Genomic DNA, 41129 nt, shown 5'->3' with positions numbered 1-41129 from the left:
GTTCGACGCCTGCCCACACGCGCCGCTCCCTCTCACAGTCCTGCAGACGAGGGCAGACATCAAACAATCCTTAACAATTCCAGTCACTCAGAAGCGATTCACGAATGCCCCCTCACAGGGCGGACAAGAGAAGTTCATCGACCATGCTTCGAGCTTCCGCGGTCTGGTTTTGACAGGTGGTCCCTCGCGCTGCCTAGTCGCCGCCGACCGAAAGGTGCTGCCCCAAGGCCTGCATCAGGATCTCGTGGATTCGCTCACACCATTCCGGGAGGAAGTTTCGGGACGCGTGTCGATTTGATAGTGACTCGCACGTCGGTGTGATGGCCGCCTTGCTGTTTCAGCGAAGCCGCCCCGGGTCACGAACTTGTTGATACGAGAAGCCCCAGTCACGTCTACGCCAACTGGCTGGTCGTTGCCTGTGGTTTGGCAATAGTTCGTGCGATTTCGCACAGAGCAACAAATAGCGAGTCACTAGTCTGGATCATCAGAACGCGCCGTTGCTTCGAACGGTGCGCACCGGTCTCAGTGGAGAATCGGATGGATCGCTTCTACCTGTTCGACCCGTCGTTCCGCCCCAGCGCGACCATGGGACGCGTACCCATTTATAGCAGCACGCCCGAGCGCGCCGCGGCGTCGCAAATGACCGCATTTACCACGGCCCTGCAGGCATACACCGGCCAGGTCTTCAATAACTACGATACGCTACACGATTTCTCGGTACGGGAATATCGGACGTTCTGGCAATGCTTCGTGCAGTGGTCGCAGGGGCTTGCGTGGTCCGGCAGCTCCGAGCCGGTCTGCGTCGGCGACGAGTGCGAGTATGCACGCTTCTTCCCGCAGGTCCAACTGAACTACGCGGACAACCTGCTTGGCTTGGCGATAGCGACGCCCGACACACCTGCGCTGACCGCATGTCACGCAGATGGCCGACGTGTACGCCTGACCCGCGGCGAACTGCGCAATCGGGTAGCTCGTCTTGCGCATGCTCTTTCGGAGTTGGGGCTGCGCGATGGGGACCGCGTGGTTGGCGTGATGCGCAACGACGCGGATGCGGTCGTTGCCGCGCTGGCCGTCACCGCGCTCGGTGCAACGCTGTCGACCGCCGCGGCCGAGATGAGCGTCGAGACGATCCTCGATCGCTTCGCGCCGCTAGCGCCGCGACTGCTGTTCGCGCACGCTGCGGATCGGGCGTTCGACACAGGCATGTCGCTGGCGGATAACGTCGCCGATCTGGCTGCCGCGTTGCCGTCGCTGCAGGGCGTCGTCCGGCTCGACGACGGAACCTTGCCGGACACCGTCAAGCAGCGGGTCTATTCGCTTGGCGAACTGATCGACAGTGGCGATGCCGGGAGCTTCGTGTGGCGGCGTTTCCCATTTAACCATCCGCTCTTCATCATGTTCTCGTCGGGCACTACCGGCAAGCCGAAGTGCATCGTGCATGGCGCCGGCGGCAGCCTGCTCGAGCATCTGAAGGAGCATCGGCTGCACTGCGACCTGCGGCCCGGCGATCGATTGTACTTTCACACCTCCTGCGCGTGGATGATGTGGAACTGGCAGTTGTCGGCGCTCGCGTCCGGGGCCGAGATCGTTACGTATGACGGCCCGATCTCGACGGTCGATGCGTTGTGGCGCCTCGTCGCCGACGAGCGGGTTACCGTGTTCGGCACAAGTCCCGCGTACCTGAAGATGTGCGAGGACGCGGGCCTGGTGCCAGGGCAGCAATTCGATCTCGGCGCACTGCGCGCGATGATGTCGACCGGCGCGGTGCTGTTCGACGCGCAGTTCGAATGGGTGCGCGATCACGTGAAGCCGCTGCCCCTGCAGTCAATCTCGGGCGGCACGGACATTCTAGGCTGCTTTGTGCTGGGGAATCCGAACCTGCCGATCTATGCGGGGGAAGCCCAGTGCAAGAGCCTTGCGCTTGATGTTCAGGCGTGGGAACAGGGTGCCCGCACCAGCCGAACCGGCGAGCTGATCTGCGCGAATCCGTTTCCGTCGCGTCCGCTCGGCTTTTTTGGCGACACGGACGGCAAGGGGTTTCACGCTGCCTATTTCACCAGCAACGCAGGTGTCTGGACGCACGGCGATCGCATCGAATTCTCGCCGGAAGGCACTGCGCGGCTGCATGGTCGTTCCGATGGCGTACTGAATGTTCGCGGCATCAACGTTGGTCCGGGCGAAATCTATCGTGTGCTGAGCGATATCCGGGAAATTCGCGAGGCGCTGGTGGTCGAGCAGCGGTCACGCGCTGCACCGCCTGACGCCACGCGCGCGCAAAGGTACGACCAGCGCATCGTGCTGCTGCTGGTCTTGCAGGATGGCGTCGCGCTGACTGGCGCGCTGGCCGCCCGAGTGCGCCGCGACCTCGCACGTCGTGCGTCGCCCACGCACGTGCCGGACCGGATCATCGCCGTCGATGCGTTGCCGGTCACGCATAGCGGCAAGCTGTCCGAAGCGGCCGCGCGCGATGCGGTCAACGGCTTGCCGGTCGGTAATGCCGCGGCGTTACGCAATCCCGGATGCCTCGACTCGATCCGGAACCATCCGGCACTGAACCTGGCGGCGCGCGAATTGCCACCCGCCGGCGAGTCCCGCGAACAACTAGAACGTCATTTGCAGGTGCTGTGGGAGAAGCTGTTCGACTTCGCGCCGATCGGTCACGACGACAACTTCTTCGAACTGGGTGGTCATTCGCTGCTCGCAGCGCGGTTGCTCGCCGACGTGCATCAGTCGACCGGGCGGACGATCCCACTCGCGACGCTGCTGATCGCGCCGACGATCGCGCGCCTCGCCGCGGCGATCGACGAGGGCGAACTGCAGCCGCCGTCGCCGATCCTCGTGCCCGTGCGCGCCGGCACCGGGACGCCGCTATTCCTCGTGCATGGCTTGAGCGGCTCGGTGATGGAATGTTGGGGGCTGGTCTGCGCGCTGCGTAGTCCGCGCCCGGTTTATGGACTGCAGGCACGGGGCCTTGACGGCGAGCAGCCGACACAGCGGTGCGTCGAAGATATGGCGGCCAGCTACATCGAACAGATGCGCACCGTGCAGCCGGGCGGACCGTACGCGCTGGCCGGCTACTCGTTCGGCGGGCTGGTCGCGCTCGAGATTGCACAACAGCTGATGCGCGCTGGCGAGCACATCGAATTCCTGTGCCTGCTCGATACCTATGTGCACGAGCATTTCCTCCCATGGCATGCTTGGCTGCGGCACCGCTGCAGCTATTTGAGCTACCAGTGGCGCAAGCTGCGCGCGGTGCCTGCGGCGCAGCTTTTCGGTTACCTGACGTACATGCTCGGGAAGGCGGCCGATCGCGCGGGGATGAGCCTCGGGCGCATGACGCGCCGGCCGGACGCCTACACCGAATCGTTTCCGCCTGCGCTTTGGCGCGTGCGCGAAGCGATGAGACAAGCAACGACGACCTACCGGCCGCGGCCGTATCACGCCGGCCCGATTGTCTATGTGCGCGCGGCGATTCGACACCAGGATTGGGGCGATCCGATATCGCTGTGGCGGCGTGTCGCGCGCGACGGCTTGATGATTGCCGAGGTGCCCAGCGGCCATGGCGATATGCTCGTCGAACCAAACTTGCAGGTCGTCGCGGCGCTACTGGACGAGGGGTTGGCAAACCCGTGACGCGGCGGGCGTGTTTCATGAGGCGCCGCAAGGCGTGGGCGGGGATCGAACGGCATGCAGCACGATATTGTCACCGCACGGAACGTGGTACGTACCGCATCTCTTTTACTGCCTGATCCGAGCCGCCTCACGTTGCCGGAAAGAGCCGTGCATGTGTGGGTACTGCATGACGCTCTTATCGACCCGGTATGTTCGACGCTTGCCCACACGCTTTCGCCGGATGAGCGACAGCGTGCCCGAGCCTACAGACACGAAAGGCATCGCAATCACTTCATTGCCCGGCGGAGCCTTCTCCGCTGGCTGATCGGCGGCTACCTGACCTGCAAACCCGAATCCCTGCGCTTTAGTGTTGCGCCGTTTGGCAAGCCCGCCTTGCAGTGGCCGCACGCTGCAAGGCTCGCGTTCAGCGTTTCCCACACTGACGGGATGACGCTGCTCGCTTTCGCATGGGATTGCTGCGTCGGTGTGGACGTGGAGCGGCGGATTGACGGCGTAGACGTTACGGGCGTTGGACGCGGACTATTCTCTCCGATCGAGGAGAAGGTGCTTGACCCGACACGACCTGATTTGGCTGCAACCCTGCTCAGTATCTGGATCCGAAAGGAAGCCCTGCTGAAGGCGCTCGGCACGGGCCTCTCCGGCGAGCCGAACGCCTATACGACCGAAGACGACTTGCTACGCGGCGAGGGCCGCTGGTGTGCTTCGCATAACGGCACAACCATTTCCGGCTGGACGTGCCTTGACCTCGTACTCGGGCCCGAAGTCCGCGGAGCGCTGGCCGTGTCGTTTGAAGACGCAAGCGTCACCCTCCACCGTTGCTCGTTATCGACCTGGGCAAACAGCTGACCAATTCGACGGCAATGCCGCATTAACGCTGGGCCTACGAGATGCGCGATCGAACAACCAGGAAGATACATTTGAATGGTTGTCTCGGAATCAGGGTTGCCATACAGCCTGAAGTGAAGGTCTGTTAGCTGTCCAGAGTCTCCCTTGATTGTCTCTATCACCTCGTACTTAAGGTGCACGACGCCGATCGGATACTCCAACTCTCCACGATGCGCGGCCTGAACGCCGCTGCTGCGCACCAAGTACGCACTGATCATTTGAACAGCCAGTGTGCAACGAGCCGTGTATAGCGCGGCATCACCACGTAGACCATCAGGAACACGATGGCCGCCGCGACGGCTGCCTTGTCGATGAACGAGTCATGGGCGAAACCGAGGCGCGCAAGCACCGGCACGACGCCCCATGGCACGACGATGCTGAGCGGCAGGATGGCGCTCCACGTGATGAGCCACTGCTTCCACGCGGTTGGGATCTTGACCCGTGCGTTCTTTGGAGTGAACCAGAAATCGAGGCCAGTCCTGATCTCGTATCGGTCGCCTTGCCGCAGCGATGACCGCATTCTCTCAATATGTTGGCGACGCACATCGGATTCCATCCAAGCGTTGAGGCTCCTGAAGTCAGCGAAGCGGACAATGGTCGCATACTCGCGGCTCGTGCCGACCGGACGGATCACATCGGTGCTTAGGTAGCCGGAAAACCTGGAGCATGCGGCTCGGATGTCCGCGAGCCACGCTTCATACTGCTCGGCGGCGTCGGGCTCGACCTCGTGAACAATGATGCTCGTCACGATTTCCTGCGGATTGAAGGTAGTCGGGTTCATCGCACTCCCGGTGGCGCCTGCATCGAGGACGTTCATGTCGGTTTGATCATGTCACGCGCATAGGCGAGGCCCGTGCCATACCCGCCACCATGCTCGACCACGATCGAGCGAGCCTTCTCATAGGTGTCATGACGGGTCCAATCCCTCTGGAATTCGAGAAGGACCTGGAGCCAGGACGTCATGACTGCGCCAGCGCAAGCCATCCGTCGCAACGCAAGATCATGGCTTGTTGGTGTCAGCCCGCCGCAAGCATCGGCCGCAACGTATACCTGATATCCCTCGGACAGCGCTGACAGCACCGGGAAGCTCACGCAAGCCTCCGTCAGCATGCCCGCGATGATCAGCGTACGCTTTCCGGTAGCCGTAATCGCGCCGCGCACTGCATCGTCTTCCCAAAGATTCATGTTGCGGCGCTCAATCGGCGTGACGTTTGGCAGCACGTCTCTAAAAGCCGGCATCAATGGGCCGCTGTACACCTTCGAGGCTGAAGTGGAGACCACAACCGGCAAGTCAAAGGCGACCGCGGTCTTCGCGAGCGCAAGGCCATTACTGCGCAGAATCTGGGGGTCTTGAGAACCCGCGGCGAACGCAAGGCCCGCCTGTTCATCAACGAGGATCAATGCGCAATCGGCGGGGTCGAGCAACGGTAGTTTGGACATGGGAGTTCTCTTGTTCATTTGAGACCGCGATCTTGTTTCATGCCGCGGTCTGCGATCAATCCGCCCACAGCTAGCGTGCCAGCGAGGATGCCGAGAGAAGATGACGTATGGGCATGCTTCAGGAATCCGCTCGCAAACGCGAATGCGGCGAACTCCCATTTGCTAGCAATCTTCCTTACGCTCTTCATCGTCAGTCGGGATTGAAGTGGGCAGTCGGCCCGGTCTCTGAAATGACTGGACGTCCCTTGGAACGTCCAGCCCGCGAATGCAGTATTAGCGCTCGATCACCTGCGCATGGACCGGCGCCAGCGACTCGTGCTTCGTGGCGGTGCGCTGCTCGGCCTTGTGGACCATCGTGTAGGCGTAGTCCACGCCCATGCCGTAAGCACCCGAGTGTTCCTTGGCCACCTTCATTACCGCGTCGTACGTGTCACGGTTCTTCCAGTCGCGCTGCCATTCCAGCAGGACCTGCTGCCAGGTCACCGGCACCACGCCGGCCTGCACCATGCGCTGCATCGCGTAGTCGTGCGCTTCCTTGGTGGTGCCGCCCGAGGCGTCGGCCACCATGTAGATCTCGTAGTTGCCTTCGAGCATCGCGCACAGCGCGAACGTGGTGTTGCAGACCTCGGTCCACAGGCCGGCGACGATCACCTTCTTGCGGCCATTGGCGGCCAGTGCGTCGCGCACCTTCTGGTCGTCCCAAGAGTTCATCGAGGTGCGCTCGAGCGTCTGCTTGCCCGGGAACACGTCGAGCAGTTCGGGGTAGGTATAGCCCGAGAACGAGTCAGACTCGACCGTGGTGATGGTGGTCGGGATGTCGAAGATCTTGGCCGCCTTGGCCAGGCCAACCACGTTGTTCTTCATGGTCTGGCGGTCCATCGACTGCACGCCGAAGGCCATCTGGGGTTGATGGTCGATGAAGATGATCTGGCTGTTGTGCGGGGTCAGGACTTCGAGCTTGGCGTTGGACATGGCGTTCTCTCCATTCTATGTGATTCAATTTGGCTGATGTTTCTTCGCGGCGTAAATTTGTTTCTGTGCTGCCATGGACGGAACTATAGCGTCGATAGCTTTGCTTAAAGTGATCGATTCACGGATATATTATTCAAATATTTTGAATACATGAGCCCACCGAACGGACACTCCGGAGTACGGTGAGGGATACGACTGCACCTCTGCGCCTCTGCCAGGCCATAAGCATTCATACAGGCCCGGTTAGCGCTCCGTCAGACGAACCGTGGGATGGGTCGTCGCTGCGGCGTCTGGTCCGGGAGCGCGATCTCTTCCCGATCGATGTAGCACCACCCCCATCCCTCAGGGGGGTCATATCCCTCAATGATTGGATGCCCGGTTTTCTCGAAATGCGCGCGGGCATGCTTGAGGGGAGAGTTATCACAGCAGCCAACGTGACCGCAGGTTCGGCACAGCCGAAGATGCACCCACGGGCTGCCCACCTTGAGGCACTCTTCGCAACCCAGGGCGCTTGGCACGACATCACGGATCGTATCCGTATGGTCACAGGTCTTCATGCCACTTCCTTTGACAGTCTGCTGAGGTAAGCGTGGATTTGAGAGATGGCAGCGGCGCCATCGCCGACTGCAGCGGCAACTCGCTTGGTCGAGCCAGCGCGGACGTCGCCGATCGCATAAACGCCAGGCACGCTGGTCTCGAGCGATGCGTCCGATGCGCCAGTAAGAATGAAGCCTTTGTCATCCGTCGCAATCGAGCCATTGAGCCAGCGGGTATGCGGCGTCGCGCCGATGAACAGGAACAGGTGGCAGATCTCATAGTGTGTCGAGGTGCCGCTGGCGCGATCGCGAACAGTAGCGCTGGCGAGCCTGTCGCCGCTGGAGGCAAGTTCGGTCAGATCCGTACCGACATGAATCTCCACGTTGGATAGTGCCGAGATGCGGTCGATGAGGTAGCGGGACATGGTCACCGACAGGTCTCGCCTGACGAACACGTGAAGTCGCTTCACGTGTGGCGCGAGAAACACGATTGCCTGGCCCGCCGAGTTACCGCCGCCGACAAGAGCGATTTCCTTGCCAGCACACAAGCGGGCTTCGATCGGGGACGCCCAATAGGAAACGCCGGAGCCCTCGAAATGTGCGAGACCGGCAATGTCGGGGTGTCGGTAGGCGGCGCCCGAGGCAATCACGACAGTACGCGCTGCCACCGTCGAGTCGTCCGACAGCTTGAGCGCCAGCCGATCCTCGTTGCGATCGAGCCGCACCACGCTCACAGGGATGGCCACCTCGGCACCGAACTTGAGGGCCTGGGTGAATGCGCGGCCAGCGAGCGCCTGCCCGGAGATGCCGGTAGGAAAGCCAAGATAGTTTTCGATTCGCGCCGACGCGCCGGCCTGGCCGCCCATGGCGCGCTCGTCCAGAACGACCACCGAGAGGCCTTCCGACGCCCCATAGACCGCTGCGGCCAACCCGGCCGGTCCCGCGCCGACGATGGCAACGTCGTAGGTCTTCTGCTGCCCGAGCTTGGGGATGATGCCGAGACAGGCCGCCAGCTCCCGCTCATCGGGCCGCTTCAGCACGCTGCCGCCAGGGCAGACCACCAGCGGCAGGTCGCTGGGGAGAAGCGCCATCCGCTCGATAAAGCTGCGCCCCCCACCATCGACTTTGGGATCCATGACGTGATTGGGATAGCCGCTGCGGGTCAGGAAGCCTTGGAGGCGCAGAAGATGCGCATCGTCTGGCGCACCAATCAGGATCGTGCCCGAGCCGCCGTGTTCGATCAGCCTGACACGACGCAAGATCAGCGCGCGCATGACGATCTCACCGACCTCCGCCGATCCGATCATCAGCGCACGCAAATACGGCGGATCGAACGGAAGCAGGGTTGCCCCGTCACGGCCGGCTCGTGCCGAGGCGAGCGACGCACGGCCGTCAATCTGGCTGACTTCTCCCGTGAACTGCCCTGCGCGATGGGTGGTGATTGGCGCCTCCTCGTCAAGGCCATCCCGGCGCAGAACGTCGATCGAGCCATCCAGCACGAGCCAGACGGGCACATTCCTGTCCGCCGTGGCGAAGACAACCTCACCCGCCGCAAAATACCGCGGTGGAGCGCTTGCGAACCGGCGCGCCGCCTCAACCTGGCTCGGCGTCAGGACGGGGAATATCTGGTGCCTGCGCTCTCCGACACCGTCTGCGTGCTGCTCGATCATATGAACGTTCTCCTCTCGAGAGCGGCGTCCGGTGGGTTTATTGCCAAGCGCCATCGGCTTCGTGCGAACCAGATCAGCGTCACGCGAGGCGAGTTTCGATCGGCAACCCGGGGCTCAACGTTTTCGTTACGGGCGTGCGCTCGGCAATTTCCGCCAGACGCGCTTTCTGGCTGTCCTCCAGGCCTTTGATCACAAGCGTCCGCTCGATGCGCCACTCGTCCGTCCCGACTAGCCGCAGGGAGACATCGAGCGACTCAAGGGCCCAACCTTTGCGTTCGGCATACATTTTGAGCGTGATGGCGGTGCACGCTCCCAGGCTTGCAAGCAATAAATCGTAAGGGGCCGGTCCGGCGCCTTGCCCGCCGCGCGCGTGGGGTTCATCGGCCGTGATTGCGTGGCCGGATACGACGATGCTCGTGCGATAGGGCGTCGATCCAATCTGGGCGGTGCCGTGTGTCATGGTTCCTGCCTCCACTGCACGATGTGGGATGTTGGATGAACTGGCTTTGCTGGAGTATCTTCGCAAAGCGTCTGATATACCAATCATCCTTTGGTATGGTCGATCGGCTCGGCGGCATTTCGGGATACCCGAAGTCAACAGGTACGCAGAGACGGCGCAGCACAAGCGGCAAATCAATCCATGCGCGCGGGCAAGGCTTCGGCCAGCGTATCCACGGCCAGCCGCACCTTGCGTGACAGGTGTGGTGTCTGCGGCCACGTGGCGTAGAGACTGCCGGCCAGAACGCGCTCGCGGATCAGCCAATGTCGCCTCCTCTCGGCTGGCGCCTTCCTCAAGGGCGGTTGGGGCGATCTCGTCGGCGCGCCGTCCACATGGCCGAGAACGGATGTCGACGCGATCTGGCTCGATAGCTCACGGGCCGGAGATCATGTTGATCGGGAGATCGAACATGACCTGAGAAAGCTGAACCGGCAGGCTAATTGGTCAGCGAAGAATCAGTGCCGGCGCATATCCGAAATGGGGTGCGGGTTCAACCGGTCGATGCAACGAATTGATGGAATCGTTCATCCATTTAGAGCCGTTCACTTGAGCTTACGTAAGACGGTTGGCGCGGGTCGGGTAACACGCGTGCGACCGTCTTGAGCAAGCCAAGTCGCCGCCCGACTTCGTCGAGCCCTGGAAAGAACTCGCCGGAATTGGCCAGGGAGGGATTGGAGGTCGTCCGGTTGCCCACCGAAAGGCCCATCGGAGCCAGGCCATCCTGGCACATCTGCGCCACGGTTTCGGCCTTGAGCACGCGGCCGTTGGGCCCGGCCCCGTCATTGAGGATCATGCGGATGAACGTCATGTACTCGCCCACGGTGGCGTACAGGCCGTGGCCGCCCATATCCATCGGCGGCGGCTCGGGCAGCACGAGGTCTGGCAGCGGGGTCAGCTTGCCGTCGGCGGCGCGTTCGTGAATCGTCACGCGGCGGGCCTTCATGGATTCGGTCAGCCCGAACTTGATTCCCACCATGCCCAGCGGGTCGAAGATGCGTGCTTTCATCACCTCGCCCAACCGTCTTCCGCGCTTATGGTTGTCGCTTGCATGGCCTTCCGCACAGGAGGAAGCGATCCAAGCGTCGTCAATTTAGGGGAGACGGGCCACATGGCGTGTACGATTCCGGCATCTGCCTGCTCGGATCAGGCAGATATCTGCAGGCTGCAATATGCCGCCGCCCGGTCCGCGCCACACATGGCCCTCCCGCGCGGTAGGCCATGCACCGTGACCACAATCACCTTGGCTCGCGGTGGCGGATCGAACGCGGCGTGCAATGGCGGGGGCGTTGTCCGCCTTCTCTGCAATTCGCAGGCGGACTGTGGCTTGCCGCCGCCGCGCTTGCCAGGTTGGTTAGTCAGAGTTTCGGAAACGCCTTGACCACGTGCCGCAACAGGCTGGTGGCGACTGGCGAGAGCGGCCGTCCGGCTCGCGTGACGACGTGGATCCGGCTGTTGTTCAGGATCGGATTGGCAAGCGGCAGCGATATCAGGTCGGTGAACTGTGCGCCCTTCAGCGGAATCGAGCGTGGCGTCATGATGTAGCCGAGCCCCATCGCCGCAAATTCCCACAGCACCTTGAACGAGTTGGTGACGAGCATCGGCTTCAGGGTGATGTGCTCGTCCAGTTCCGCTGCCTGCACGTGCTTGCGCACGCCGAACGACTCGACCAGCGCCGCGCCCTGGTGCTGCGCCAGTTCCACCAAGGTCAGCGCGCTGCGGTGGTGCGCCAGGGGGTGGCCCTTGCTAACGTGAACGCGGATCGGGGACAGCCGCGAATAATGCGAGCGCAGGCGCGCGTCGTTGGGCGGCTGGAACACCAGGCCAATGTGTGCCATGTCTTCCACGATGCAGCGGACCGTTTCCTCGGTCCCGGCCACCCGGACGTTGTAGGTCACGTCAGGATGCCCGATCAGGAAGTCGCGCAGCACCGGCTCGAGCACCATGTCGATGAAGCCCTCGCCAAATATCAGCTCGATGTGCCCGCGCTGGGCGTTCTTCAGGCTGTTGACCTCGGCGAGGAATGTGTCGTGCAGATCCTGCTGGCGGCGGGCGAACAGGGCGAGCATGCGCCCGGCGTCGGTGACGACGACGCCCCGCCCGCGCCGCTCCAGCAGCGTCAGGCCCGTGTCCTGCTCCAGTTTGGCCACGGCGCGACTCACCATCGACGGGTCCACCGAGAGCACATCCGCCGCGCCGCGCACCGACCCCGTCTCGATGATCTGGAGCAGGCACAGCGCCCGCTTCCGATCCAGCACGTCTCCCATCCGTTCTTCCATTGCGCCGACATCTCAAATGTTGTGGTTCGAATGTTGTCATTTATACAACAATTCGTCCCCTCAGCTGTCATGGATGCGACGGACACATCTGCAGATAATGGCGTGAATCACCTTGATCGACGACAACCATGACCGAATCCGCCCGCGCCCACTTGAGACGATCCATCGAGGCCATCGCGCCAGAATTCGTCGCGATTCGCCGCCAGATCCACGCGCATCCCGAGCTGGCGTTCGAAGAGCGGCGCACCGGTGACCTCGTCGCGGAGCTGTTGGCAGCCTGGGGCTACGAGGTCCATCGCGGCCTGGGCACGACCGGCGTGGTCGGCAGGCTAAGCAAGGGCCAGGGAACGCGGACGTTGGGCATTCGCGCCGATATGGATGCGCTGCCTATCCAGGAGAAGACGGGGCTGGACTATGCCAGCACCCTGCCCGGAAAAATGCACGCCTGCGGGCACGACGGACACACGGCCATCCTCCTGTGCGCCGCGCGGCATCTGGCCGAGTCCGTCGACTTCAACGGGACGCTGAACCTGATCTTCCAGCCCGCCGAGGAAAACGAAGGCGGCGCGCTGCGCATGCTGGAGGACGGTCTGTTCGAGCGCTTCCCCTGTGATGAGATCTACGCCCTGCACAACGCCCCGGGCCTGCCGGTCGGCCAGATCGGCCTCATCGCCGGTCCGGCCATGGCCTCGTTCGACCGTGCCACGGTGACGCTGACCGGCCGCTCGGCCCATGGTGCCATGCCACACCATGGCATCGACGTGATGCAGGGCGCGGCCAGCATGGTGCTCGGGCTGCAGTCCATCGTAAGCCGCGAGATCGACGCGCTGAAGTCGGCGGTCATCACCGTGGGCTCCATCCAGGCGGGCGCAACCTACAACGTGGTGCCTGAGAGCGCGACGATCAAGATCGGGGTGAGAGCGCTCGACCCCAAGGTGCGCACCCACATCGAAACGCGCCTGCGGGACTTCGTGGCGGCTCAGGCGCGCAGCTTCCAGCTTCAGGCCGAAGTCGTCTATGAGCGCAAGTATCCGGTGCTGGTCAATCACGACCGCCAGACGGAGCGCGCGCGGGAAGTGGCGGTCCGGCTGCTGGGTGAGGACAACGTCGTGTCCCGCGGACCCGTGATGGGCAGCGAGGATTTCGCCTGCATGCTGGAGCATCGCCCCGGCGCCTACATCCGGCTCGGCAACGGCCTCGGCCAGGATGGCGGCTGCATGGTCCACAACCCCTTGTACGACTTCAACGACAGGGCCCTGCCGGTAGGCGCAGCGTTCTGGGCCAGCTTGACGCAAAGCTACCTCGCCTGACAAATTCAATAACGGGAGACAACCATGACCACACAGACGCGCCGCCGCTTCCTCCAACACGCTGGCCTGACCGCAGGCTCGACGGTACTTGCCGGCCTGCCCGCCTTTGCGGAGCAGACCTTCCCGAGCCGGCCGCTGTCGCTGGTGGTTCCCTACCCCGCTGGCGGTGCCAGCGATACGTCCGCGCGCATCTTCGGGGAATCCATCGGCAAGAGCGTGAAGCAGCAGGTAGTCGTCGAAAACTACGGAGGCGGCACCGGGCTGATCGGTGCCAATAAGGTACTGGCCGCGCCGGCTGACGGGTACACCTTCTTTCACGGCTCGATCAACGAAGTGTTCCTTTCCCCGCTGCTGAATCCAGCGGCCCGCTACAAGCCCCAGGACTTCATGCTTGCCGCCCCGATTAGCGACGCCAGCATCGTGCTCCTCATCCGCAGCGGCATCCCGGCCGACTCGCTGGACAAGTTCCTGGACGTGGCGAAACAGAACAAGAGCAAGCCGCTGACCTACGCGACCGTCGGCATCGACTCGATCTATCACCTGATGGGCGACGCACTCGGCGCCCGCATCGGCGCGCCCTTCCTGCACGTGCCCTACAAGGGGGCAGCCCCCGCGCTGCAGGGCCTTGCCGGCGGGGAGGTGGATTTTGCCATCCTGCCCTATCAATCGAGCTTCGACAGCATGCAGGAACAGGGCCGGCTCAAGGTGCTGACAAGCTTCTCCAGGTCGCTGCCCGCGCCGCTCAAGCATATTCCGCTGATCTCGCAAAGCCGGCAGGTCCCCGACTTCGAATACGCGATCAGCGGGGGCTACTTCGTCAAGCAGGGCACACCTGCCGACCGGATCGCAGTGCTGCGCAAGGCGATCGGCGAAGCGCTGGCGAAGCCGGAGATCCGGGCCAAGCTGGAAGCCGAGGGCCGCGCCGTCGCGCAGCCCATCGACAATCAGGCGCAGGCGAACCAGCTCTTCGACCAGTACATGGGTCGTGTTTCGCAGCTCATCCGCAACGTGGGGCGCAAGACTGCCGCCTGACTTCCGGCCGAGTGGCACCGGGGCTCGTGCCGCACATAGGGCAGTCCATCGAGGGCGGCAACAACCGACTGATCGACGAAATCCCAAACGCGAAACTCATCGTGCCGAAGCGGATGCGTCGTGATCCTCTCGAAGGCAACCGATTCGGCCCAACCCACTTCCCAAAGATGACAACGGTTCGGAACAATTAACGCGCCAGGACACGCGCAAGAGCGATCATCCCTGACTCAATTGCGTCGCTGCCGACAGATGCAAAACCCAACACCAGCCCCGACGGCGCCGGACGGTCAATCGCGTAGAGCGACAATGGTCGTGTCTCGATGCCCTCGCGCGCCAAGCGGCGCGCCACGTCGGCATCATCGATGCCGGGCGGCAAGAAGGCCGGCGCGTCGAGTCCCGCAACGATTCGAGGAACATGCAGCAGTCCGGAAAGACGCCGATCGGCAGTGCTTTTCAGCGCTTCGGCACGCTCGCCGTACAGCATGCGCATGCGCCGGATGTGGCGCCCGAAATGGCCGTCCGCGATGAATTCATGCAGTACCGACTGCTGATCCAGTGGGACATGCCGCGCTGTCAACGACAACGCGGCCACGAACGGATCGACAAACCGGTCAGGCAAGATCGCATACGCGGTCCGTAACCCAGGAAACAGCAATTTGCTGAATGTGCCGCAGTAGATCACGCGTCCGTCGTGGTCGAGGCTCTTCATTGCGGCCAGCGGATTGCCTTCGAAGCGGTATTCGCTGTCGTAGTCGTCTTCGATGATGACGGCGTCTCGATCCCGTGCCCATTCGAGCAGCGACAATCGCCGTTCAAGCGCGAGCGGCGGTCCGAGCGGTGCTTGCCGCCCTGCCGTGACGTAGGCTAGACGCGCGTCGGGCGCGTGCTGTCGTGCCCATTCCACGTCGATGCCCCCCGCATCGACAGGCACACCGACAACCCGGGCGCCCGCGGCCTCGAGCACGAAGCGCGCGCCCGGATATCCCGGATCTTCGATCCACGCGGCGTCGCCCGGATCGAGCAGCAGACGCGCGCCCAAATCGATAGCCTGCTGGACGCTGCCGAGCACCACGACGCTATCTGCCGTGCACGTAATACCTCGCGACATGCCCACGTACTCGGCAATCGCCGCGCGCAGCGGCCGATATCCTTGCGCCTCACCGTCGCCAAGCAGATCTCGTCGAGTCCGGCGCGTGCGTTTCGCTGCCAGCCGCGCCCACAGGTCGAACGGAAACGCATCGAGATCGGGCTGGCTGGCACGAAAAGCCCGAGCGGGACTCGTGCGGCCGCTCACCTGAAAGGCGGTTCGCGCAAGCAGACGGCCGCGGGCCGAGAGCGCAATGGCACGTGGTCGCGCGTCGTCAACGTTATCGCCATGGCGGTCATGCGCGCCTGACCGTCCGTCGCGCGTCTTGATCGACGGCCGATCGCTGCTGTCGATACGTCGATCCGGCAATTCGGACGTGACGAAACTGCCTCGTCCGACAGCCCCCGTCAGATACCCTTCGGCCGTGAGTTGTGAAAACACGCCTAGTACCGTGCCGCGAGATAACGCAAAACGTGCCGCGAGATCGCGCGACGAAGGTAGACGCGCCCCTGACGACAGCCGGCCCATCAGAATGGCAGTGCGCAGTTCGTCATATAGCCAGCGTTGCAATGACATCCCGTTCGGTCGCGGCGCAAGTGCAAGTTCGATCTGTTCGGCTCGGCGCATCGTTGCCTTTCCATAATGGCTCAATCAATTTCTCGATAATGGACCTTTTTTGCGACCATTAACAACCCTATCCTGCTCTTCATCAAAAAATGCGACATACCGTTGCATCGTTCGCAATCGCAAACAGGAGAAGAGAGATGAAGCACAGGGTTTTTGTGGCCGGAGCAAGCGGCGCCATTGGCACCGCACTGGTGCCCCTGCTAATCGCGGCGGGCTATACGGTGTTCGGCAGCACCCGGCGCCCCCACCGGGCGAAGAACCTCGAAGACGCTGGTGTCACGCCGGTCGTCGTGGACGTATTCGATGTGGACGCGCTACGCGACGCGTTGGGTCGCATCGCGCCGCATAGCGTGATTCATCAATTGACCGATTTGCCGTTCGGGCTGGATCCCGCCCGCATGGCTCAGGCGGTGACCGCCAACGCCCGGATTCGCGACGAAGGAACGCGTAACCTGGTTGCAGCGGCCATTTCAGCCGGTAGCAAGCGGATGATTGCGCAAAGCATCGCGTGGGCGTATCGACCAGGCGGGACGCCCTACGATGAAAGCTGCGCACTCGATATCGATGCGCATAGCCCGCGCGGTACTAGCGTGCGGGGCGTCGCGGCACTGGAGCGCCATGTGTTGGAAACGGCGCCACTGACTGGGACCGTACTCAGGTATGGACAGATTTACGGGCCCGGCACGGGTTGCGATGTACCCGCCGGCTCAAGCCCGCTGCACGTCGAAGCCGCTGCGTTTGCGGCTTTGCTAGCGCTCGAACGGGGCACATCGGGGATATACAACATTGCGCAGGACGACGCCGAGGTCACCAGTGCAAAGGCGAAGCGTGAGCTGGGTTGGTCGCAGGACCTGCGATCGGGGGCGCATGTATGAACCCGCGTGCTCTGCTGCTTCTCGCGCACTTGCCGCGGCTGCCGGGCAATCCCACGATGCTTTCGGCAATAGCAGTAGCATTGCTGCTGCCGGGTCCGGCGACGCCCCGTTCGGCGATCGACTGGTTCGCCGGCATTTGTGGCAGCGGTGGCGATCCGCTGCTGTCCAGTGCATCGCCGGATGCCACGGCGACGGGGCGTCCCGCTTCGACCGTAAAAATTCTGTCGTGCGAAGCTCTGCCTGACGCGCCGGGCAAGTCGGTGACGACGGCTATCGTCGACTTTCCGCCGCTCGGCTTTACGCCCGCGCATCGTCACCCGGGCTCGGTGACGGCGGTCGTGCTCGAGGGGACGATTCGCTCTCAACTGGCGGGAGGAGGACCCGTCGACTATGTCAGTGGACAAACATGGTTCGAGCCGCCACACGCACTTCACCTGTTCGCCGAGAATCCCGATCCGACGCACCCGGCGAGATTTCTTGCGACCTTCGTCGCCGATACCGGTTGCGGGGCATTGGTGCTACCGCCTGACTAGATTTCACGGCCAGACCGCAATGCGAACGTCTGCTTCGAAGAAAATTGAGTGGCTGTTGTGGGTTGGGAAGAGCCGAGGACGATCTGGTTCACGGAGGACGCGACCGCGAAGCCTGGCGGGCACGGGCGGAAGGGATATTTGACGTCGAAGGTCTCATTCTGGCATGCGTTCAGGATGCCGCCACTTGCGATCCAAGCGTTGTGGCCGACGCGATCCGGGAGTGGTTCGACGTCGCAAGAGCTATAGAAAGTCGGCACGGGGCTGCTAACTCTTTCTAGAGTAGGAAACCGAAATAGGCTGAACTACCGTGCACTATGGCTTCTCCGCATTGAGACCGAGCCCGCAGACCTTGGTCTTGCCCTGCCGCTGCCGCCCACCCGACTGGAGCCGCAACCCCTCATGCCTGGGGCGCGTCCTGCATCCGGCCAAGCCCGGCCATGGAGGCGCTTTGGGCGCCCGAGCCGGGATTCTGGCTGCTGCCAGAGCGGTACCCGGATACGCCTTCCGCTCGAAGGAGCTCCTCCAGTAGGGGCTGCAGTGACCCGTCGATCCGAATGTGCCCTTTGTGGGCGGGCGTCGACCGATCGTTGTCGGTGGCATGAGCATGCGCTGCGGCCACAAGGACTTTGCGTTGGACGTCTTCCATCGCGCGCGCAAATCCGCCTCGCGCATCAGCGTGCGGACCCGATTACAGCTGCGCCTCTTCAATCCCCGGAGTGTGCGAATCTACGCAATGCCGCCAAATCCAGTATCTGAATTGACCCATACTCAGCAACCACTAACCCTGCATCTTCCAGTTCGCGGATGGCCCGATTCGTGTTCTGCCTTGAAAGCCCGCAAAGCCTCCCAATTTCCTCCTGGGAGAAGCCCAACGTCTTGTCCGTGGCTGGATAGAGCTGCTGATTGAAAAGCTCTGCCAAACAGAATGCCACCCGCGCAGATGCTTCATGCAGCCGAAGGTTGTGCACCAGTCCAACGTAGTAGCCACATCGAGCGTTGAGTTGGTCGATCACGTATCTGCTGAACGAGTGGCTCTGCTCAAGGAGCCAAAGGAATGTCGACTTGGGTACGAATGCTAGGCGACTATCCCGGATCGCAACAACAGAATAGGGCCGTGGCTCGTCTTTCAGCACAACACCCTCACCGAACCACGAGCCGGCAGGAACGCCCGCAAATGTGATAACCCGCCCCTCTCTCGAGGCGGTATCGACCTTCACGATCCCTTCCATCACCGCAAGCCAGTGGTCGGCAGGATCCCCTCGATGGCACGCAACGGCACCAGCATCGTAGGATCGGTCAAAGCTATCACGCATAACTCGAGTCTTCTGCTCAGAGGTCAGATTCGAGCACCAGGGCGCCTGCAAAAGAAACGCCTCCAGACTTAGATGGCCAGGCTTGCAAAAACCATCATTGCGATTCTGCAAGGTGGAGTCGACCAAGCTGCTGGATTTCGAGAGGGCGACGGGCGAAACTCGCATCGCTTCCGGTCGCTTGGCTTGCATGCCATTCACGTGGTTCATCATTTGGAGCCAGTATTGCGCAGTTGCATGATCACCTGTTTGCGCTGAGCACCCGTCGCCGACTTGATACCGCTGGCATGTGGCAAGCGCTGTGCAGAAGTCCAGTCTTCCAGATCCTTGGCAGACCTCCGACCTGGGAAGCTGTCGGGATCAAGTGGGATTCGACGTTCTGTTAAGTGAAATCTGGATTCGCTTTAGACTATGGCCCGAAAGGGATACTGTCAAGGGAAGCGCGGCTAGGTGTTTGTACGGAGGGCGCTATAATGGCCACCCTAAAGGTGAGCGGTGTACTGCACAATTTCTCGTCGAAAAGCAGGCATAACTGAAATGGAAATTCCACATAGCCCTCCGCGCATTCGGATTCGCCGGCGGGGTGCCGACAAACATCCGTTGATCCTCCAAGCCGCACGAGATTTGGTGGCGGAATCTGGGTTCCGAGAAGCCCAGATGTCGTTGATTGCCGAGGCTGCAGGCATCGCGATCGGCACGTTGTACCGCTACTTTCCGTCCAAGACCGAGTTGTTGGTCGAACTCGTGAAAACGACGGCGCAACGGGAAGTCGACGTCGTAGCTGGTATCGCCATGCGTGATGGGACCGCACTAGAACGTCTTGGTGCGGCCGCATGGACGTTCGCGAGTCGCGCTTTGCGAGGCCGACGCTTAGCCTACGCCCTAGTCGCTGAACCTGTTGAGCCAGATGTCGAGGCTGCCCGGCTCACTTATCACCGAGCACTGGCCAGGGTATTCAAGACGATCATTGAGCAGGGTATGGCGAATGGCGAGTTCCCTGCACAGGATGCCGCCGCATCGGCAGACTGCATAGTCGGCTGCCTTTTCGAAGGCCTGGTGGCACCGCTCACCAACAACGCTACAGCCGATGCTGTCCAGGCAGCCGCCCACGGCTCGGCCATCATCACCTTTTGTCTGCGAGGGGTTTCAGGCTTACAGGCGCCCGCCTATAGGATTCCGACTGTATAGTCGCTTCCTTCAGGAATCGACCGTCTCTACCGGCTAGCGGAGGACGATCTCCCCCCCCGAGCTCGCCTTCCGCAAGGATTTCTGTCGCGCCGACTACCTCTACAAGCCTCTTGCGCTTAGCGGATGTGCTGCCGGCCTCGTGTTTTCGGCCGGCAGCACAAGAGGACTGAAGTTGTGAAGTGACTTGATCCGCCTGTGACAATGTTGTCACAGGCAGTGGATCAATTGGAGCACGTATAGCTTGATGCGGCGTTCACGTCCCCGCTGACGTGCTTTGGCCACTGGGGGTACTCACACAGAGGCCGCGTGCGCCCCGCGGTGGGCGGGTTCAAGTCGGTAACGACGAGATTCTGCGGAGCCGTGCCTTTCGTGACCCAGTTATCCAAAGCAGTCAGCCCATCATATGCCGCCTCAAACTGCCCGCCCGTGCCATGTGCGGCACCGGGAACCAGATAGAACTTGAGGAATGACGACAGCGCATTCTGCCCATAGTTCGCCAGCAATCGGTTGTAGTAGTCAATCGACATTTGAGCCGGAATGAACTGGTCGGATTGCCCGTGCTGAAGGATCACCTTCCCACCTCGGTTCTTGAAGTTGTCGAGGTTGACAGTCGTGGAGTCCATCATTTGACTTACCGTCTGCGTTCTAGCGGTAAGCGGCCCTGGATCCGTGAAGTTGAAGGACATCAAATCGAGCGAGGGATCCCTTGCAATAGCGTATCGCACGAGGCTATTCGGGAAGGCATAGAAGAACGACCATTGTGCGGTTGCATTTGTCCCTGGGTCCAGTACGGCGTCTGCTGGAGAGTCCCCCAACGGTAACAAGAAGCCACTCCAGAAATCGGTGCCTGCGAGGATGTTGTAACCAGGAATGCTGTGAATACCGTTTGCGAAATCAAAATTTGTCTTCAGCGGCGTGGCCATGGTATTGACAGTACTGATCTGAACGTCAGACAGGCAAGTGTCGCCCGTGTCGGCGCCCCCTGGGCATCGCACAGTCGCCGGATCGAACGTACAAAGCCCCGGATTGCTGATCAGGCCGTCTGTCGCGCCGTCCAGACTGTCACAGGCCGACATCACAGCCTTCTTGAGCATAGCGGCCTTGTTTGCGTTGATGAAGCCGCCTGGGGCAAGTAACGCCTGAGAGATGCGCCCCATTTGGTAGGCCAGCCCCATGATCCCGGACGCGGGATACGTCGAAATGATGCCATCGTAGTCTGACGCGTACTTCTGCGCAGCGATAAGCGCCTGGCGACCGCCGCCAGAGCCACCAATGTAGTAGCTATGCGCGAACGTTGCCCCGTAGCGCTGCTTGGTTAAAAACAGAGCGACATCATGCGTTTTCTTGATGTGGTCGCCGGCATAGTTCGCCAACGCCTCATCGTTCTGAGCGAACCGGCCATCCCCAAAGCTTCCTTCATGCCCGCTATCGCTGCCAAGCGTCACATATCCGCGCGCCAGCGGAGTCAGAACCCCCTTCGGTTCGCCATAGGATGTGAAGCCGGTTTTTGTGAAGCCTGTTGTGTCCGGGACAGACCCGTCAAGCCCACCGCCACCGAAGTGAACAGATTTCCCGTTCCAAGTGGACGGCAAATCAACTTCGAACTTGATGTCCGGCGCGGCCGGGTCCACGGGATGAATCCCCCCCAAGACCTTGCAGAACTCGCCATTTGTATTGCCCGACGCCGTGGCAGCAATGAGCGTCGCCGACGCGATCGTGGCGCCAGTCGTTGGCAAACCAATCGCGGAGGCTGGTACGGCTGAACCTTGAAGCGCCGCGCACTGCTGCGCTGGCGTCAACTGGGGCGTGGCATCGGCTACGACAGAGTCGCTGCCTCCTCCACAACCAACGACGAGCAAGGCCGATAGCGTTGCCACAGTGGGTGCAAGCCATTGCGGCCTGACTTTGGTGAACTTCATGACGTTGTCTCCTAGCAGACGCCGGGACTTCTAGTTGTCCACGAGTCGCTTTCGTTCAAGTAAATAGTCCTGCGAGGTGCGTCGTCACTGACGAGCATGGCGGCGAAGCACCCCGATGACGACCATACCGATCGGGCCTGCTCAGGATTGTCTTGCGCAAGACGATTGGAAACTTCGAGCCGTATTCAGTCGAAGATGTTGGAGTAGCCCTGCCAAATTCAGGTTGGGCCACTCCTTGATGTACAGAAAACTTTGTTAAAGCTGGCAGTCGTTTTCGTTCTGGAATGCCACCCGCTCTGTGGTCTCGACACCTTAAGCATTTACCCGCTGTCAGCGGTGCTTGAACGCTGGTTGCCGTTTCGACAGGAAGGCGGACATCCCTTGCCGGTCAGGACGATGCATCCGATGTTGTCGTCCCGCTCGTACGCATCAACAGCGGCCCCGACTCCATTCATGACATCGTCATTGAGCGCATTCAGCGCTTCGGGGCTGTTGATCTGAATCAGACCGACGCGGTCGATCGCCTTTCGCAAAACCACTTCACTCACATTTGGCTCCGGCCAACAACTTCACGACGCCACCTGCCTCGCGTCGAATGCGAGGCAGGTGGCCTTTCCTTACAACAACTCGACCGCCACCGCGGTTGCCTCACCGCCACCGATGCAAAGGCTTGCCACGCCACGCTTCTTTTCCGCCTCCCTGAGGGCGCCAAGAAGTGTCACAAGGATCCGTGCGCCAGACGCACCGATGGGATGCCCAAGAGCGCACGCTCCACCATGAACGTTGACCGTCTCAGGGTCCAAGCGCAGGTCATGAATCGCCGCCATCGTGACTACAGCGAACGCCTCGTTGATTTCCCACAAATCGACATCTGCGGTCGACCAACCGGTCTGACCAAGCAACTTCTGGATGGCCCCCACCGGAGCAGTGGTGAAGTCCGCGGGCGCTTGTGCATGCGTCGCGTGGCCAACGATTCGGGCGAGCGGCTGTACACCCAGCTTCCTGGCAGTCGATTCCCGCGCCAGCACCAACGCAGCAGCGCCGTCCGAAATCGAGCTTGAGTTCGCCGGCGTCACCGTCCCCCCTTTTTTGAAGGCCGGCTTCAACGAGCGGATCTTCTCAAGGTTGACCTTTGGCGGCTGCTCATCGCTCCGCAGCGTGACCTCCCCTGTCCGACCTTGGACCGTGATCGGCGTCGTTTCCCATGCGAAATCACCGCGTTCGATCGCCGCCTTCGCACGCTGGGTCGAGAGAATGGCCCATTCGTCCTGGGCTTCGCGCGAGAAGCCATAGCGCTCGGCACAGTCCTCGGCGAACGTACCCATCAGCCGGCCGCGTGTGTCGTCTCGATAGTGGTCTTCCAATCCATCGAAGAACATGTGGTCCAGCAACTGCCCGTGGCCGAGCCGATACCCTTTGCGCGCTTTGGGCAGCAGATAGGGGGCGTTCGTCATCGACTCCATGCCCCCAGCAACCATCACGTCGTTGGTAGCAGCGGCGATCGAATCATGCGCCAGCATCACGGCTTTCATGCCGGATCCGCACACCTTGCTGATCGTCGTACACGTCACTGATTCAGCAAGGCCGGCGTTCAGGCAGGCCTGCCGCGCAGGAGCCTGACCAACGCCGGCCGGGAGAACACAACCCATCAGCAGTTCCTGGATCGCGCCAGCATCGATACGCGCGCGCTCGACAGCTGCGCGAATAGCGAACCCGCCCAGTTCCGGGGCTGTCAGGCTTGCGAGATCTCCTTGGAAGCCACCGATCGGCGTGCGTGCGGCGGACAGAATGACGACTGGATCGTTTGTACTCATGTTCGGTCTCCGTTCTGGTGATTTACTTTGCCGCCATCCGGATGGCGCCATCGAGCCGGATGACCTCGCCATTCAAGTAGCCATTGCCAAGCACGTGCTCGACCAGACCAGCGAACTCCGTCGCCTTACCCAAGCGCGAAGGAAACGGAACGGACCGACCCAGCGCCTCTTGCACATCGGCTGGCATCTTGAGCAGCATCGGGGTTTCCATGATCCCTGGAGCAATCGTCACGACCCGAATTCCGGACCTGGCCAACTCCCGCGCGAGCGGCAAGGTCATCGCAACCACACCGCCCTTCGAGGCGGCGTAGGCGGCCTGCCCAATCTGGCCGTCGAACGCAGCAACCGACGCAGTGTTGATGATCACACCGCGCTCGCCATCGTCGTCGGGTGGCTCCTGTTGCATGATTTCGGCGGCCAGCCGAACCATATTGAACGTGCCGCCCAGGTTGATGTTGAGGGTGCGCAAGAACGAGCTCATTGCGTGCGGCCCCTGCTTGCCTACTACCTTCTCCGCGGGCGCGATACCGGCGCAGTTCACCAGGCCGCGCAATGTTCCCAGCGCGGTTGCTGCTTTGAATACGTCTTTTGCTCCCTCTTCGCTCGTCACGTCGGCACAGACAGATGCGCAGCGGAGTTCCTCAGCCATCGCTTCGGCGGCCTCCAGATCGAGGTCAACGATCACCACCTTGCCCCCTTGCTCAGAGAGCAATCGGGCAGTTGCGGCTCCCAGTCCAGAGCCGCCGCCGGTTACGACGAATACGTTGTTACTGATCTGCATCGGATGATTTCCTGAGGGTGATGGGTCAACTGCTTGCCGACCAAGGGATGTCGGAGTGTGAGGGAAGCGCTTGCGCGCCATGTGTGTTGGCCGCGCTGCGGCGATGGTCGATCATCATGACCGCGACGGTGCCCAATACGCCGGCAAGGCCAATCGCCAAGAAGTTCTGCTCCAGAGGCAGTCGCATCGCCACCAGCATGCCGATCAGCACGGGTGCGGCGATCGCTCCGAGGCGGCCGATACCGGAGGCAAAGCCCACACCGGTCGAGCGAATCGAAGCGGGGTAAAACTCACCGGCGTATGCGTACGCCAGGAGCTGTGTTCCAAGGGTGGAGGCACCGACGACGAACACGACAAGGAAGAGCAGCTCAGTCGATTTCGTGTAACCCATCAACGCCAGCGACACTGCACCGGTCGCGTAGAAGGCCACCAGTACATATTTGATGTTGTACTTGTCGCCCAGCCAACCACCACCCACGGCACCGACCATGGCACCAATGTTGAAGACCAACACAAAGGTAAGTGCGGACCCAAGGCTATAGCCCGACATGGCCATCAACTTTGTGAGCCACGAACTCAACGAGTACACCATGAACAGCCCCATGAAGAAGGCGACCCAGATCATGACTGTGCTGAATCCACGTCCGTCCCGAAACAGCTTGGCCACCGGGGCTTTGGTCACCATCGCCTCTTGGGGCATGACGAACCGGTCTTGGCTACTGACTTGAACCTCCGGCGCGATCTTCCTGATCAGTTGTACGAGCTTCTCGGCACGGTTTCGCTGCACCAGAAACGCCAGCGAATCAGGCATGGTCAGCAAGACGAAGGGAATGATCAGAATGGGCGTGCCAGCGATGAAGAACACGGACTGCCAGCCATAGGCTTCAATCAGTTGCTTGCCGGTGAGCGCCACAAGGATGCCGCCGATCGAGTACCCAGCGAACACCAGGGTGACGAGACGGGCTCGGATCTTGCGCGGAGCATATTCACCCATCTGAGCAGTCACGATGGGAAGCACGCCGCCAATCCCGAGACCTGCGAAGAACCGGGTAATGCTGAAGCTCAACGGATCGTGCGTCAGTCCGGCCGCGGCTGTGAAGAAACTGAACAGCGCGATGCATACGGAAATCGACACAGGCCGGCCGATCTTGTCGGCCAGCGTGCCGAGGTAAATCGCCCCAAGCATCATGCCGAACAGGGCCGAGCTCGCCATGAATCCGGCCTTTGCTGCATCCACCCCCATCTGTTTCATGATGGACGGTAATGCCGCGCCCACAACGGCCAAGTCGTATCCGTCGAGCACGAGAATCAGGGCACACCAGAACAGGATCAAGCCATGGAAGCGCGAGAATCTCGCGTTCTGTGTGATCCTTTGAACATCAACTTCGTTACTCATGGTCTCCTCCATTTGAGAATGGATATCGTTGGTGGTGCTATTGGTCCATCTGCGGGTAAAGCTAGGTGACGTGATAAACCGTAAAGGTGGAAGAAGGCGCCCTTTCAGAGACGAGCGAGTTCTCAATGCGACTCTCGTCGGCGTAGCCCAAGCTCATGCCCACCAGGAACATGTCTTCTGGCGGCAAGCCAAGCTCTTGCTCGATGATCTTGTGGTACTTCATGAAGGCGGCCTGAGGGCAGGTGCTCAGACCGTAGGCACGCGCGACAACCATGATGTTCTGCAGGAACATCCCGTAGTCGAGGAGACTGCCGCGCTGCATCACGCGGTCGATCGTGAAGAACAGCCCGACTGGTGCATCGAAGAACTGGTAGTTCCTGCCGTGCTGCGCGTGCATCCTCTGCTTGTCACCCTTCTCGATGCCAAGAAGGCCATAGAGCTTCCATCCGATGTCACGACGCCTGTCGATATAGGGCGACACCCACTCTTCTGGGTAGTAGTCCCATTCATCGGCATGCGCATCCGCCAACTCGGGATCGTTGTCGACTTTGGCGATTGCGGCGCAGACCCGGTCTCGGGCGTCGCCCATGACCACGTGTACCTTCCAGGGTTGAATGTTCACTCCCGTCGCCGCATAGCGCGACACATCAAGAATTGCCTTGATGGTCTCGTGTGGGACAGGCTTCAGAAGATAGGCGCGAACGCTACGTCGCGTAGCAATTGCCCATTCCACAGCCGAACGGATCGATGAAAGTTCATCCGGTGGCGGTCCAGCTCGTTCCATCTACTACCTCGCTCAACTGTCATGCGGACCTCGCGTCCACTTAGAATTCAGATTAGCGAGCGTTTCTCAGCTCCAATGTCTTGCAGCCGACAATCGTTTCCCTCTTTGAAGGTCGGAACTCGATGCATGGAAATGTCTCAGGGGTGACATTCACCCCGTTGGACCAACGCTAGATTGGGATGTGGCTTGAGGAACGGGGAACCCCTCAGGGCCGTGCATTCATAACCCGACGTGGAGACATCGCTATGACCGGAAACATTTATCAGAGCGGGCTTGGCCGTACCCCTGCAAATCACCTCCCGCTGACACCGCTCCACTTCCTTGATCGGTGCGCCGACCAATATCCCGATCACATCGCGATCATTCACGGCTCGATGCGGCAAACGTGGAAGCAAACACGAGAACGCTGCCTGCGCCTGGCGAGCGCGCTCGTCAAGCGGGGCATCAAGCGTGGAGATACGGTTTCGATTCTCGCGCCCAACACTCCCGCCATGGTCGAGGCACATCACGGCATCCCGTTATCGGGCGCAGTGCTCAATGCGATCAACTGCCGGCTGGATGCCGAAGGCGTCCGCTTTATCCTGCGCCACGGCGAATGCAAGGTTCTCTTTGTCGACAGGGAGTTCTCTTCGCTCGCTGCAAAAGCGCTCGAACGGATTGAGAACAAGCCACTGGTCATCGACATCGCTGACATCGAAGCACCCACCGGCGATCTGGTCGGCGAAATGGAGTACGAAACCTTCCTCGCTGAAGGTGACGCTGACTTTCCGGGCGTATGGCCGGAGGAGGAATGGGACGCGATCGCCTTGAACTACACATCCGGCACCACATCGGACCCGAAGGGCGTCGTACCAAGCCATCGGGGCGCTTACCTTATGAGCATGCTCCAACTCACGGATTGGGGCATGCCCCGTCGGCCGGTGTATCTGTGGACGCTTCCCCTGTTCCACGCAAATGGCTGGTGCTTCGCGTGGGCGATCACCGCCGCTGCCGGCACGCACGTCTGCCTGCGAAAGGTGACCGCAGCGAATATCTTTGGCGCCATCAAGCAGCATGACGTGGATCACTTCTGCGCAGCACCGATCGTATTGGCATCGCTCGCCAACTCTTCTGATGCTGAGCGTTGTCAACTGAAGCGTACTGTCCGAGTTAGAACGGCCGGCTCACCGCCGCCTGCAGCAGTGCTGAAGTCAGTGATCGAGATGGGGTTCGAAGTTGAACACGTCTACGGCATTACGGAAGCATCCGGCACCCCGGTGAGCAGCTTCATCAACCCGGCATGGAGCGATAAGCCGATGGATGAGAAAGCGCGCCTCATGGCTCGCCAGGGCAATCGGGCCTCCGGCTTGGAAGACCTTTGTGTTGCTGACCCAGTCACTTGCGAGCGTGTGCCCCGGGATGGCAAAACTCAAGGTGAGCTCTTGCTCCGCGGCAACATCGTGATGAAGGGCTACCTCAAGAATCCCGAGGCCACTGCCAGCGCATTCAATGGGGGCTGGTTCCACACAGGCGACGTCGCTGTGATGCATCCGGACGGCTATATCCAGATTACGGACCGTTCGAAGGACGTCATCATCTCTGGTGGTGAGAACATTTCTTCGGTGGAAGTCGAAGACGTTCTCCATCGGCATCCGGCTGTCCTGATCGCTGCTGTAGTCGCTCAACCAGACGCAAAGTGGGGAGAGTCACCTTGCGCGTTCATTGAACTGAAGCCCGGCGTCGCTGCCCCAGACCAAGCTGACATCATCCGCTTCTGTCGTGAGCACCTGGCCCACTACAAGTGCCCGGTGAGGGTCATTTACGGGGTACTTCCAAAGACGGGAACGGGCAAGATTCAGAAATTCAGATTGCGGGAACTGGCGGGAAGCCGCGAAGCCATTACGGACCTTTCGAACGTTTAGGTCCTTGGCAGAATCTCCATCCCGAGCCGCATAGGGCAAGCTTGGTCGCCCGAGTCGGGCATGTGGGGAAACCATATTTCGGACCCATATCCAAACTGAGGGCGGCTATCTTCGCCGCCTTGCAGTCGCCGCAGCCGCCGCCGAGGTCGTCGTGAGGTTCTGTCGCCGTCGAATCGATCGGACGTTGAAAAAGATCAACCTTTCCCGCCCCAAAAGTGTCGGCGAGCTAATTGCGGAGTACAGCGCTCAGACCGCAAGCCTGGATGCCGCAGGCCTCGCCGCGGGAGCAACTCAAAAGATTCAGGACGCATTGGCATGTGGGGACTTGCGTATCCTACTGACCATCTATGACACAAGGGGTTGCTTGCCCTTGCAGCTCAACACCTGAAGCAAGCGAGATTGACTACCTTTGAGGCATGGCTGACAAGGATCCTGAGAGATGAAGCAAGGGCACCTGAATTGGCCACAGCGCTGAAGGCAGTCCTGCCGGCAGTGCAAGCCACCAACGAACGGCCAGAAGCGGACGTTGAAAAAGCCATGCCGAGCAACTGCTTACGCTCCGAGAAATTCCACTTTGAGCCCGGCGCGCCACTTCGATCCTAAACCGTCCCACGCAATCGGGCGTCCATGGGAAGGCTCGCCGATCCAGCCAACCGTACCTGTATCAATTCCAGCAGCGCCCGAACACGCGCAGTCACGGAATGGCGATGGCTGTATGCCCCCAACAATTGCAGGGGGGCGGGACACAGATCCAGTGGTACCTCCTGCAATCGGCCCGTAGCAAGGTCTTCCTGGCAGGGATAGGCCGCCACAATCGCGAAGCCGATGCCTTGGCGTGCGCCTGCCACGGCCAATTCCCCGCTGTTGACGCGGTAGCGGCTGCGTACCGGCACTTTGACGATTTCGCCTGCTGCGTCCTGAAACTGCCAGGGCTGGCCCTTCAGCGCACTGAGGGTGGTGATACAGGGCAGAGACTTCAGCTCGCGCACGTGGCATGGCATGCCGGTCCTGGCCAGCAAGGAGGGGGCAGCAACCACGATACTGGGCAGTGTGGCGAGTTCGCGGGTGATGAAGGCACTGTCCTCCTGATGGCCCCGGTGGAAGACGATGGAAAGGTCAACGTCCTCTCGAAGCACTTCCAGTCCGGTCATCCGGGTATCGCATTCCAGCTCGATGCCTGGATGGAGGCTACAGAATTCGGCGAGGATGGGAGCCAGCAGCCTTGGCGCTTCGCCGGGCATGCACATTTTCAGAGGACCACGCAGTTCGCGCTGTACCGCACCAAGCTCTTCCTGCGTAGAGAGCAGAGTATCGAGCAAGGGCTTGGCGCGTTCGTAGAGTAGTCGACCGGCTTCCGTCATACGCAGGTGGCGGGTGCTTCGCTCCAGCAGGCGCACGCCGAGTCTGCGCTCCAGCGCAGCGACATGGCGGCTGACGTTGGACGAGGGGATGGCCAACAGACGCGATGCGCCAGCAAAGCTCTGCTCATCAACAACTGCCGTGTAGACACGGACCGTATTCAGATCGAGTCCATCGCGCATTGATTATCCCGTTTTAGGTATGAAAGCCTTCCATTTTTACACGCTAGTTCTCTTTAATGACGAAATCTAAGATGCCATTTTGCACGATGCGAAACGGTGAGCCGTGCACCGGGCACCGTATGGACAGGAGAGATTCAACGTGGAAATTGGAATACTTGGCGGCGGCATCGCGGGCCTGAGCGTGGCATTGGCTTTGCGCAAGCAGGGTTACAACCCTCGGGTCTATGAGCGCCGAGCGGAGCCGGCAACCCTGGGGGCCGGCGTGACGCTTTGGCCCAATGCCTGCTTTGTGCTGGAAGAACTGGGGCTATTGCAAGACATCGACGCCATTGGTGGTCGACCGCTAACAATGCATCGCCAGGATGCCGTGGGCAATGCATTGGGAGGCCTCGATATTGCCTTGCTGGACCGGACGATGGGATACCCGACCTACACGGTGCTACGCCGGCACTTGCAGGAGGTGTTACTAGATCATGTAGCCCGGGCCAGGATACCGGTGGAGTTCGGACACCGGGCGGTGCGGATTGAGCTGGATGCCAATGGCAGGGCTGTGGCCCATTTCGAGAACGGTGCGAGCATCCGCCCGGATCTGCTCATTGGCGCCGACGGCCGCATGGATTCTGTGGCGCGCAAGTTTGTCGCGGGTGACAACACACCTGTCTATCAGGGCTTCGTGAACTGGATTGGCGTAGCTCAGGGGCAGCATGCGCTAGTGGACGATATTTCGATTCAGGATTTCTGGGGGGCGGGCGAGCGCTTTGGTTGCGTCGCGATTCGACCCCAACTGGTGTATTGGGCTGCGGCCCAGGCTCGGCCCCTATCTGAAGCCATACCGACCGCAGATATACGCAAGGAGGTCGAAGATCTGTTCGTGGGATGGCCCGAACCGGTCTCGCATATCATCCGTGCCACGCCCGCAAATGCCATCCGGCTGATTGCGGTGCATGACCTGGAGCCGCTGCATACATGGAGTCGGGCAAATGTACTGCTGGTTGGGGATGCCGCACACGCGCCATTGCCGACGTCGGGGCAAGGGGCCTGCCAGGCGTTGGAGGATGCGTGGCATTTGGCCCGGTGCCTGAATGGCGCAAGCGGCTGCCTGGATGAGGCCTTTCGGGCATTCACGAAGATCCGCAGCCCCAAAACTGCAAAGCTAGCGGAGCAAGGTCGGGTCTTTGCACGCGGGCTGTTCGCCACCGATCCTGAAACCTGCCGCATGCGCAACGAGCGGGCCAAGGCGTCCGATCCTGTGCGTGACGTGCAGGTCTTGGCCGCCGCATGGGGACAGGGCCTGCCAATGCCAAGCTGCACGGACAGCACGCCAGCGCAAGGGGGGCGCTTCGGCAGCCTGTACCGTATTGAATGACGTGCGCTAGATGTCCTTCATCGGGTTTTATGCAAACATTTCTTTCCATCCAGTCAGCTCGCATGCGGGCGTCTGCCGGTAAGCGCTGCATAACAAACATTGGTCATTGAAACTCGAACGGCGGCAACGGGTCGGGAAGAGCCAACTGGCGCCCTCCCCTCGGTCTACCGGAGTCAGCCACGAGCCGACATGCCGTGGTAAGGCAGAATTTGCTTTGACCGCTCGACAACAACCGTCCGATGCGGACGTCGGGCGTTGCAACATAGACACTTGCGAGAATCCACCATGATTCAACTGAGTCAACCCGAAGACGTGCTCCACGCGTTTCAGACCGCTTGGAACAGCCACGACATGCAGTCCCTCGGCACATTGTTTCATGAGGATGCGACATTTGTGAACCGGTTCGGGCACTACGTGCGGGGCGTCGAGGCGATTATCAAGCTGCATGCGCCCATCCACGCAACTATCTACAGCGATTCCACGCTGGATAACGAGCTGATCGACGTGATCCCCATTGGCAACGATGGGGCGGTCATTCACTTCTGGAGCCGCCTCACGGTCGGTGCTGCTCATCCGGCGGGCCCGCACGCCGTCGACACGCTGATCCTTGCCGTGCTGACGCGACAGGTTGGCGAGTGGCGAATCAAGGCGCTCGAGAATGTCACCCTGACGAATCCCCGCACGGGAGAAGCTGTCTTAAGAGACGGCCGGAGTCCTTGATCGAGCAGCAAAGTTGCTTCCACGACGTACGGTGTTGCCTGCTTGCTGGCGGATCGCGCGTCCAGCGTGGGTTGGAAGCGGCATATCAAGCAGCTATGACGTTCAGCCGCTTCCTGACTCATTGGCTCACGCGGCCTGGCGCCTGGCCGTCGAGAAATCGGCCCAGCTCTGTGCCCTGCTCTTCCTGGCCTGTGACAACGCCGAATCCGGCGTCTTCGGCGACCTGAACCCGGAGATCCAGAACCGGGTGCTGTCGCTGGCCGCCGGGCTGGCGCATGAGACGCTGGTGCTGAGCGAACTGGCCGCGCAGTGCGAGGCTAACGCGCAAATGGCGTAGTGCGATGAGGGCTGGCCTGCGGGCCGGCCCCAGACCTCGACGAGCACGATAGAACACATCCGCCCGCACGGATTGCGCCGTGCAGCAGCTAGCGCTATCGGGCGGCGGCTGCGCCGCATGCGCGCGGGCATATACAATAGCGGTCTTCGCCGCCGCTGCGGCTCGCATCCTGCATTTACCGCCATGGGCCGCCCGGCCCGGCCCTGCATTCGCGCCATGTCCCTGATTCTGCAAAGTCCCGCCCCGCTGTCCGCCAACGATATCGACGCCATCCGCGCCATCGCCCAGGCTCCCACGCTCGCGCTGCGCGCGCAGACCGTGGCTGCCGCCGATGCAAGCGCCGCGCTGACACCCGCCCTGCGCGAAGCGCTGGACGCCTACTGCGGCCCGCGCAGCATCGACTGGGCCATCGTGCCCGCCGGCCGCAAGCTGTCGGACTTCAAGCTGGTGGCGATGGATATGGACTCCACGCTGATCACCATCGAGTGCATCGACGAGATCGCAGACTTCTGCGGCCTCAAGGCGGAGGTCTCGGCGATTACCGAGGCGGCCATGCGCGGCGAGATCACTGATTTCAACGAAAGCCTGCGCCGCCGTGTGGCCCTGCTCAAGGGGCTGGACGCCAGTGTGCTGGACCGCGTGTATGAAGAGCGCCTGCGCCTGTCGCCCGGCGCGGAGAACATGCTGCAGACCGTGCAGGCCCTGGGCATGCGCACCCTGCTGGTTTCAGGCGGTTTCGTGCATTTCACCGAAAAACTCAAGCCCCGCCTGAAGCTCGACGTGACCCGCGCCAATACGCTGGAGATCGTCGATGGCAAGCTCACCGGCCAGGTGCTGGGCGAGATCGTCAATGCCGACGTCAAGGCCCGCACGGTGCAGGAAGTGTGTGCGCAGATCGGCGCGGACCCGTCCCAGGCCATCGTCATGGGCGATGGCTCCAACGACCTGAAGATGATGGCCGTGGCCGGCCTGTCGGTGGCCTTCCGTGCCAAGCCGGTGGTGCGCGCGCAGGCCAGCGTAGCGTTCAACCACGTTGGGCTGGACGGCTTGCTGCAGCTTTTCCCGCATTAACTGCCGCTGCCTGCGCCCGGCACAGGCAGACCATATGCGGCGCGCTTGCGAATTGAAATAAGAATTATTATCATCCGGCTTTGTAAGAAATTACTGAGCCCGCCATGCAAGTGTTTGCAGTGCTGCTGGGGTTGGGTGGCGCATGCTGCCTGTACCTGGCATCGCCCAACCAGCGCCTGTTGCTGCTGCCACTATCCGTGCCAGCCACGGCACGAAGCCGCCGCACGCGCCTGTGCTGGCTAGCCACCCTTTCGATCGCCGCCTCGGCGTGGGCATGGAGCCTGACGCAGGGCTGGCCGGCCGCGATCGCGGCCACGCTGGCCACGGTTGGCACCGGCCTGTCCTTATGGCCTTTTGCCGGTGCTTACCGCGATGCGCGGCGCCAGCGCCTCGCCCAGGCCGGCTAATGAAAGCCGCCCCCAGTCCCCAAAACGTCCGCAGCAAACCCAAGCCCGGCATGGGCACCAAGTGGCTGGCCGGCACCCTGCTGGGGCTGCCGCTAGCGGTCGCGCTATCCGCCCTAGGCGTCATCTGGCTGCCCGGCGGCTGGCAAAGCGGAGCCATCGGCGTGATCCTCGCCTGCCTGCCGATCTGGGTGGCGATCCTCTGCGCCAGCCTGCTATTCGCCACCAGCCGCGCGGCCTGGCTTTGGCTCGCAGCTGGCAACCTGATCGCTTACGGCGGACTGTGGGCATGGCGCCTGCTGCTCGCCCCCGGCGCGGCATGAACCGGCGCACCAGGAACCCCGCATGAAAGCCACAACCCTGCGCTTGTACCAAACCCTGCACACCTGGGTCGGCCTGATGGCCGGCTGGGCCCTTTTCATCGCTTTCTTCGCTGGCGCGATCACGGTCTTCCACGAGGAACTGCACGCCTGGCAATCGCCGCAGCGCACGGCCGCGCATAGCCCGGCCGCCCAGCCGGCCAACCCGGCCGCGCTCGACCACTTCATGCAGGCCCTGGTGGCGGCGCATCCCAAGAGCGCAGCCAGCGCCTACGTCACGTTGCCGACGGAGCACGAGCCTGGCTTCACGGCCTACTGGCAAGACCAGGCCGGCGAGTGGCACACCACAACCTCCGCCAAGCTTGACGGGGGCAAGACCACGCCCAAGGACACCGCGCTCGACACGGCGCCCGAAGAATTGGCAGCATTCATCAACAGCCTGCACTACACGCTCGGCGTGCCGGTGGCCGGCAGCTACTTCATGGGCGTTATCGCGGTGCTGTATGGGCTTGCGCTGGTGTCGGGCGTGCTGCTGCACCTGCCGCGGCTCAAGCCGGACCTGTTTGCCATCCGGCCGGGGCGCAACCTCAAGCGCTTCTGGATGGATGCGCACAACGTCGTCGGCCTGTTCAGCCTACCCTTCCACCTGGTGTTCGCCATCACCGGCGCGGTGCTATGCCTTGGCTTGGTGCTGGCGATGGTGTTCAACGTCATGGCCTTCGATGGCAAGCTGTCCGAGGCGTTGCCGCGCCTGACCACCGCCTCGCCAGAACTGAAGGCATCAGGCCGCGCGGCACGGCCCCTGCCGGCCGCTACGTTGCTGGCGGCGGCGCGCGCCAGCGCGGGTGAGCGGTTCACGCCGCTGTCGGTGCGCTATCAGCACTACGGCGACGCCAACGCGCTGATCGAGATTCGCGGCGACAGCGCACGCGTCCTTGGCAACTACGGGTCGGTTTCGGTGCACGCTGCCGCCGGCCAGCCGGACAGTGGCAGCGTGCTGGCGGACCAGACCGCCGCCGGGCGCGACAGCAACCACGCCATCTTCAGCATGATCTACGCGCTGCACTTTGGCACCTATGGCGACTTGGCCCTGCGCCTGGTCTACCTGCTGGCGGGACTGGCGGGGGCCTTCCTGTTCTATTCCGGCAACCTGCTGTGGATCGAATCGCGCCGCAAGACCCGGCAGCAGGCGCAGCCGCGCGTGCACCGCCTGCTGGCGCAGGCGACGGTCGGCGTGTGCATCGGTTGCTGCATTGGCGTGGCGGCAGCCTTCTGCGGCGCCCTGCTCTGGCCCGCGCGGGCTTCCAGCTACACCTACTTCCCGGTCTTTTTCGCGGCGCTTGGATGGGCCCTGATGCGTGCGCCGGCACGCGCCGCGATCGAGTTGCTGTGGGCCGCGGCCGTTGCCGCATTGCTGGTGCCGCTGGTCAATGCGCTGGTAACGGGGGACTTCCTGTGGCGCGCCGCGCTGGCCGGGCACTGGGCCGTGGCGAGCTTCGATATCGGTGCGCTGGCGCTGGCCTGTGGCTTTGCCGCGCTGGCCCGGTTGACGCAGCGCCGTGCGCGCAACGGCCCGCCAAACTCGGTGTGGGCCATGCAAGGGAAGCCTCGCTCTAATGTGGCGGACGCTGCCGCGGCGGGATCGACGGCTGGCTAGGGCGGCAACAAGGCAAAAAAAGGGCCGCCTCGGACAGTGTCCGGGGCGGCCCTTCTTATTTCATGCCACCAGTTGCAATTCCATCGCGCCGCGCAGGTCGGCGATCAGGTCGCGGGTATCTTCCAACCCAATATAGAGGCGCACCAGCTCGCCGGCGTTCTCCCAGCCAACGGGCGGCCAGCTGCCTTGGGGCCGCATGGTCTGGACGTGGTACGGCACCGCCAGGCTATGCGCGCCGCCCCAGGACCAGCCGATCGCGAACAGGCGCAAGGCCTCGACAAAGGCATCGACCTGGGCACGCGTGTAGCGCGCATGCAGCACGATCGAGAACAGGCCTGTGGCGCCGCTGAAATCGCGCAGCCAGAAGTCGTGGCCGGGGCAGTCCGGCAGCGCCGGGTGCAAGACCTTGACCACTTCCGGGCGTTGGTTCAGCCACTCGGCCACTTCGCGCGCGGCGCGGTCGTGCGCCGCCAGCCTGACCGGCATGCTCGGCAGCGAGCGCAGCACCAGGTAGCAATCGTCGGCCGACACGCCCCAGCCCATCAGCATGCGGGCGCGCTTGATGCGGTCATGGAGTTTGTCGTCGGTGGTCAGCACAGCGCCCATCAGCACATCGCTGCCGCCCGACTGGTATTTGGTGAGCGCCTGCACCGAGATGTCGATGCCCTTGTCGAACGGTCGGAAATATACGCCGGCGGACCAGGTGTTATCGATGGCGGTGAGCACCCCGCGCGCCTTTGCCGCGGCCACGATGGCCTCGGTGTCAGGGATCTCCATCGTCACCGAGCCCGGCGACTCCATCCAGATCAGGCGGGTGTTGGGACGGATCAGCCCGGCAATGCCCGCCCCGATCATGGGGTCGTAATAACGGACGGAGACGCCGAAGTCCCGTGCCAGCCATTCGCCGTGCTCGCGATTGGGGCCGTAGACGTTATCCGGGACGAGCACGTCGTCGCCCGACTTGACCAAGGCGAAGTAGACCTGCGAGATCGCGGCCAGCCCCGACGGCAGCAGCAGCGTATGGCGCGCGCCTTCGATCAGCGCGAGGTGCTGGCACAGCGCCTCGCTGGTGGGCGTGGCATGCAGGCCATAGCGCCAGTAGGTCGTGGCACCGTCGCCATGCGCGCGCAGCTCCGCCAGGTTGCGGAACACCACGGTGGAGCCACGATGGGTAGCTTGGGAAAACGAGGCGAAGCCCGGCGCGATATCCAACTCTGGCTGGACGGCCACGGTCGCCAGGTAGGCGGGTTGGGAAGCGGGCTGCTCGGGTGGCTGGCGGTCGGACACGGCGATTCCTTGTCTGGCGATAACTCGATGAACGTTCGAGCTTACCAGCATTCGGGTGCGCGTTGGCCTACCTGGCGAGCCTGCCCCTGTCCACCCCGGCTTGACGCTACCGGCCGGAAATCGAGGACTTCGGTGCGGGCGGGGCGTAGGTAATGCCGCTGTTGGGGGTCATGTCAAAGGGCGGGATCACCAGCACGCCCAGTGGCCGGATCATGAAGGGAAGCACGATGGCCGGGTTGACCGGGTCGGTCCAGTTGCCGTGCACGATACCGGCACCGTCGATGGTGCCTTCCCAGTTGCCCGTGACGTGCGTGCCGTCATTGGACTCCTCCATCAGGAAAGCGCCGTTCTCGAATTCGCCGGCCAGCAACCGCACGCCGCCAGCACGGCCAACGCTGTACTCACCGCGCACGCTGTCGCGCTCGTCGGGCTTGGGGCCCAGGCGCAGGCGCACCGGCTGGTCCCCGAGCGTGCCCACGTAGACCGGCAGCGCAGCGTACTCCGGTCGCGGCGCGAGCGCATTGGGCGCGGGCCCGGTTGAAAGCTGCGCACCGCGCCGCGCCTCGCCCTCGCGGATGGCCTGGTTGATCCCGAAACCCTGTACCTGGCTGGCATCGCTGGCGGCATTGGCGGTGCCGGGCGTGGCGGTGGACAGCTCGGTGGCGCCGGCGGCCAGCGCGGCGCCGGCCAGCGTTGCCGCGGCCAGCCCGGCTGCCAGAGACAGGGAGACGGGAAGTGACAAGGACATGGACAAAGGCAAAGGCAGAGTCGCTACGCGCCGCAAGGCAGCCTCAGGTTCAGAGTCGTTCGAAAATCGCCGCAATGCCCTGGCCACCGCCAATGCACATGGTCACCAGTGCATAGCGGCCTTGCACGCGTTGCAGCTCGTACAGGGCCTTGACGGTGATCAGCGCGCCGGTGGCGCCGATCGGGTGCCCCAGGGAGATGCCCGAGCCGTTCGGGTTGACCTTGGCCGGATCGAGACCGAGTGCCTTGGTGACCGCGCAGGCTTGCGCGGCAAAGGCTTCATTGGCTTCGATCACGTCGAGATCGGCCACGGTCAGGCCAGCACGTTCCAGCGCCTTCTTGGTGGCCGGCACGGGGCCGATGCCCATGGTCTTGGGATCGACGCCGGCATGCGCATAGGAGACCAGGCGCGCCATCGGCTTGAGGCCGCGCTTCTCGGCCTCGGCGCGCTCCATCAGCACCACCGCGGCAGCGGCATCGTTCAAGCCCGAGGCGTTGCCCGCGGTTACCGTGCCGTTCTCTTTGACGAAGACCGGCTTGAGCTTGGTCATGTCTTCCATGACCGCGTCGTGGCGCACGTGCTCGTCGGTGTCGAAGGTCACGTCGCCCTTGCGGCCCTTCAGCGTGACCGGCAGGATCTGGTCCTTGAAGTGGCCGGCGCGGATCGCCGCCGATGCGCGCCGGTGCGATTCCAGCGCGGCTTCGTCCTGCTGGTTGCGGGAGATGTCGTATTCCTTGGCCACGTTCTCGGCAGTGACGCCCATGTGGATGCCGTGGAACGGGTCATGCAGCGCACCTAGCATCATGTCGAGCATCTTGGCGTCGCCCATGCGTGCGCCCCAGCGGGCCGACTGCGCCAGGTACGGTGCGCGGCTCATGCTCTCCGCGCCGCCGCCGATGGCCACATCGGCATCGCCCAGCAGGATGGTCTGCGCGGCGCTGACGATGGCCTGCAAGCCCGAGCCGCACAGGCGGTTGACGGTCAGGGCCGGCGCGTCGATGGTGACACCGCCCTCCACTGCCGCCACCCGGCCAAGGTACATGTCCCGAGGCTCGGTCTGGATGACGTTGCCGAACACCACATGGCCGACGTCGTCTCCGCTGACCTGCGCGCGGGCCAGCGCTTCGCGCACGACCATGGCGCCCATCTGGGTCGGGGAAAGATCCTTCAGGCTGCCGCCGAAGGTACCGATTGCGGTCCGAACGCCGCTCACCACCACCACTTCACGTGTCATTTTGTGTCTCCTGGGCTGATGTTGCAGCGCACAGTATAGCGGCGCGCACGCCAAAACGAACGATCGTACTTTTACCTATCCGGACCGATGGCTGCTACCAGCCTCAGACTTCGCCCCACAAGTCGTGGCCATCCGCGCCGGTGATCTTCACCGAGACGAATTCGCCGACCTTGTAGCGCGGCGCGCCCTGCGCCGGCGGGTCGATATAGACCAGGCCGTCGATCTCCGGCGCGTCGGCCGACGAGCGGCCAATGCCACCGTCCTGGTTGATCTCGTCGACCAGCACGCGCAGGGTCTGGCCGACCTTGCGCTGCAGGCGTCGGGCGGACACTTCCTCGGCCACTTCCATGAAGCGGGCGCGGCGCTCTTCGCGGACTTCGTCGGGCAAGGCGCCCGGCAGGTCGTTGGCCGTGGCGCCGTCCACCGGCGAATAGGCGAAGCAGCCCACGCGGTCCAGTTCCGCTTCGGCGATGAAGTCCAGCAGCGTCTGGAACTCTTCCTCGGTCTCGCCGGGGAAGCCCGCGATAAAGGTACTGCGGATGGTCAGCTCGGGGCAGATCTTGCGCCAGGCCCGGATGCGGTCCATGGTCTTCTCGGCGTTGGCCGGGCGCTTCATGCGCTTGAGCACATCCGGGTGGGCGTGCTGCAGCGGCACGTCCAGGTAAGGCAGCACGTGCCCTTGCGACATCAGCGGAATGATCTCGTCGACGTGCGGGTACGGGTACACGTAGTGCAGGCGCACCCAGGCGCCGTACTTGGCAGCCAGCTCACCCAGCGCGCCGACCAGCTCGGTCATGCGCGTCTTGAGCGGGCGGCCGTCCCAGAAACCGGTGCGGTACTTCACGTCCACGCCATAGGCGCTGGTGTCTTGCGAGATCACCAGCAGTTCCTTGACGCCTGACTTGAACAGGTTCTCGGCCTCCAGCATGACTTCCGCCACCGGGCGCGAGACCAGGTCGCCGCGCATCGACGGGATGATGCAGAACGAGCAGCGATGGTTGCAGCCCTCGGAGATCTTCAGGTAGGCGTAATGCTTGGGCGTGAGCTTGATGCCGGCGGCCGGCACCAGGTCCATGAACGGGTCATGCGGCTTGGGCAGGTGCGTGTGCACGGCCTGCATCACCTCGCCCAGCGCGTGCGGGCCGGTCACGGCCAGCACCTTCGGGTGCACCGACGTGATGATGTCCTCACCCGCGGCGTTCTTCTTGGCGCCCAGGCAGCCGGTGACGATCACCTTGCCGTTCTCGGCCAGTGCCTCGCCGATCGCATCCAGGCTTTCCTGCACGGCTTCGTCGATAAAACCGCAGGTATTGACGACCACCAAGTCGGCGCCGTCATAGGTGCCGCTGATGGCGTAGCCCTCGGCGCGCAGCTGGGTAATGATCTGCTCGGAATCCACAAGTGCCTTTGGACATCCAAGGCTTACGAATCCCACATTTGGAATATGGTCTTTCTTGATCGTTGATTCTGAAGGGTTTTTCACGGTTACTTCCAAATGTGGAGCGAGCGGGGCGGGACATGGCCACCCGGCGGTTCAAAGCCAATCGCGCATTTTAACCGCTCGCGGGAGTTTGCCGGGGCCTCATGGCAGACATGAACATGGCCGGCCGTTTGCGGCTGCAGGCTATCGCGCGGGCCAATGCCGCCTACGACGTCCGGTCAAGACCCAACGCTTCGCTGGCATTCGAGCGGCGTGGGCCTGGCGTTTCGCAACGCCTATGACTTGATCCGCAATGCCGAGCTGTCACGGTGGGCGTCTTCCTCCAGCATGGCAAGCGCGCCGACGATGAGCGCGTGCATGCCCTGAACAAGCTCCGCCTCCATCTCGGCTTCTTCCGCCGCGCGGTCCGCCTCCACAAGGGGTTCTCGGCCTGCTACCGAATACACCGTGTCGGCCACGGCAATGCAGTGGAATGCGACCGTCGCAAGCAGCCAGCGTGCCTGTTCCTTCGAGATGCCGTAGGCATGCGCGATAT

The 41129-nt window shown here is 62.4% G+C and carries 39 protein-coding genes (1 of these 39 only partly in view); 17 read left to right on the top strand and 22 right to left on the bottom strand.

Going from position 1 to position 41129, the window contains the following annotated elements; all coding sequences use genetic code 11:
• From AC1RQC_RS26725 to AC1RQC_RS26715, 3 genes are all read left to right on the top strand, one after another.
• Positions 1-298, top strand: a 298-nt coding sequence (locus AC1RQC_RS26725; RefSeq protein WP_492885107.1) for a hypothetical protein, incomplete at its 5' end; no start/stop codon positions are given.
• 239 nt (positions 299-537) lie between these two features.
• Entirely contained in the window at positions 538-3633 is a 3096-nt protein-coding gene (locus AC1RQC_RS26720; RefSeq protein ID WP_492885105.1) for an acetoacetate--CoA ligase, read from the top strand.
• Positions 3634-3687: 54 nt separating this feature from the next.
• On the top strand, positions 3688-4479 hold the full coding sequence (locus tag AC1RQC_RS26715; protein WP_492885103.1) for a 4'-phosphopantetheinyl transferase family protein: 792 nt from the start codon (positions 3688-3690) through the stop codon (positions 4477-4479).
• Positions 4480-4732: 253 nt separating this feature from the next.
• Here AC1RQC_RS26715 and AC1RQC_RS26710 read toward each other — a convergent pair whose 3' ends face one another.
• From AC1RQC_RS26710 to AC1RQC_RS26685, 6 genes are all read right to left on the bottom strand, one after another.
• Positions 4733-5335 carry an antibiotic biosynthesis monooxygenase gene (locus AC1RQC_RS26710; protein ID WP_492372828.1) on the bottom strand — a complete coding sequence of 201 codons (603 nt, stop codon included), beginning with the start codon at positions 5333-5335 and terminating at the stop codon, positions 4733-4735.
• A complete protein-coding gene (locus AC1RQC_RS26705; RefSeq protein WP_150987658.1) occupies positions 5332-5958 on the bottom strand; it encodes a hydrolase in 627 nt (208 codons plus the stop codon). Before AC1RQC_RS26705 ends, AC1RQC_RS26710 begins: the two co-directional genes overlap by 4 nt.
• 273 nt (positions 5959-6231) lie before the next feature.
• Positions 6232-6930, bottom strand: coding sequence for a hydrolase (locus AC1RQC_RS26700; protein ID WP_013953087.1), 699 nt, complete (start codon positions 6928-6930; stop codon positions 6232-6234).
• A 254-nt stretch (positions 6931-7184) separates the two neighbouring features.
• Complete coding sequence (locus AC1RQC_RS26695; protein ID WP_492372827.1) at positions 7185-7487, bottom strand: UBP-type zinc finger domain-containing protein; 303 nt, start codon at positions 7485-7487, stop codon at positions 7185-7187.
• Positions 7484-9136 (bottom strand): FAD-dependent oxidoreductase, encoded by a 1653-nt coding sequence (locus AC1RQC_RS26690; protein ID WP_492830855.1) that lies wholly within the window; start codon positions 9134-9136, stop codon positions 7484-7486. Before AC1RQC_RS26690 ends, AC1RQC_RS26695 begins: the two co-directional genes overlap by 4 nt.
• Positions 9137-9215: 79 nt before the next feature.
• The gene (locus AC1RQC_RS26685; protein WP_492885101.1) at positions 9216-9596 is read right to left on the bottom strand and encodes an OsmC family protein; all 381 of its coding nucleotides are present in this window, start codon (positions 9594-9596) and stop codon (positions 9216-9218) included.
• A gap of 270 nt (positions 9597-9866) precedes the next feature.
• On the opposite strand from AC1RQC_RS26685, the gene AC1RQC_RS26680 reads away from it, so the two are divergent.
• Entirely contained in the window at positions 9867-10238 is a 372-nt protein-coding gene (locus AC1RQC_RS26680; protein WP_492885109.1) for a nucleotidyltransferase family protein, read from the top strand.
• On the opposite strand, the gene AC1RQC_RS26675 is transcribed toward AC1RQC_RS26680, so the two are convergent.
• Both AC1RQC_RS26675 and AC1RQC_RS26670 read right to left on the bottom strand, forming a co-directional pair.
• Positions 10168-10641 carry a serine hydrolase gene (locus AC1RQC_RS26675; protein WP_492885099.1) on the bottom strand — a complete coding sequence of 158 codons (474 nt, stop codon included), beginning with the start codon at positions 10639-10641 and terminating at the stop codon, positions 10168-10170. The two genes, AC1RQC_RS26680 and AC1RQC_RS26675, sit on opposite strands and share 71 nt — an antisense overlap.
• Positions 10642-10990: 349 nt before the next feature.
• Positions 10991-11899, bottom strand: a complete 909-nt coding sequence (locus AC1RQC_RS26670) for a LysR family transcriptional regulator (protein ID WP_492372823.1) — start codon at positions 11897-11899, stop codon at positions 10991-10993.
• Between the two features lie 140 nt (positions 11900-12039).
• On the opposite strand from AC1RQC_RS26670, the gene AC1RQC_RS26665 reads away from it, so the two are divergent.
• Complete coding sequence (locus tag AC1RQC_RS26665; protein ID WP_492372822.1) at positions 12040-13221, top strand: M20 aminoacylase family protein; 1182 nt, start codon at positions 12040-12042, stop codon at positions 13219-13221.
• Between the two features lie 24 nt (positions 13222-13245).
• Entirely contained in the window at positions 13246-14253 is a 1008-nt protein-coding gene (locus AC1RQC_RS26660) for a Bug family tripartite tricarboxylate transporter substrate binding protein (RefSeq protein ID WP_492885097.1), read from the top strand.
• Positions 14254-14440: 187 nt separating this feature from the next.
• Here AC1RQC_RS26660 and pdxR read toward each other — a convergent pair whose 3' ends face one another.
• Positions 14441-15967 (bottom strand): MocR-like pyridoxine biosynthesis transcription factor PdxR, encoded by a 1527-nt coding sequence (gene pdxR / locus AC1RQC_RS26655; protein ID WP_492372820.1) that lies wholly within the window; start codon positions 15965-15967, stop codon positions 14441-14443.
• Between the two features lie 137 nt (positions 15968-16104).
• On the opposite strand from pdxR, the gene AC1RQC_RS26650 reads away from it, so the two are divergent.
• Positions 16105-16842 (top strand): NAD-dependent epimerase/dehydratase family protein, encoded by a 738-nt coding sequence (locus AC1RQC_RS26650; protein ID WP_492372819.1) that lies wholly within the window; start codon positions 16105-16107, stop codon positions 16840-16842.
• On the top strand, positions 16839-17375 hold the full coding sequence (locus AC1RQC_RS26645; RefSeq protein ID WP_492372818.1) for a cupin domain-containing protein: 537 nt from the start codon (positions 16839-16841) through the stop codon (positions 17373-17375). The genes AC1RQC_RS26650 and AC1RQC_RS26645 overlap by 4 nt, the downstream gene beginning before the upstream one ends.
• A gap of 704 nt (positions 17376-18079) precedes the next feature.
• Here AC1RQC_RS26645 and AC1RQC_RS26640 read toward each other — a convergent pair.
• Positions 18080-18877, bottom strand: a complete 798-nt coding sequence (locus AC1RQC_RS26640; RefSeq protein ID WP_492372817.1) for a Crp/Fnr family transcriptional regulator — start codon at positions 18875-18877, stop codon at positions 18080-18082.
• Positions 18878-19222: 345 nt separating this feature from the next.
• Here AC1RQC_RS26640 and AC1RQC_RS26635 point away from each other — a divergent pair, with 345 nt between their 5' ends.
• The gene (locus tag AC1RQC_RS26635; protein ID WP_400102049.1) at positions 19223-19873 is read left to right on the top strand and encodes a TetR/AcrR family transcriptional regulator; all 651 of its coding nucleotides are present in this window, start codon (positions 19223-19225) and stop codon (positions 19871-19873) included.
• 221 nt (positions 19874-20094) lie between these two features.
• On the opposite strand, the gene AC1RQC_RS26630 is transcribed toward AC1RQC_RS26635, so the two are convergent.
• From AC1RQC_RS26630 to AC1RQC_RS26605, 6 genes are all read right to left on the bottom strand, one after another.
• Positions 20095-21792 (bottom strand): tannase/feruloyl esterase family alpha/beta hydrolase, encoded by a 1698-nt coding sequence (locus AC1RQC_RS26630; RefSeq protein ID WP_492372816.1) that lies wholly within the window; start codon positions 21790-21792, stop codon positions 20095-20097.
• A gap of 320 nt (positions 21793-22112) precedes the next feature.
• Positions 22113-22340, bottom strand: a complete 228-nt coding sequence (locus tag AC1RQC_RS26625) for an enoyl-CoA hydratase/isomerase family protein (RefSeq protein ID WP_492372815.1) — start codon at positions 22338-22340, stop codon at positions 22113-22115.
• Positions 22341-22409: 69 nt separating this feature from the next.
• Positions 22410-23606 carry an acetyl-CoA C-acyltransferase gene (locus AC1RQC_RS26620; protein WP_492372814.1) on the bottom strand — a complete coding sequence of 399 codons (1197 nt, stop codon included), beginning with the start codon at positions 23604-23606 and terminating at the stop codon, positions 22410-22412.
• Between the two features lie 22 nt (positions 23607-23628).
• Positions 23629-24387, bottom strand: coding sequence for an SDR family NAD(P)-dependent oxidoreductase (locus AC1RQC_RS26615; RefSeq protein WP_416046960.1), 759 nt, complete (start codon positions 24385-24387; stop codon positions 23629-23631).
• A gap of 25 nt (positions 24388-24412) precedes the next feature.
• Positions 24413-25783, bottom strand: a complete 1371-nt coding sequence (locus tag AC1RQC_RS26610) for an MFS transporter (RefSeq protein WP_492372813.1) — start codon at positions 25781-25783, stop codon at positions 24413-24415.
• A gap of 61 nt (positions 25784-25844) precedes the next feature.
• Positions 25845-26567 (bottom strand): nitroreductase, encoded by a 723-nt coding sequence (locus tag AC1RQC_RS26605; protein WP_492372812.1) that lies wholly within the window; start codon positions 26565-26567, stop codon positions 25845-25847.
• Positions 26568-26812: 245 nt separating this feature from the next.
• Between AC1RQC_RS26605 and AC1RQC_RS26600 the strand changes: the two genes are divergently transcribed.
• Positions 26813-28468, top strand: a complete 1656-nt coding sequence (locus AC1RQC_RS26600; protein WP_492885093.1) for an AMP-binding protein — start codon at positions 26813-26815, stop codon at positions 28466-28468.
• Between the two features lie 599 nt (positions 28469-29067).
• Here the strand turns inward: AC1RQC_RS26600 and AC1RQC_RS26595 are convergent.
• Positions 29068-30009: a LysR family transcriptional regulator gene (locus AC1RQC_RS26595; protein WP_492372811.1), complete on the bottom strand. Its 942-nt coding sequence runs from the start codon at positions 30007-30009 to the stop codon at positions 29068-29070.
• A 139-nt stretch (positions 30010-30148) separates the two neighbouring features.
• Here AC1RQC_RS26595 and AC1RQC_RS26590 point away from each other — a divergent pair, with 139 nt between their 5' ends.
• The 7 genes from AC1RQC_RS26590 to AC1RQC_RS26560 all read left to right on the top strand — a co-directional run bounded on the left by AC1RQC_RS26590 (position 30149) and on the right by AC1RQC_RS26560 (position 35884).
• Entirely contained in the window at positions 30149-31375 is a 1227-nt protein-coding gene (locus AC1RQC_RS26590; protein ID WP_492372810.1) for an FAD-dependent monooxygenase, read from the top strand.
• Between the two features lie 285 nt (positions 31376-31660).
• Positions 31661-32095, top strand: coding sequence for an SgcJ/EcaC family oxidoreductase (locus AC1RQC_RS26585; RefSeq protein WP_492372809.1), 435 nt, complete (start codon positions 31661-31663; stop codon positions 32093-32095).
• Positions 32096-32216: 121 nt separating this feature from the next.
• A complete protein-coding gene (locus AC1RQC_RS26580; protein ID WP_492372808.1) occupies positions 32217-32432 on the top strand; it encodes a hypothetical protein in 216 nt (71 codons plus the stop codon).
• 216 nt (positions 32433-32648) lie between these two features.
• Positions 32649-33503 carry a phosphoserine phosphatase SerB gene (gene serB / locus AC1RQC_RS26575; protein ID WP_492372807.1) on the top strand — a complete coding sequence of 285 codons (855 nt, stop codon included), beginning with the start codon at positions 32649-32651 and terminating at the stop codon, positions 33501-33503.
• 104 nt (positions 33504-33607) lie between these two features.
• The gene (locus AC1RQC_RS26570; RefSeq protein WP_492372806.1) at positions 33608-33910 is read left to right on the top strand and encodes a hypothetical protein; all 303 of its coding nucleotides are present in this window, start codon (positions 33608-33610) and stop codon (positions 33908-33910) included.
• Positions 33910-34230: a hypothetical protein gene (locus AC1RQC_RS26565; protein ID WP_492830842.1), complete on the top strand. Its 321-nt coding sequence runs from the start codon at positions 33910-33912 to the stop codon at positions 34228-34230. The genes AC1RQC_RS26570 and AC1RQC_RS26565 overlap by 1 nt, the downstream gene beginning before the upstream one ends.
• A 22-nt stretch (positions 34231-34252) precedes the next feature.
• Complete coding sequence (locus tag AC1RQC_RS26560; protein ID WP_492372804.1) at positions 34253-35884, top strand: PepSY-associated TM helix domain-containing protein; 1632 nt, start codon at positions 34253-34255, stop codon at positions 35882-35884.
• 60 nt (positions 35885-35944) lie between these two features.
• Here the strand turns inward: AC1RQC_RS26560 and AC1RQC_RS26555 are convergent, their stop codons facing one another.
• From AC1RQC_RS26555 to AC1RQC_RS26535, 5 genes are all read right to left on the bottom strand, one after another.
• Complete coding sequence (locus AC1RQC_RS26555) at positions 35945-37171, bottom strand: cystathionine beta-lyase (protein WP_492372803.1); 1227 nt, start codon at positions 37169-37171, stop codon at positions 35945-35947.
• A 106-nt stretch (positions 37172-37277) separates the two neighbouring features.
• Complete coding sequence (locus tag AC1RQC_RS26550; RefSeq protein ID WP_492372802.1) at positions 37278-37919, bottom strand: hypothetical protein; 642 nt, start codon at positions 37917-37919, stop codon at positions 37278-37280.
• Between the two features lie 49 nt (positions 37920-37968).
• Positions 37969-39153 carry a beta-ketothiolase BktB gene (gene bktB, locus AC1RQC_RS26545; protein WP_492372801.1) on the bottom strand — a complete coding sequence of 395 codons (1185 nt, stop codon included), beginning with the start codon at positions 39151-39153 and terminating at the stop codon, positions 37969-37971.
• A gap of 103 nt (positions 39154-39256) precedes the next feature.
• Positions 39257-40636: a 30S ribosomal protein S12 methylthiotransferase RimO gene (rimO, locus tag AC1RQC_RS26540; protein WP_052494509.1), complete on the bottom strand. Its 1380-nt coding sequence runs from the start codon at positions 40634-40636 to the stop codon at positions 39257-39259.
• Between the two features lie 233 nt (positions 40637-40869).
• Positions 40870-41129, bottom strand: the 3' portion of a protein-coding gene (locus AC1RQC_RS26535; protein WP_492372800.1) for a TetR/AcrR family transcriptional regulator. The gene runs 415 nt beyond the window's last position; the window shows 260 of its 675 coding nt (coding positions 416-675); its start codon lies off the right edge, out of view; the stop codon is at positions 40870-40872.

Source organism: Cupriavidus sp. GW822-FHT03E04, from assembly GCF_058801495.1.
This window is presented reverse-complemented; position numbering and strand designations above follow the sequence as displayed.

Bases quoted from the DNA above. Each gene is read 5' to 3' on its own strand.
- AC1RQC_RS26615 (WP_416046960.1), bottom strand. From the start codon at position 24,387: ATGCAGATCAGTAACAACGTATTCGTCGTAACCGGCGGCGGCTCTGGA.
- AC1RQC_RS26715 (WP_492885103.1), top strand. From the start codon at position 3,688: ATGCAGCACGATATTGTCACCGCACGGAACGTGGTACGTACCGCATCT.
- AC1RQC_RS26620 (WP_492372814.1), bottom strand. From the start codon at position 23,606: ATGAGTACAAACGATCCAGTCGTCATTCTGTCCGCCGCACGCACGCCG.
- AC1RQC_RS26670 (WP_492372823.1), bottom strand. From the start codon at position 11,899: ATGGGAGACGTGCTGGATCGGAAGCGGGCGCTGTGCCTGCTCCAGATC.
- pdxR (WP_492372820.1), bottom strand. From the start codon at position 15,967: ATGCGCCGAGCCGAACAGATCGAACTTGCACTTGCGCCGCGACCGAAC.
- AC1RQC_RS26600 (WP_492885093.1), top strand. From the start codon at position 26,813: ATGACCGGAAACATTTATCAGAGCGGGCTTGGCCGTACCCCTGCAAAT.
- AC1RQC_RS26685 (WP_492885101.1), bottom strand. From the start codon at position 9,596: ATGACACACGGCACCGCCCAGATTGGATCGACGCCCTATCGCACGAGC.
- AC1RQC_RS26550 (WP_492372802.1), bottom strand. From the start codon at position 37,919: ATGTCCTTGTCACTTCCCGTCTCCCTGTCTCTGGCAGCCGGGCTGGCC.
- AC1RQC_RS26645 (WP_492372818.1), top strand. From the start codon at position 16,839: ATGAACCCGCGTGCTCTGCTGCTTCTCGCGCACTTGCCGCGGCTGCCG.
- AC1RQC_RS26640 (WP_492372817.1), bottom strand. From the start codon at position 18,877: ATGCAAGCCAAGCGACCGGAAGCGATGCGAGTTTCGCCCGTCGCCCTC.
- AC1RQC_RS26565 (WP_492830842.1), top strand. From the start codon at position 33,910: ATGAAAGCCGCCCCCAGTCCCCAAAACGTCCGCAGCAAACCCAAGCCC.
- bktB (WP_492372801.1), bottom strand. From the start codon at position 39,153: ATGACACGTGAAGTGGTGGTGGTGAGCGGCGTTCGGACCGCAATCGGT.
- AC1RQC_RS26660 (WP_492885097.1), top strand. From the start codon at position 13,246: ATGACCACACAGACGCGCCGCCGCTTCCTCCAACACGCTGGCCTGACC.
- AC1RQC_RS26675 (WP_492885099.1), bottom strand. From the start codon at position 10,641: ATGAAAGCACGCATCTTCGACCCGCTGGGCATGGTGGGAATCAAGTTC.
- AC1RQC_RS26585 (WP_492372809.1), top strand. From the start codon at position 31,661: ATGATTCAACTGAGTCAACCCGAAGACGTGCTCCACGCGTTTCAGACC.
- AC1RQC_RS26560 (WP_492372804.1), top strand. From the start codon at position 34,253: ATGAAAGCCACAACCCTGCGCTTGTACCAAACCCTGCACACCTGGGTC.
- AC1RQC_RS26650 (WP_492372819.1), top strand. From the start codon at position 16,105: ATGAAGCACAGGGTTTTTGTGGCCGGAGCAAGCGGCGCCATTGGCACC.
- AC1RQC_RS26710 (WP_492372828.1), bottom strand. From the start codon at position 5,335: ATGAACGTCCTCGATGCAGGCGCCACCGGGAGTGCGATGAACCCGACT.
- AC1RQC_RS26635 (WP_400102049.1), top strand. From the start codon at position 19,223: ATGGAAATTCCACATAGCCCTCCGCGCATTCGGATTCGCCGGCGGGGT.
- AC1RQC_RS26595 (WP_492372811.1), bottom strand. From the start codon at position 30,009: ATGCGCGATGGACTCGATCTGAATACGGTCCGTGTCTACACGGCAGTT.
- AC1RQC_RS26610 (WP_492372813.1), bottom strand. From the start codon at position 25,783: ATGAGTAACGAAGTTGATGTTCAAAGGATCACACAGAACGCGAGATTC.
- serB (WP_492372807.1), top strand. From the start codon at position 32,649: ATGTCCCTGATTCTGCAAAGTCCCGCCCCGCTGTCCGCCAACGATATC.
- AC1RQC_RS26705 (WP_150987658.1), bottom strand. From the start codon at position 5,958: ATGTCCAAACTACCGTTGCTCGACCCCGCCGATTGCGCATTGATCCTC.
- AC1RQC_RS26695 (WP_492372827.1), bottom strand. From the start codon at position 7,487: ATGAAGACCTGTGACCATACGGATACGATCCGTGATGTCGTGCCAAGC.
- AC1RQC_RS26605 (WP_492372812.1), bottom strand. From the start codon at position 26,567: ATGGAACGAGCTGGACCGCCACCGGATGAACTTTCATCGATCCGTTCG.
- AC1RQC_RS26570 (WP_492372806.1), top strand. From the start codon at position 33,608: ATGCAAGTGTTTGCAGTGCTGCTGGGGTTGGGTGGCGCATGCTGCCTG.
- AC1RQC_RS26690 (WP_492830855.1), bottom strand. From the start codon at position 9,136: ATGATCGAGCAGCACGCAGACGGTGTCGGAGAGCGCAGGCACCAGATA.
- AC1RQC_RS26665 (WP_492372822.1), top strand. From the start codon at position 12,040: ATGACCGAATCCGCCCGCGCCCACTTGAGACGATCCATCGAGGCCATC.
- AC1RQC_RS26630 (WP_492372816.1), bottom strand. From the start codon at position 21,792: ATGAAGTTCACCAAAGTCAGGCCGCAATGGCTTGCACCCACTGTGGCA.
- AC1RQC_RS26700 (WP_013953087.1), bottom strand. From the start codon at position 6,930: ATGTCCAACGCCAAGCTCGAAGTCCTGACCCCGCACAACAGCCAGATC.
- AC1RQC_RS26720 (WP_492885105.1), top strand. From the start codon at position 538: ATGGATCGCTTCTACCTGTTCGACCCGTCGTTCCGCCCCAGCGCGACC.